44 protein-coding genes and 1 riboswitch are annotated in these 55229 nt (G+C 65.5%); of the genes, 15 read left to right on the top strand and 29 right to left on the bottom strand.

The window, feature by feature from the left end; all coding sequences use genetic code 11:
* Nucleotides 1-20 precede the first annotated feature (20 nt).
* A complete protein-coding gene (locus ASG95_RS07555) occupies nucleotides 21-1505 on the bottom strand; it encodes an APC family permease (RefSeq protein WP_057377084.1) in 1485 nt (494 codons plus the stop codon).
* A 1089-nt stretch (nucleotides 1506-2594) separates the two neighbouring features.
* A riboswitch (TPP riboswitch) is annotated at nucleotides 2595-2705 on the top strand.
* On the opposite strand from ASG95_RS07555, the gene thiE reads away from it, so the two are divergent.
* From thiE to thiC, 7 genes are all read left to right on the top strand, one after another.
* Complete coding sequence (gene thiE / locus ASG95_RS07550) at nucleotides 2674-3399, top strand: thiamine phosphate synthase (protein ID WP_369820364.1); 726 nt, start codon at nucleotides 2674-2676, stop codon at nucleotides 3397-3399. Its footprint overlaps the riboswitch before it by 32 nt.
* Nucleotides 3375-4553, top strand: a complete 1179-nt coding sequence (thiO, locus tag ASG95_RS07545) for a glycine oxidase ThiO (RefSeq protein ID WP_369820363.1) — start codon at nucleotides 3375-3377, stop codon at nucleotides 4551-4553. Before thiE ends, thiO begins: the two co-directional genes overlap by 25 nt.
* Nucleotides 4550-4750, top strand: a complete 201-nt coding sequence (thiS, locus tag ASG95_RS07540; RefSeq protein WP_057377082.1) for a sulfur carrier protein ThiS — start codon at nucleotides 4550-4552, stop codon at nucleotides 4748-4750. The genes thiO and thiS overlap by 4 nt, the downstream gene beginning before the upstream one ends.
* 34 nt (nucleotides 4751-4784) lie before the next feature.
* Nucleotides 4785-5585 carry a thiazole synthase gene (locus tag ASG95_RS07535; RefSeq protein ID WP_057378796.1) on the top strand — a complete coding sequence of 267 codons (801 nt, stop codon included), beginning with the start codon at nucleotides 4785-4787 and terminating at the stop codon, nucleotides 5583-5585.
* A complete protein-coding gene (locus tag ASG95_RS07530; protein WP_082592419.1) occupies nucleotides 5582-6286 on the top strand; it encodes a thiamine phosphate synthase in 705 nt (234 codons plus the stop codon). The genes ASG95_RS07535 and ASG95_RS07530 overlap by 4 nt, the downstream gene beginning before the upstream one ends.
* Nucleotides 6283-7134, top strand: a complete 852-nt coding sequence (gene thiD, locus ASG95_RS07525; RefSeq protein ID WP_057377080.1) for a bifunctional hydroxymethylpyrimidine kinase/phosphomethylpyrimidine kinase — start codon at nucleotides 6283-6285, stop codon at nucleotides 7132-7134. The genes ASG95_RS07530 and thiD overlap by 4 nt, the downstream gene beginning before the upstream one ends.
* 31 nt (nucleotides 7135-7165) lie before the next feature.
* Nucleotides 7166-8896 (top strand): phosphomethylpyrimidine synthase ThiC, encoded by a 1731-nt coding sequence (gene thiC, locus ASG95_RS07520; protein ID WP_057377079.1) that lies wholly within the window; start codon nucleotides 7166-7168, stop codon nucleotides 8894-8896.
* 867 nt (nucleotides 8897-9763) lie between these two features.
* Here the strand turns inward: thiC and ASG95_RS07515 are convergent.
* Complete coding sequence (locus tag ASG95_RS07515; RefSeq protein WP_057377078.1) at nucleotides 9764-10855, bottom strand: LacI family DNA-binding transcriptional regulator; 1092 nt, start codon at nucleotides 10853-10855, stop codon at nucleotides 9764-9766.
* Nucleotides 10856-11505: 650 nt separating this feature from the next.
* On the opposite strand from ASG95_RS07515, the gene ASG95_RS07510 reads away from it, so the two are divergent.
* Nucleotides 11506-12162 (top strand): TetR/AcrR family transcriptional regulator, encoded by a 657-nt coding sequence (locus ASG95_RS07510; RefSeq protein WP_057377077.1) that lies wholly within the window; start codon nucleotides 11506-11508, stop codon nucleotides 12160-12162.
* Nucleotides 12163-12278: 116 nt separating this feature from the next.
* Here the strand turns inward: ASG95_RS07510 and ASG95_RS07505 are convergent, their stop codons facing one another.
* The 7 genes from ASG95_RS07505 to ASG95_RS07475 all read right to left on the bottom strand — a co-directional run bounded on the left by ASG95_RS07505 (nucleotide 12279) and on the right by ASG95_RS07475 (nucleotide 22378).
* Nucleotides 12279-15206, bottom strand: coding sequence for an FAD-binding and (Fe-S)-binding domain-containing protein (locus ASG95_RS07505; RefSeq protein ID WP_057377076.1), 2928 nt, complete (start codon nucleotides 15204-15206; stop codon nucleotides 12279-12281).
* Between the two features lie 162 nt (nucleotides 15207-15368).
* Nucleotides 15369-16337: a sugar ABC transporter substrate-binding protein gene (locus ASG95_RS07500; RefSeq protein WP_057377075.1), complete on the bottom strand. Its 969-nt coding sequence runs from the start codon at nucleotides 16335-16337 to the stop codon at nucleotides 15369-15371.
* Nucleotides 16338-16419: 82 nt separating this feature from the next.
* On the bottom strand, nucleotides 16420-17418 hold the full coding sequence (locus tag ASG95_RS07495; protein WP_235543579.1) for an ABC transporter permease: 999 nt from the start codon (nucleotides 17416-17418) through the stop codon (nucleotides 16420-16422).
* Nucleotides 17415-18263, bottom strand: a complete 849-nt coding sequence (locus ASG95_RS07490) for an ATP-binding cassette domain-containing protein (RefSeq protein WP_235543576.1) — start codon at nucleotides 18261-18263, stop codon at nucleotides 17415-17417. Before ASG95_RS07490 ends, ASG95_RS07495 begins: the two co-directional genes overlap by 4 nt.
* Nucleotides 18264-18757: 494 nt before the next feature.
* Nucleotides 18758-19735: a D-2-hydroxyacid dehydrogenase gene (locus ASG95_RS07485; protein WP_057377073.1), complete on the bottom strand. Its 978-nt coding sequence runs from the start codon at nucleotides 19733-19735 to the stop codon at nucleotides 18758-18760.
* Nucleotides 19736-19799: 64 nt separating this feature from the next.
* Entirely contained in the window at nucleotides 19800-21560 is a 1761-nt protein-coding gene (locus ASG95_RS07480) for an IlvD/Edd family dehydratase (RefSeq protein ID WP_057377072.1), read from the bottom strand.
* A 47-nt stretch (nucleotides 21561-21607) separates the two neighbouring features.
* Nucleotides 21608-22378 carry an SDR family NAD(P)-dependent oxidoreductase gene (locus ASG95_RS07475; RefSeq protein ID WP_057377071.1) on the bottom strand — a complete coding sequence of 257 codons (771 nt, stop codon included), beginning with the start codon at nucleotides 22376-22378 and terminating at the stop codon, nucleotides 21608-21610.
* A 185-nt stretch (nucleotides 22379-22563) separates the two neighbouring features.
* Here ASG95_RS07475 and ASG95_RS07470 point away from each other — a divergent pair, with 185 nt between their 5' ends.
* On the top strand, nucleotides 22564-23709 hold the full coding sequence (locus tag ASG95_RS07470) for a Gfo/Idh/MocA family protein (protein ID WP_082592417.1): 1146 nt from the start codon (nucleotides 22564-22566) through the stop codon (nucleotides 23707-23709).
* Between the two features lie 112 nt (nucleotides 23710-23821).
* Here ASG95_RS07470 and iolG read toward each other — a convergent pair whose 3' ends face one another.
* From iolG to ASG95_RS07390, 18 genes are all read right to left on the bottom strand, one after another.
* Nucleotides 23822-24832 (bottom strand): inositol 2-dehydrogenase, encoded by a 1011-nt coding sequence (gene iolG, locus ASG95_RS07465; protein ID WP_057377070.1) that lies wholly within the window; start codon nucleotides 24830-24832, stop codon nucleotides 23822-23824.
* A gap of 81 nt (nucleotides 24833-24913) precedes the next feature.
* Nucleotides 24914-26269 (bottom strand): aldehyde dehydrogenase family protein, encoded by a 1356-nt coding sequence (locus ASG95_RS07460; protein WP_057377069.1) that lies wholly within the window; start codon nucleotides 26267-26269, stop codon nucleotides 24914-24916.
* Nucleotides 26270-26370: 101 nt separating this feature from the next.
* On the bottom strand, nucleotides 26371-28329 hold the full coding sequence (gene iolD, locus ASG95_RS07455; protein ID WP_057377068.1) for a 3D-(3,5/4)-trihydroxycyclohexane-1,2-dione acylhydrolase (decyclizing): 1959 nt from the start codon (nucleotides 28327-28329) through the stop codon (nucleotides 26371-26373).
* Between the two features lie 113 nt (nucleotides 28330-28442).
* Nucleotides 28443-29978 carry a PucR family transcriptional regulator gene (locus ASG95_RS07450; protein ID WP_057377067.1) on the bottom strand — a complete coding sequence of 512 codons (1536 nt, stop codon included), beginning with the start codon at nucleotides 29976-29978 and terminating at the stop codon, nucleotides 28443-28445.
* A gap of 4 nt (nucleotides 29979-29982) precedes the next feature.
* The gene (locus ASG95_RS07445) at nucleotides 29983-31125 is read right to left on the bottom strand and encodes a Gfo/Idh/MocA family protein (RefSeq protein ID WP_057377066.1); all 1143 of its coding nucleotides are present in this window, start codon (nucleotides 31123-31125) and stop codon (nucleotides 29983-29985) included.
* Between the two features lie 80 nt (nucleotides 31126-31205).
* Nucleotides 31206-32969, bottom strand: coding sequence for a hydantoinase B/oxoprolinase family protein (locus ASG95_RS07440; protein ID WP_057377065.1), 1764 nt, complete (start codon nucleotides 32967-32969; stop codon nucleotides 31206-31208).
* A gap of 1 nt (nucleotide 32970) precedes the next feature.
* Nucleotides 32971-35061 (bottom strand): hydantoinase/oxoprolinase family protein, encoded by a 2091-nt coding sequence (locus ASG95_RS07435; RefSeq protein ID WP_057377064.1) that lies wholly within the window; start codon nucleotides 35059-35061, stop codon nucleotides 32971-32973.
* Between the two features lie 65 nt (nucleotides 35062-35126).
* On the bottom strand, nucleotides 35127-36011 hold the full coding sequence (locus tag ASG95_RS07430; protein ID WP_057377063.1) for a fumarylacetoacetate hydrolase family protein: 885 nt from the start codon (nucleotides 36009-36011) through the stop codon (nucleotides 35127-35129).
* 17 nt (nucleotides 36012-36028) lie between these two features.
* The gene (locus ASG95_RS07425) at nucleotides 36029-37222 is read right to left on the bottom strand and encodes an aspartate aminotransferase family protein (RefSeq protein ID WP_235543568.1); all 1194 of its coding nucleotides are present in this window, start codon (nucleotides 37220-37222) and stop codon (nucleotides 36029-36031) included.
* Between the two features lie 103 nt (nucleotides 37223-37325).
* A complete protein-coding gene (locus ASG95_RS07420) occupies nucleotides 37326-38273 on the bottom strand; it encodes a C-terminal binding protein (RefSeq protein WP_057377061.1) in 948 nt (315 codons plus the stop codon).
* A 226-nt stretch (nucleotides 38274-38499) separates the two neighbouring features.
* A complete protein-coding gene (locus tag ASG95_RS07415) occupies nucleotides 38500-40167 on the bottom strand; it encodes a helix-turn-helix domain-containing protein (protein ID WP_235543567.1) in 1668 nt (555 codons plus the stop codon).
* Nucleotides 40168-40825: 658 nt separating this feature from the next.
* Entirely contained in the window at nucleotides 40826-42061 is a 1236-nt protein-coding gene (locus tag ASG95_RS07410) for an MFS transporter (protein WP_057377059.1), read from the bottom strand.
* Between the two features lie 1361 nt (nucleotides 42062-43422).
* Nucleotides 43423-43983, bottom strand: coding sequence for a hypothetical protein (locus ASG95_RS21260; protein WP_157581820.1), 561 nt, complete (start codon nucleotides 43981-43983; stop codon nucleotides 43423-43425).
* A 170-nt stretch (nucleotides 43984-44153) separates the two neighbouring features.
* Nucleotides 44154-44471, bottom strand: coding sequence for a putative quinol monooxygenase (locus tag ASG95_RS07405; RefSeq protein ID WP_057377058.1), 318 nt, complete (start codon nucleotides 44469-44471; stop codon nucleotides 44154-44156).
* A gap of 30 nt (nucleotides 44472-44501) precedes the next feature.
* A complete protein-coding gene (locus ASG95_RS20815; protein ID WP_082593086.1) occupies nucleotides 44502-44681 on the bottom strand; it encodes a helix-turn-helix domain-containing protein in 180 nt (59 codons plus the stop codon).
* Nucleotides 44682-45688: 1007 nt separating this feature from the next.
* Nucleotides 45689-46906 (bottom strand): hypothetical protein, encoded by a 1218-nt coding sequence (locus ASG95_RS07400; RefSeq protein ID WP_057377057.1) that lies wholly within the window; start codon nucleotides 46904-46906, stop codon nucleotides 45689-45691.
* 283 nt (nucleotides 46907-47189) lie between these two features.
* Nucleotides 47190-47858: a potassium channel family protein gene (locus tag ASG95_RS07395; protein WP_082592416.1), complete on the bottom strand. Its 669-nt coding sequence runs from the start codon at nucleotides 47856-47858 to the stop codon at nucleotides 47190-47192.
* A 535-nt stretch (nucleotides 47859-48393) separates the two neighbouring features.
* Nucleotides 48394-49317 (bottom strand): tyrosine-type recombinase/integrase, encoded by a 924-nt coding sequence (locus ASG95_RS07390; RefSeq protein WP_057377055.1) that lies wholly within the window; start codon nucleotides 49315-49317, stop codon nucleotides 48394-48396.
* Here ASG95_RS07390 and ASG95_RS07385 point away from each other — a divergent pair.
* On the top strand, nucleotides 49298-50335 hold the full coding sequence (locus ASG95_RS07385; RefSeq protein ID WP_235543565.1) for a nuclease-related domain-containing protein: 1038 nt from the start codon (nucleotides 49298-49300) through the stop codon (nucleotides 50333-50335). The genes ASG95_RS07390 and ASG95_RS07385 overlap by 20 nt on opposite strands.
* Nucleotides 50336-50427: 92 nt before the next feature.
* Nucleotides 50428-50832, top strand: a complete 405-nt coding sequence (locus ASG95_RS07380) for a protein NO VEIN domain-containing protein (RefSeq protein WP_157581818.1) — start codon at nucleotides 50428-50430, stop codon at nucleotides 50830-50832.
* A gap of 133 nt (nucleotides 50833-50965) precedes the next feature.
* On the opposite strand, the gene ASG95_RS07375 is transcribed toward ASG95_RS07380, so the two are convergent.
* Together ASG95_RS07375 and ASG95_RS07370 are read right to left on the bottom strand one after the other, a co-directional pair.
* A complete protein-coding gene (locus tag ASG95_RS07375) occupies nucleotides 50966-51319 on the bottom strand; it encodes a type II toxin-antitoxin system HicB family antitoxin (protein ID WP_235543562.1) in 354 nt (117 codons plus the stop codon).
* Nucleotides 51319-51564 (bottom strand): toxin HicA, encoded by a 246-nt coding sequence (locus tag ASG95_RS07370; RefSeq protein WP_057377053.1) that lies wholly within the window; start codon nucleotides 51562-51564, stop codon nucleotides 51319-51321. The genes ASG95_RS07375 and ASG95_RS07370 overlap by 1 nt, the downstream gene beginning before the upstream one ends.
* Before the next feature lie 329 nt (nucleotides 51565-51893).
* On the opposite strand from ASG95_RS07370, the gene ASG95_RS07365 reads away from it, so the two are divergent.
* The 4 genes from ASG95_RS07365 (at nucleotide 51894) to ASG95_RS07350 (ending at nucleotide 54924) form a co-directional block, all read left to right on the top strand.
* On the top strand, nucleotides 51894-52622 hold the full coding sequence (locus ASG95_RS07365; protein WP_157581816.1) for a hypothetical protein: 729 nt from the start codon (nucleotides 51894-51896) through the stop codon (nucleotides 52620-52622).
* Between the two features lie 278 nt (nucleotides 52623-52900).
* A complete protein-coding gene (locus ASG95_RS07360) occupies nucleotides 52901-53461 on the top strand; it encodes a hypothetical protein (protein WP_157581815.1) in 561 nt (186 codons plus the stop codon).
* A 416-nt stretch (nucleotides 53462-53877) separates the two neighbouring features.
* Nucleotides 53878-54585 carry a RusA family crossover junction endodeoxyribonuclease gene (locus ASG95_RS07355; RefSeq protein ID WP_082592414.1) on the top strand — a complete coding sequence of 236 codons (708 nt, stop codon included), beginning with the start codon at nucleotides 53878-53880 and terminating at the stop codon, nucleotides 54583-54585.
* 75 nt (nucleotides 54586-54660) lie between these two features.
* Complete coding sequence (locus tag ASG95_RS07350; protein ID WP_157581811.1) at nucleotides 54661-54924, top strand: hypothetical protein; 264 nt, start codon at nucleotides 54661-54663, stop codon at nucleotides 54922-54924.
* The last annotated feature ends 305 nt before the right edge of the window (nucleotides 54925-55229 follow it).

Genomic DNA, 55229 nt, shown 5'->3' with positions numbered 1-55229 from the left:
GCGGCATGCAGCGTGATCGTCTAATTCGTCTCAGTCCTGACGGCCTGCTCGCGAATAGCCTTTTCGCTGTCGGTCAGGCCTTCGCCTCGACGCAGCCGAGGCGCAATGGTGGTCACGTAGTAGATGAGACCCAGCACCAGCGGGAGCCCGATCAGCCACCAGGCAACGGGCAACCCAGCCTTGGCCGGATTCGTCGCATCGCGCGGCCACATGAGGTTGATCATCATGGCGAGGCTGAAGATGACGCCGTAGATATTCAAGACGAGACCGGCCCTGCCCAGCTTGAACGGAGCCTCCTGCTGCGGCCAACCCTTGAGTCGAGCGATGAGCATGACCGAGGTCATGAGGAAGTACGCCACGTACATGACCGCTACGGCGCCCGCAACAAGAACCACGATGGTGCTTGAGGCCAAGAGCGGAAGGGCGGTGATGACGCTGACGACGATGATGGCGCCAATGGGAGCCGCGGTCCGAGTTGAGGTCCGGCTCACTAGGCCTGACGCAGGCAGCATGCCGTCACGCGCCATGCTGAAGGCGTGGCGAACAGCTCCGGCCATGAACGCCGTCCCACCGAGCAGAGTGATGCAGGCGATCACGACGAGGTACACGTTGCTGCCCGCGTCGCCGAGCGCAGACGTCATAACGTCCGAGACGGGGGTGCCGTTGGTGTTGATCGTTGCGCGATCAGGAATGGCCGTGAGGATCGCCACGATGAACAGCAGGCCAGCCACGAACGTCACCGCCCAGGCTCCGAGGACGGCACGCGGCGCCTTGCGATGGGCGTCGACGGTTTCCTCGCCGAGAGTGCCGCCATTCTCGAATGAATAGATAACCCAGAGAGAGACGAAGATGCCACCGCCGAGGAAGTTCTTGAGCCATCCAGAACCATCGGCCGACGTGCCGAGGGTGTCGTTGATGATGCTCAAGGGTTGGTGGTTGGGCGCGAGGAGCATGACCAGCAGCGTGATGACGAAGAAGACGCCCATCTCGAGCGCGACACCGTACTTGTTGAGACGACCGAGGATCGTGATGCCGCCGGCATTGGCGAGGAACGCAACAGCAAGACACACGGCGGCCATGGCCACGACCTGGCCCTCAGTGCCTTCAATTCCAAGCAGGGGGACGATCGAGGCCGGTAGGACGAAGTAGTAGCCCGTGAGGGTGAAGATCACGCCGAAGAGGTAGATCCAGCCGACCCACCAGCCGACTCTTCGGCCTCCGAGGATGGCCGACCACTGATACACCGCTCCGGCATAGGGGTAGTGGGAGGCGAGCTCCGCCCAGAGCAGTGACAGGACGCCCCACGACAGGCCAACGATGATCCAGCCCCAGAGCATCGTTCCCCCGCTGACGCCAAGGGAAAATCCAAAGAGGCTGAAGAGGCCTGCTGCTGCACCGACACCGGAGTAGGTGATCGCCAGATTTCCGAAGGTGGTCAGTGTGCGAGCAAGGCTGCGGTGCCGCTGATCTTGGCCACCGGACTCAAGCGGGGCTGTCTCCGACATGTTCACTCCTTCAGGCGCGCATGGGTCTCTGTGTACGCGCCGTCGGCTTCGCTGCCTATGGCGTCGTGAGATGCGTAGAGATTAATGAACATTTGTTAATGGCGCAAGAGTCCTGTGAAGGTTTTGTTTTCGCTGCGGGGCACCCCTCGTCAAGCGCAGCCGGGGTGCCGATGCGGTCGCGACGACCGATAAGCGACGGGGCGCGCTGGAAATCTTTGAGCGCGACCCGGCGCTGTCACTGTGACGACCATGGCGGTCGTCGCCGTCGCGGAGGCCGCCTCGGCGGCATTCAAACAGCCGCCGACGACTGACCTGCCCCCGCCGGGTTCATCGCAGCGCCCTCGGCATCAACACCGACCCTTCGTCGGAATGAGACGCGCAATCGGGTGCATGGGGTGCTTGGAGTGCATGTGCGGGCTCGGGGTGCGATGGGGACACAGGCCGAACGGTCACATAGCAAGACACCCTGTCCAGCCTGTAGCGTTTTCGCAGGTCGGACAGGGTGCCAGTGACGTGGAGCTGAGGGGATTCGAACCCTGGCCTTCTCATTGCGGAGGCTTCCAATGGCCAACGCAATTGGATTCGCTGTGCTCCACAAGGCAATACCTCAGTGCATCTGATGCGCTCCGTCTCGTTGCGGGAGCACAACCGGGGCACAAGCCGAGAAGGCGCGACACGCGAGCCTGTCCTACAGGATGCGCGAGGGCTTCACAGACCGGCGACAGGTTGCGTCACGCGGCCTGAGTCGCCGAGATGAGCAGCGACCTTTTTAGGGACGGTGGCAGGTCAAGGATGCGAACCTTCGAAATGTCGCGATGGATCTACAGACCAACGCGTGCCCACCGCTCACCTGCTACCTACGCTCCCTAGCGAACTTCGCTGCGAATTCGCTACAGACCCTCGGCGACAACCGAACCCGGATCACGTCAGTCGGACACCACTACACGGATTCCCGTCGGGAATCTCATTGCAGGAACTTGGGGGCGCAAGTGAGGCACACGTAGAGCTTCCGAGGCAGCCAGCGAGCACCGCTTGCCCAGGATCCGGACCAGGGGCCGCACCCTCACGACCGTGTGGGCTAAGGTCGGACACGTCCTTCACGGGAGTCCGGTGCACCGGGCTGAGAGGGGGCTAACGCAGCCCCGACCGTCCAAACCTGATCCGGATCATGCCGGCGCAGGGAGTCGGGAGTCTGATGACCGCAACTTCGGTGCCCAATGCTCATCGCCATCGGCGGCCACCACTGGCCATACCGCGTCTCCATCTCATCACTGACACCCGAACGGGTCGCGACCCGCTGCCGGTGGTGCGTGCCGCCCTTGCGGCGAGCGACGCGTGTGGCCAGCGGATCGCCGTTCAGGTCCGGGCGAAGCAGGCCACCGAACGTGAGGTGGTGGACCTGACGCGGCGGGTGCTGTTGCTGGCCCGCCCCGCCGGCGCCCTGGTGCTCGTCAACGACCGTCTTGACCTTGCAATGGCGGCAAGCGCTGATGGGGTCCACCTCGGGGCGGACGACCTGCCGATCGAGGACGCCACAAGACTCTGCAGTCCCGGCATGGTGATCGGTGGAACCGCGCGACACCCGCAGGCCGCGGCCGACGCCGGTCGGGCCGGAGCGGCCTACCTCGGCGTCGGGCCGGTCTTCGCCACGGCGACGAAGAAGGGCCTCCCCACCCCGTTCGGGGTGGCGGGGCTGCGTACGGTCGCCTCCGGTTCACCCCTTCCCGTGATCGCCATCGGTGGCGTCAATGCCACGAACATCGCCGACCTCATGGGTGCCGGCGCCCACGGAGTTGCCGTCGTCACGGCGGTGTCCGACGAGGCCGACCCGCAGGCAGCCACCGCACGGCTGCTCGACGCCATGACCCCATGGGCTGGGAGACGCCGCGCATGAGCGCCCCGCGGCCCACCGTGTGTGTCTTGGGCGCTGGCGTCATCGGTCTGAGCATCGCGTGGCAGCTCGCCGAATCCGGTTGCCGCGTAACGCTTTTCGATCCGAACCCTGCCTGTGGCGCCACTCATGCGGCAGCCGGGATGCTGGCGCCGGTCAGCGAGAGCGGCTACGGCGAGACCGAGGTGCTCGGGCTCGGGCTGGAGTCGTTGCGCAGGTGGCCCAGGTTCGCCGCGGACCTGGAGCAGGCGGCAGAGCAACCGGTGGGGCTGCGCCGACACGGCACCATCCTGGTCGCCCACGACGCGGATGACGCCCGCGAGCTGAGCCGCTTCGCCGAGCTCACTGCGCGCCAAGGGCTCCCCACTGAGCTGCTGACCGGGCGGGCCGCACGCGCACTGGAGCCGGCCTTGTCGCCGAGGACGGTGGCAGGGCTGGAGGTGCCCGGGGACCACAGCGTCGACACCCGCGCGCTGACCCGCGCCCTGCTGGTCACCACGGCACGCGCTGGCGTTGTCCTGCACCGCAGCCCCGCAGTCCCAGTGGTGCGCGACGGGCGTGCGGTCGCGGTCACCCGCGCAGGGGACGGGTCACACCACCCCTGTGACGTCGTCGTCGTCGCGGCCGGTGCCGACTCGAGCCTTCTCCCGGGGCTGCCGCCAGGCACCGTGCCGCCGGTCCGCCCCGTCAAGGGCCAGATCCTGCGCCTGCGCGGCGCGGCAGGTCTGGTGCGACTCACCGTGCGCGCTCGAGTAGCGGGTGAGCAGGTCTACCTGGTTCCCCGGGCCGGCGGCGAGCTCGTCGTCGGCGCCACTACCGAGGACATCGGACCCGACACCCGAATCACCGTGGGCGGTGTGCACGACCTGCTGCGCGCAGCCACCACTGTTGTGCCCGAGGTCAGGGAGCTCGAACTGGCCGAAGCCTGCGCACGGCTGCGCCCGAGCAGCGCGGACAACCTTCCCCTGATCGGCGCGACATCGGTGTCGGGCTTGCTCGTGGCGACCGGGCACTACCGCGGCGGGATCCTGATGGCTCCCGCCACCGCGGCGGCCGTTGCCGACCTCGTGCACGGCCGCGCCTGCTCGCAGGCGGCGGCCGCCTGCTCCCCCGCCCGGTTCCTGCCCCGACCCGTCGCCCAGGAGGCCACCCGATGATGATCGTGCTCAACGGCAAGCCAGCCGCAACACCAGCCGAAAGCACGCTCGCCGACCTCGTCACGGCGATGCAGCTACCCGGGCGTGGCATCGCCCTCGCCCTCGACGGCGAGGTCGTCCACCGTCACGCCTGGCCCACCACGCACCTGACCGAGCAGTCCCGGGTCGAGGTCGTCACCGCGATGCAGGGAGGCTGAGGTGGCCAAGGTCCGATTCGGCGGTCCGCCGGACATCGCAGCAGACAACCGCAACGACCATCCTGACGACGACGTGCTGATCCTTGGTGGTGAACGCCTGGGCTCCCGGCTCCTACTCGGCACGGGAGGCGCCTCGAGCCTCAGTGCGCTCGAAGGCGCGATCCGGGCCTCGGGCACCGAACTCGTCACCGTGGCCATGCGACGCGTGCCGTCCACCGGCACGGGCGGCCTGCTCGACCTGCTGGACGCGTGCGGGGTCCGAGTCCTGCCCAACACCGCGGGCTGCTACACGGCACGGGACGCGGTGCTCACCGCGCACCTGGGCCGCGAGGCGCTCGAGACGTCATGGGTCAAGCTGGAGGTGATCGCCGACGACCGCACCCTCCTGCCCGATGCCGTCGAGCTCCTCGACGCCGCCGAACGGCTGGTCGCCGATGGATTCATCGTGCTGCCCTACACCACCGACGACCCGGTGCTGGCACGCCGACTGGCTGACGTGGGCTGCGCCGCAGTGATGCCCTTGGGGTCCCCGATCGGCAGTGGACTGGGCATCCGCAACCCGCACGCGATCGAGATGATCCGCGATGCCGTCGAGGTCCCGGTGGTCCTGGACGCCGGTGTCGGGACCGCATCGGACGCCGCCCTGGCGATGGAGCTGGGGTGCGACGCCGTGCTGGTGGCCAGCGCGGTGACCCGGGCCGAAAACCCGACGGCGATGGCGGCGGCGATGGGGCATGCGGTGCGCGGGGGTCGGCTGGCCAGGCTGGCCGGACGGATCCCGCGACGCTACCTGGCCCAGGCGTCGTCCTCCTTCGAGGGCCTGGTCGGGGGATGAGGCCCCCGACCGGTCGGGCGAGCGTCCCCGTGCCCCGCGTGCTGCTCCTCACCGACGGCCGCTCCATGCGCGACAGCCGCGCGCTGGCGGTCACCGTTGCAGCCGCGCTCGATGCCGGCATGGACGGAGTGGTGATCCGCGAACGTCAGCTCGCGCCGGGCCGCCGCCGGGCACTGGGTCAGCAGGTCCGCGCTGCGGCCCAGGCCGCCGGCTCCTCTGCAGCGCTGCTGTGGGCCGCGCCATTGCCCAACCAGCCGCGACTGGCCGGCGGGAGTCCAGGACCGGGCCCCGATGCGATGACAGCCGATCTGTTGGACGGGGTGCACCTGCGCGCCCGTGACCCCTTCCCGCACGGGGAGCGTCCGGCCCTCGTCGGCCGGTCCTGCCACGCCGAGGACGACCTGCGCCATGCCGCGAACGAGGGATGCGACTACGTCACGCTCTCACCCGTCGCCGCGAGCGGCTCCAAGCCCGGGTACGGACCCGCCCTCGGTGTCGACGGCGTGCGCGCCCTGCTTACACGCGCGGCATACCTCAACCCCGGTGCACCACGGGTGCTGGCCCTGGGCGGGGTCGAGCCCGGCGCAGCTCACCAGTGGCTCGAGGCCGGCGCCCACGGCGTCGCGGTCATGGGCACCGTCATGCGGGCGAACGACCCAGCAAACGTCGCAGCACGGCTCGTCGCCGAGGTGATCGGATGAGCACTCCGGCGGTGGCGCTCACGATCGCCGGCTCGGACAGCGGCGGCGGCGCCGGGATCCAGGCCGACCTGGCGACCTTCGCCGCCTTCGGGGTGCACGGCACGAGCGCAGTCACGGCGATCACCGTGCAGGACACGACCGCGGTGCACGCGGTGCACCCGACGCCCGCGGCGATTGTCGTGGCCCAGGTACGGGCGGTGCTCGCCGACCTGCCCGTCGCCGCCGTCAAGACCGGGATGCTCGGCGACGCTGGCACAGTGCGGGCGGTGGCTGAGCTCGCCGCGGCAGGTCTGCTGCCCCGCCTCGTGATCGACCCGGTGCTCGTCGCCACCAGCGGCGACCGGCTGACCAGCGATGCGGCCGCCAGCGTGCTGGCCCGCGAGCTGCTGCCCCACGCGCTCCTGGTCACGCCCAACACCGATGAGGCTGCAACGCTGTTAGGGACCACGCGAGCCGCCAGCAGCGCCGAGCAGCGGGCGCACGCACTCGCGCTGCTCGCCTTCGGCCCGACCGCGGTCGTCGTGACTGGCCGGGTCGACGGCGACCACCGGGTCGACGTCCTCGCGCATCGCGAGCAGACCGTCGAGCTGCGCGCCCGGTCGATTCCCACCGCGAACGACCACGGCACGGGCTGCACCTTCGCCGCAGCCGCGGCCGCTGCCCTGGCGCGTGGCGCGGACGTGCCCACCGCGGTCGAGCTGGCCCGCGACTTCGTCCGTGGCGCCCTGGTCGCGGCGGCGGGCTGGCGGATGGGGCGCGGGCCAGGTCCCGTCAGCCATCTTCTCCTCGGCCCGGCCACTGTCCCGATCACCCCAATCCCGATCCCCACCAACGTCCCAACACCCTGATTCCGATCATCACCGACCACCGGAGGAAACCATGAGCACCACCGCCCGCACCAAGATCTACGTCGAAGGCAGCCGCGCCGACCTGTCGGTGCCGTTCACCGAGATCGCGCTCTCGGACTCCACCGGCCCCGGCGGCCTGCCTGTGCCCAACCCGCCACACCGGCTCTACGACACCTCAGGCCCCGGCAGCGTCCCCGAGGAGGGCCTCCCGCCGCTGCGAGCGAACTGGGTGGCCGCCCGGGGTGACGTCCAGGAGTACACCGGGCGCCAACGCACCCTCGCTGACGACGGTCGCGGAGCCGTCCGGCGCGGAGCTGCATCAGCCGAGTGGCGAGGCGAACGCCAGCCCACCCTGCGCGCCAAGCCTGACCGCAAGGTGACGCAGATGCACTACGCCCGGCAGGGCACGGTGACGCCCGAGATGGAGTTCGTCGCCCTGCGCGAGAACTGCGACGTCGAGCTGGTCCGCACCGAGGTGGCCGCCGGCCGGGCCATCATCCCCGCCAACGTCAACCACCCCGAGAGCGAACCGATGGTCATCGGCCGCGCCTTCCTGGTGAAGGTCAACGCCAACATCGGCAACTCGGCCGTGACCAGCTCCATCGCCGAAGAGGTCGACAAGCTCACCTGGGCTACCAAGTGGGGCGCCGACACCGTGATGGACCTGTCCACCGGCGAGGACATCCACACCACGCGGGAGTGGATCGTGCGCAACTCCCCCGTCCCGATCGGCACCGTCCCGATCTACCAGGCACTGGAGAAGGTCGACGGTGAGGCACACCAGCTGTCGTGGGAGGTGTTCCGCGACACCGTCATCGAACAAGCTGAGCAAGGCGTCGACTACATGACCATCCACGCCGGCGTGCTCCTGAGGTACGTGCCCATGACGGCACGGCGGATCACCGGCATCGTCAGCCGCGGCGGGGCCATCATGGCCGGGTGGTGCCTGGCCCACCACGAGGAGAACTTTCTCTACACCCACTTCGACGAGCTCTGCGAGATCTTCGCTCAGTACGACATCGCGTTCAGCCTGGGCGACGGCCTGCGCCCCGGATGCACCGCCGACGCCAACGACGACGCGCAACTGTCCGAGCTGCGCACCCTCGCCGAGCTGACGCAGCGCGCCTGGAAGCACGACGTGCAGGTGATGGTGGAGGGTCCCGGCCACGTGCCGCTCAACCTGGTCAAGGAGAACGTCGACCTGCAGCAGGAGTGGTGCCATGGCGCGCCGTTCTACACCCTCGGCCCGCTCGCCACCGACATCGCCCCCGGCTACGACCACATCACCTCCGCCATCGGAGCGTCGCACATCGCCTGGCACGGCACCGCCATGCTCTGCTACGTCACCCCGAAGGAGCACCTCGGCCTGCCCAACCGCGACGACGTCAAAACCGGTGTCATCACCTACAAGATCGCCGCCCACGCCGCCGACCTCGCCAAGGGCCACCCAGGGGCACGCGACTGGGACGACACCCTGTCCAAGGCGCGCTTCGAGTTCCGTTGGGAGGACCAGTTCAACCTCTCCCTCGACCCCGACACGGCCCGCGCCTTCCACGACGAGACCCTGCCCGCCGAGCCCGCCAAGACCGCCCACTTCTGCTCCATGTGCGGACCAAAATTCTGCTCCATGCGGATCAGCCAGGACGTGCGCCAGTACGCCGCCGAGCAAGGCCTTGACGGCCAGGACCCCATCGCCAAGGGTCTGGAGGACAAGTCCCGCGAGTTCGTCGAGCTCGGCGCCTCGGTCTACCTCACACCGTGAACAAAACGACCCGTTCGAGTTCGTACCCAGCGCAGCCAACGAACACGCGCGCCGGGCAACGCGCGCCTCGATCGCGCCGTCATCGTGGCGCGCCCACCGCCTGACCCTCTGTATGTGTTCAGCTGAGGTCGATCCCGGCTCGGCGAACCGTGAACGCACTTCTCCATGCCTACGCCACCGGACAGGACGAGACGGCCCGCGGACGAATCCAGTCGGCAGCCCGGAGGTTCAGTGAACGCCGCATCCAGGACAGGACCGCAGGGCCAAATTCCTCACCAGTTCCGCAGCGACACACGTAGAAGGCCCCTCGCCCGCTAGCTGACCCGCTCATTGCGAATGCGGCCAAGGGCCGATGTACGGAATGGGGGCGTGCTCAAGCCAGGACTAGTGGGCGGCTGCAGTGCGGGGCCACGCCCGGGGGCACAACCGGGGCACAAGCCAGTAGTTTCAGGTGCCGGCGAAGGTTGAGGCACGAGCGGAAGCACGGGGCTCCCGAGGCCCTCTGGCCTGCGCATGCGTCCATGACGAAAGATCGGAAGTTCGGTGGTTGGACCCGCCCTTGGCCACCAGCCAAGCCGCCGGGCGGAGTCGTTCCTCAAGGGCCTTGCGGGGGGAACCACGCCGCACGAATCCACAGCTCGGCCCGGCCTGCTGCCCGGAGCCAACCACTACGTGACGAAGCCGTTCAGGAGCGCTCACATCACCGCCCTCGTCGCGCATCATCTCGTCGGGCGCCCCCTCTTGCCGCCGCCGCGTGATCACTTCCCGACCTTGCGGACTGAGAACCCAAGGTTTACCACGGGGACGTCCGGCAGACCCTTGTTCGACCATCCGCCTGACTTGAAGGGGCCCTTTCGTGCGAAGTTGTCATGCCACGCGGCGAGGCCCGACCGAGCCTCGCTCGATGAGTTTGATCGGAAACCGCCGATTTGCGACCGCACCGCCTCCTCCCGCGATGCGTGACAGCAGCAAGCGACAGGCCGCCACCCCGATCTCGTAGGTCGGCTGGGCGACAACGGTCAGCCCCGGACTCACAACGTCCGCCCACTCGGCGTCGTCGAAGCCGAGCAAAGACACATCCTCCGGGCATCGAACCTTCGCTCGCGACAGGGCGCGCAATGCCCCCAACGACTGCGTCGCGTCGAACGCGAGGATCGCTGTTGGACGGTCCTTCAGCGCCAACAGCCGGGCCGTCTCCGCCTCGCCGTCCTCACGTCGAGGACCGCCCGAGGAGATCAGTTCCGGCCGGATCGTGACTCCTGCCGCCACCATCGCATCACCGAACCCAGCCGCGCGAGCGCCGACCATGGTGGCCGACGCCCGCTCAACGCCACCAACGTCGGGTCGCAGTATCCGTTCCAACATCGCGTGCGTCCCACCCGTCACGATTGCGATGTCTCGGTGGCCGCGGGCCAGCAGATGTTCAGTAGCGACCCGTGCAGCCTTCCGGTCGTCGATGCCGACCGAGTCGGTCCGCAGACCTGCCATGCTCCGGTCCAGCAAAACCACGCGGATACCGGCCGCGATGACGTCGCTGAGGTGAGACGTCACACCACCGTCCGCCGGGCAAACCACCAAGCCGTCGACGCGACGTTCGGTCATCACCCTGACCGCGGTCACCTCCTTGTCCAGCTCCGCGTCGGTGTTGGCCAGAAGCACCTCGAACCCCTGCGCCCGTGCCGTATCGGCGACGCCGCGCAGCGCCTGCCGGAAGAAGGGGTTCTCGATTTCGGAAATGACAATGCCGAGAGTGCGCGTGGAGCCGGTAGCCATGCTGCGAGCCAGGCTGTTGGTCCGGTAGCCGAGCTGTCCGGAAGCCGCCAGTACGCGCTCGCGAGTGCTGTTCCGCACCGAGCCGTAGCCACCCAGCGCCCTGGCCGCGGTGGCCACGGACACCCTCGCTTCACGCGCGACGTCGTCAAGCGTCGCGATGCTGCGCGGCTGGGCGCTCCTGCTCACGACGCTCCTTCGAATCATTTGGTGACAACCGGTTTGCGATGCGCCGGACTTTCGTCGACCGGTGCTCGGGTGCCGGTGCCCGCGGCGCACGTGGCGACCTCGCGCGGGTGCGCCGCGTGGAGGTTGCCGTTTTGCCACTCCCCGGGGCGCCATGGCCGGCTCTCCGGTCCGAGCCCTTCCTGTCCCCCAAGGGGCTCAGCAGCGATATGGAGCCGACGGAAGGATCAACTGGGCGCCCAAACCCCAGGAACCATTACGAGTGAGAGCCAGCGGACGACCTCCGCACGGCACTTCGAGCGGCAGCCGCGGAGTATGCGTTGGCGAGTGGGAGATGTCGATACTCCACCCCACGGGAGCAATCCGACAGCAGTGCGCTGATGAAGCGCCGGACGGGGTTTACCCGTGGCACGCCCGGGACCACGCGAAGGTCTTTCATCGCCCTACCTCGATTCGGAAGCGTCAGCTCGGTCACCGATGATCTGCGGGCGACTCCGCCTTACGCACGTTAGTTAGGTATGGTGAAGTGTGGCAGGAGCGGGGCTGAAAGGCAATGGTGTGTTCGTCGCATCGCAATCGCGCTCCGAGGTCGTGCGCACTACGATGACCGATGACCGGCGACGGAGTTCGGCTGCCTATGCGGAGGGAGGGAGATGACTTCAGATCGCCGGCTCGATGCCCTAGAACGACTGCGGGAGCATCTTGAACAGTTCGACTGGTCGAGCCAGACCCCGTCCCGACGCGCTGCGCTCGAGGCTTTCCTGCGCTTGTCGAACGTGAACGGGTTTGGCGCGGTGACTATGCGTGCCTTGGCCTCGGAACTGAAGATCAAGGCACCCAGCCTTTACGCGCATTTTCCGAATGGCCGGGACGAAATCGTTGCCGAGTCCTTGCGTTGGCACTTCTCCAAGTTCGGCTATGCGGTCATCGCCAAGGTCGAAGTCACCGAGACCGCGCGTGAGTTTTGGGAAGCTATGGTGCGCGAACACCTCATTCGACAGGTGATGCTGCCCGAGAGCAACCTGTGGGACATTCTTGTGGCCACGGACAAGATCGTTCGCTTCCTCCCGCCGGGCCTTCACGCCGAGGTCGATCGTTGGGTGACCCACTACGAGGATCTATACCGAGCCTGCGCAGCGGACATGGGTATGCACGAGACGACTGACGAGCACATCCACCTAGTCCTCACAGTCATCGAGGGCGCCGGCCGATGGTGCGATGTCGAAACTTTGCCGCACGCCGTCGATCGGGCGACGCAGGTCGCCTACACATTGATCGCTCTGCCAGCACCGGATGCCGTGCGCGTCTAAGGCGGCTGCACCCTCTGGCATCCAGGGCAGCACCCGCAGGCTTCGCCCCGAGCGCGGCAACCCGACGAGATTTGCTCGTTTACCCGCCCTCAGCCGTGAGCATCGCTTTCCTTATCTCATGGCGCAGGCAGTTGGACAGAGGGGTCGAGCAGTACCGCCAAATGCCTGCTTTCACGCTGCGAATCGACCTGGGCTACCTGCAGCGAACAACTGAAGCCGTCGGTGAGCACGGTGGCATCAGGCGCACACGTTAGGGCCGCCTTAATAGAGTGCTCCGCCACCGCCATCGACATCTCGTAGTGCTCGGACTCAAAACCGAAGTTGCCCGCGACGCCACAGCACGACGATGACACAACCACGTCAGCCACACCCCACTGCGCAAGCACTCGCCTCCCAGGGTCGGAGCCGAACACGGCGTGTTCGTGGCAATGTGTCTGGAGCACGACACTCTGCGGCGGACGGACCGTCGGCCTCCACCCGTTTGCCATCGCCTCATCCACCGCGATCGCGAAAGGGCGCACCCGGGCAGCAACGCGCAGGGCGGCTTCACCCCCAACGAGTTTCGGCCCGTCGTCACGGATCGCAGCCGCGCAGCTCGGCTCGAGCACCACAATTGGCCGATCCGTGCCGTCGTCCAAGCGGTCGATCAGGACTCTGAGTCGACGACGAGCACCGTCGAGCTGGCCCGTGGAAATCCATGTAAGGCCACAGCAGGCGTCTGGGGCGCACCCCACGTAGTGGCCCGCCTGGGTGAGCACACGAGCGGCGGCGGGAATGAGCTCGGGCCGAAAGGCCCGAGTGAAACTGTCGACGAAGATCAGAATATCGGCCTTGTCAGAGAATCGGGCATAGGCCATGTGGCGGCGCATCGCCCGTGAGGACCCGATATCGGGCAGCCGGCGCCGGGCGCTGATACCCGCGCGAGCGCCAAGGCGCCGGAATAGTGCGCTGCCCGCCGCGAGATTCGCCAGGGGTGCGATGCGGCCCAGCAGCGGCAGCCACCGCGGCAGCCAGCCGAGCGTGTAATGTGTGATGGGCCGTCGCCTTCCACGATAATGCTCATGCAGGAGTTCGGACTTCGCAGCCGCCATATCGACGCCAGTGGGACAGTCCGTCTTGCATGCCTTACACGACAGGCAGAGGTCAAGGGCCTCACGGACGTGAGGACTGGACCACCCATTGCGGCTGCTCCCTGTGGCGCGCGTCAGTTCCTGCAGGACACGGGCCCTGCCACGGGTGGAGTCCTTTTCATCCTTGGTGGCTCGAAAACTCGGGCACATGAAGCCTCCCGAGGCTGCGCGGCAGCGACCCACGCCAATGCACGCGTGCGCACTGCCCACGAAGGGCGAGTCGGTCTCCCCGGCTGGGCGCAGCGTCAAAGACGCGCGAAGGCCGGCGGGCGAGGCTGCGTCCCATGAGATCGGCTGTGGGAGGCCGTCGAGCGCCAAGGACGCCGTGAACTTGACGCTGTCCACGATGATGCCTGGGTTCAACAGCGATTTGGGGTCCCATCGCTGCTTGACTGCCCGAAACAGCGCAATCATCTCTGGCGAGTACATGATCTCGAGGAGCTCACTGCGCGCACGACCGTCGCCGTGCTCCCCAGAAAGCGACCCGCCGAACGATACGACGAGCGCTGCAGCGTCCCGGGTGAAGGTCTCGAACACCTGGCGTCCGTGGTCGCTGCGTAGGTCGTAGTCCAGCCGCATGTGCACACAGCCGGCACCGAAGTGTCCGTACAGGTACGCGGTGTAGTCGTACCGTTCGACCAAGCGAAGCAGTTCAGTTAGGTAGTCGGCCAGGTTCTCGGGGGCCACGGCGGAGTCCTCCCAGCCCGGCCAGGTCTGCGTGCCGTCATTTCGCCTTGAGGACAGGCCTGCGCCGTCTTCGCGGACCCTCCACAACTTCGCCCGCTGCTGAGGCTCGGTAACGATCGTGTGGTCAAGCACCCGCCCGAATGGATCCAGGGCCGTGAGCAGACGTTCACACTTGGCTCGCACCTCGTCGACCGTCGCGCCGGAAAATTCCACCATGAGGTAGGCCCCTCCCGTCGGCAGCGAGTCGACCGAGTGGGATCCACGCCGGTTTCGCATGATGTCAACAATGGGCTGGTCCAGTCCCTCGATCGCAGTGGGGCTTGCATCGAGGATGGTCATCACGTCGCGAGCGGAGTCGATCGTGTCGCGATACCCCAGGCAGATCAGGGCGGTCGCTCGCGGCCTGGGTACCAGGCCGACGCGCGCCCGTACGATGACAGCCAGTGTTCCCTCGCTGCCGGCGAGAGCACGCGCTACGTCAAATCCGTTCTCTGGCAATAGCTCGGCGAGGTTGTACCCCGACACTTGGCGCGGAATCTTCCCCAGCTCCACCCGCAGAGGCCCGAGGTGGGCGCTCACTAGCGACTTCAGCTGATCGTTCAGCTCGGCCGCGCGCGCCACCGAGGCCGCGTCGAGGGGGTCCATGGCACTCAGGCCGCCGCGACCGGCCTGAAGGTGCGCTCCATCACTGGTGACCAGCTCAAGCTCGCGGACGTGGTGGCTCATTCGCCCGTACGCGACGGAGTGGTTGCCACATGCATCGTTGCCGATGGACCCGCCAACCGTCGCGCGAGTGAGGGACGAGGGATCCGGTGCGAAGGTCAAGTCGTCACCCGTCGGGGCCTCCTGCACTGCTGCGGCGAGGTCACCAAGCACGACCCCAGCATCAACCCAGACCGATCGGGAGACTGGGTCCACGGGATCAATGACCGTCATGCGACGCGAGAGGTCGATGACGAGGCCTTCGCCGACGGCGTTGCCGGCCATTGACGTGCCGCCCCCGCGCGTGGTCACCGGAACCCGCCAGGCGCCACACAGGCGCAGGATTGCGCGGATGTCATTCACGCTGCCGGGGAACGCTACCGCCGCTGGTGGCACCCGATAGTTCGAGGCATCAAAAGCGTACTCCCACTGGCGTCGAGTCGTCGCCTCCACTGCGATGTCCTGCTGCCGCAATGCGCGAACCAGATGGTCGACATTCGATGGGTGGTCGGGGGCATGGGACATCCGACGTCCTTTCGTTGGGACATTGCGAGTTGAACGAGCCCCGACGGCTGACGCACAGGTCATCTCCAACGGTGGCACCCTGCCGCCGTCGTGCCCTGGGAACTGCCGACGGGGCGGGTGCCACAAGCAGGCACCCGCCCCGGGCTAACCGATGAGTCGCCCCTATTTGAACTCGGCGACGTTCTCCTTCGTGATGAGCGTGAAGGGCAGTGTGTAGCGGTTGTCGACCTTCTCCCCCTTGAGGAACTGGGTCACTACGCTGACGGACTTCGCGCCCTGACCGGCCGAGTCCTGCCGGACGGTGGCCGTCATCGTGCCTGCCTCGATCGCCTCGACCGCCGGCTTCGTGCCATCGACGCCGAGCACCGCCTTGAACTCCGAGGTGCGCTTCTTGTCAGCAATCGCCGAGGCAGCGCCGAGCGCCATTTCGTCGTTGTTGGCGACCACAGCGACAATCTGGCCAGGACCGAAGCGCTGGAGGACGTCCTCCATGTTGCGCTTAGCGTCGTCACGGCTGCCCTTCGCCTGGAACTCAGCGACGACCTTGAAGTTCGGATTCACCTTGGAGGTGAACCCCTTCTTGCGGCGGTCGGTCCACGAAGCTCCGTACTGGCCTGCGGCGAATACGATGTTGCCACCCTCAGGGAGGACCTTGTTGAGCTCCTCGGCCTGCATCTCACCTGCGAGGGTGTCGTCAACTCCGATGTAGCTCTTGTACGTGACGGTGGCTCCCTCGGCGAACTCGGTAGACAGGATGAACAGCGGAATCCCCGCCTCGTCGATGCGCTTGGCGGCGGTCTGGCTGGCCTCGCCGTCCAGTGGCTGCAGAATGATTGCGTCGACCTTACGGGTGATGAGGTCTTCGACCTGGGTCAGCTCGGTGGCCACGTCCTTCTTCGAGTCGGTCACGTCCAGGGTCACGCCCTGCTTTTTCGCCTCGGACTTCATCGCCTCGCTCATGACGGCGAGGTCCGGGTCCTGCAGATCGAGGATGACCACGCCGATCTTGAAGTTCTTGTCGCCGCTTTTGGTGCCGCCGCCGTCGCCGCCGGACGCGGCACATCCGGACAGAAGGAGCGCGCCTGCGGTGAGTACGGCGGATGCTGCGGCGAGGTGTCGTCGCATTCCCATGATGTTTCCTTTCGATGGGTACGTAGTGATTGCTGTTGGGCGCGAGATCTGGGGTGTGATCTGTTGGGGGAAGTACTGGGTCTCAGTCCGACTTCCAGCGGTTGAGCAGCACGGCGAGCACAAGGATCACGCCCTGCATGCCTTGCTGGTAGTAGGAGGACACGCCTAGAAGGTTCATTCCGTTCATCACGACACCGAGTAGCAGAACGCCGAGAACAGTTCCGCGGATCGTGCCCACACCACCGAACAGGCTGGTGCCGCCGATGACGACTGCCGCGATGACCTGCAGCTCGTAGCCGGTTCCGGCCACAGGGGCGGCTCCATTGAGGCGGGCGGTGAGCACGACTCCGCCGATGGCCGCCATGACGCCCCCGATTAGGTAGACCGTGAAAAGCACACGAGTGACAGAAATGCCGACCTTCTTGGCGGACTCTTCGTTGCCCCCGACGGCATAGACGTGCGAACCAAACTTGGTCCGGCTGAGGACGAACTCGCAGACCAAGGCAAGTGCGAAGAAGATGATTACCGGGACGGGTATAGGTCCGACGAATCCAGAGCCGAGCCACTCTGCCGGCCCGCTGAGACCACTGACGACCTGTCCCTCGGTGATGACCAGAGCCGCAGTACGGGCGATGGCCATGGTCGCCAGCGTGGCCAGGAAGGGCAGAAGCTTGCCCCACACGATGAGTGCAGAACTGAGGAAACCAACGAGGAGCCCCACGGCCATGCCCGCGATCAGAGGGACAATGAGTGCCGTACCGTCCCGCGGCGCGAGCATGGCGAACACAAGGCCTGCAACGCCGACCACCGAACCGACCGAGAGGTCAATACCGGCTGTGATCATGACGAAGGTCATGCCCAGGGCGATGATGCCGATGATGGAGGACTGGCGGACCACGCTGATGAGGTTGTCGATCGTGAAGAAGTTGGGCGCTGTGAAGGCGAGGAGCGCCACGATCAGGACGAAGAACAGGATGATTCCGTAGTCGCCTACGAACCGTTTCATCTGCGTTGATCGTGAGCCATCGGGGAGGTCGGGTTTGCGCAGCACCGGCAGGATGGTCTTGGTGTCCAGGCTCACGGAACGCTCCATTCGGTCGAGTCGGGCCCGCCTGCGGCGGGCACCGCCTGCGTTGACGTACTGCCGATCAGCCGGCGGCCGGCGTGTACCTCAGCCCCGTCACCGACGAAGTCATCGAGAGTTCCGTGCGAGATCAGGTGCGCGACCTGAGCCTCGGTCACATCGCCCGTGGCGTATCGACCGACCACCTGTCCATGCCGCATGACGGCGAACCGGTCGGCAACGGCGAAGGCTTCATCGAGGCGGTGGGTGATGATGATGACGGCAATCCCAAGATCCTTTAGGCGCTGGGTTACCTCGATCAGCTTGTCGACCTTTGCGACCGACAGGTTGGCGGTCGGCTCGTCCATGATTACGAGCCGGGCGTCGAACGCGAGGGCCCGCCCGATGGCAACAGCTTGACGCTGACCACCAGAGAGCCGCTTGACCTTCAGCCGAGGGTTGATGGGGATGTCGAGCCGCTCCAGAACCCGGGTGGTCTCGACTTCCATCCTCTTGCGGTCGATTACGCGAACGAGGGGCCCCAGGAGGTTCTTCTGCGGCTCACGACCCAGGAAGATGTTGGTTCGGACGTCGAGGTTGTCGGCGAGAGCGAAGTCCTGGTACACCATCTCGATCCCTTTGTCCCGAGATGCCGAAGGCATGTGGAACTCCACACGCTCTCCATCGAGCTCGATCGACCCGCTGTCAGGCTGGTACACCCCCGTCAAGATCTTCATGAGGGTCGACTTTCCGGCCGCGTTGTCTCCGAGCAGCGCGAACGTCTCGCCCGGAAGCACGTCGATGCTCACCCCTCGGAGAGCGGTCACCGCGCCGAATGACTTCGCGACTTCCTTCAGCGCCACCAAGGGTCGAGTGGCGGTTGGTTCGTCCGTCATTTGGTCCTCAATCGTCGTTCGGTCCGTCAGTTCCTGAGTCACGAGGCGCCGCAACCACACGTTGCGACACGACGTCTTCGTCGTGGATGAGGGTGTTGGTCTCGTTATCGGATCCCAGCGTTTCCTTCACCGATGCATTGCGGTAACTGTGAACGTTGGGCCACCACACAGGGTGTGCCAGTTTGAAACACGGCGCAGTCGCGACGCTACGGGTTGAGGCCAGGGGCGTTCGGCCCGCTGGGCGCGCGGCCTTCCGGCGTGTCTGCCCACTGTCCCAGATCGCAGCCCTCCTTGGTCCTCACCCGAGACGCAGGGTTGCGCGGGCGGCCTCATCCGGATGGTTTCGAAGACTTTGCCCGTGTTGGCGTTCGTCGCCAACGTCCCCGATGCGACGGACGGGGTCTACAGCCCAGAGGCGATCTCCGCTTGGGCCGTGCCAGGATGAGCCGTACGCCGGAAGTTCATGTGCCGGTGGATGCCTGGCCCGTGGTCCCAAGAGCGCGGAGGTCGACGACGTCACGCAACGGCTCGCCGACCTTCCAGCGTCGCAGGTTTTCGACGAACCGATCCACCACCCGGCCACGCCATCCAACGAGGTCCCCCGAAGCGTGTGGTGAGACCAAGATGGTCTCGCGGCTCCAGAAGGGACTATCGGACGGAAGGGGCTCCTGCTCGAAGACGTCAAGTGAGGCAGCGCCCAGGTGGCCGCTGTCGATGGCGGCGATAAGGGCCTCGGCGACGACGACCGCGCCACGCCCGACGTTGACCAGGTGTGCACCGGGGCGCATCCGGCCCAGGCGGCTCGCATCGAACATGCCGCGGGTCTGCTCGGTGAGGGGCATCGTCAGGACGACATCGTCGAAGCATGGGAGTAGGTCGTCCAGCTCGGCAAGCGAGTGCACGGTACCGAGTTCCGCGTCGTGACGCGCTGAGCGGCCGACGACGGTCACGTCCAGCCCCGCAGCACGAAGCAGCAGCACCGTCTCGCGCCCCACCGGCCCCGGACCAACGACGAGGGCTCGGCGACCCAGCACGGGTCGTGTTTCACGATGCAGCCAGGTTCGCTGCTGCTGAAGTTCGATGGTTCGGCGGATGTCCTTGGTGAGCATCACGATGACTGCGAGGATCCATTCAGCGATGGGACGCTCGCAGACGCCGCGCGAGTTGCTGACGACTATGTCGCTGTGGACGATAGCGTCGGTAAGCAGCGGGTCCATGCCGATGCTGGAAGTATGGATCCAGCGAAGGTGTCCAGGCCCCACCTCGCGGAGCAACGTGGAGCGGAAGTCGTTGAGGAAGAGAATCTCGGCCTGCTGCTGGGCCGCTCGAAGCTCCTCGACGGTGCGGACCAGGAGGACCTCGGCTTCACCGTTGAGGGCGTCGAGGGGCGGCGCAGGCGACCCCGCGGGGACGACCACAATGGTCTTCGGTCTGGACATGCCTCTCCTGGTCAAGCTCGCAGGTGGATCGGTGACGCCGGTGTCGGTATGGGACTGGAGGTGCTTACCAGCCCCCCTGCCAACCGCTGGTCAGTCCGTATGGCAGTCGCTGCGGCTCTTCGTCGTCGAGCTTGTGCAGGAAGTCAAAGTCGCAGCCTTCATCGGCCTGAGTGACGTGGTCAAGGAAGAGACGGCCGTAGCCGCGGCGGTACCGTGGCTCGGGGGCAACCACGGAGGCCAGCCGCCGAGCGATCTCGTCGTCGGGGACATCGAGGTCGAGACGTTGGCTGTCAACGTCGAGCACAATGATGTCGCCGTCGCGCACCGCCGCGAGTGGACCACCGATAGCTGCTTCGGGTGAGACGTGCAGGATTGTGGTTCCGAACGCCGTGCCGCTCATTCGTGCATCCGAGATGCGTACCAGGTCCCGGATGCCCTTCTTGAGGAGACGCTCGGGGATGGGAAGCATCCCCCATTCCGGCATTCCGGGTGCCCCCTTGGGGCCGGCGTTTCGCAGGACCAGCACCGAGTCCTGGCTGATCGGGAGGTCGGGGTCATCGATACGGCGTCCTAGGTCGTAGATGTCGTCGAACACGACGGCAGGTCCACGATGGGTGAGCAGTTCCGGTGACGCCGCGCTACGTTTGATGACGGCCCCGCGGGGTGCGAGGGAGCCACGAACCACCGCTATGCCACCGGAGGCATCGAAGGGCTTGTCGAGACTGCTGATGACATCACCATCCGGCGCCGCTGCGTGCTCGTAGCCATCCCCCAAGGACCTGCCAGTGACGGTCAGCGCGTCTCGGTGCAGCAGCGGGTCGAGCTCCTTGAGAACCGCTGGGATGCCGCCTGCGTGGAAGAGCTGCTTGATGAGGTGCTCCCCTGAGGGGCGCACGTTTGTGATGCGCGGTGTGCGCTGAGAGATGTCGTGGAACCGCTGTAGCGAGAGTTCGTACCCGACCCGACGAGCCAGAGCCAGCAAATGCACGACTGCGTTGGTCGAACCGCCCACTGCCATCAGGAGAGTGATCGCATTGTCGAAGGCCTGCTCGGTCAATACCTCGCTGGGTTTGGGTCCCTGAGCCAAGGCCATCTCGACCGCCCGACGTCCTGTCGCCTCGGCCGCCGCCGCACGACGGGCATCGATGGCTGGGATTGATGCGGTTCCAGGGAGGCACATGCCAAGCGCCTCCACCAAGGAGGTCATGGTGGAGGCCGTGCCCATCTCGCTGCAGTGTCCCGCGGTGGGCTTCGCGCTCGACTCAAGGTCGTTGAAGTCCGCCTGGGTGATGGTGCCGGCTCTGAGCTCGTCGGCGTACTTCCATGTGTCGGTACCGACCCCGAGCTGGCGACCTCTAAAATAGGCGGGTTCCTGGGGGCCGCCCGTGAGCATGATGGTGGGCACGTCGGCGCTGGCCGCGCCCATGAGCTGGGCCGGGACTGTCTTGTCGCATCCCCCCAGGAGAACGATCGCGTCGAGCGGGTAGGCCCGGATGGACTCTTCGACGTCCATGGCCATGAGATTCCGGAAAAGCATGGCCGACGGCTTCATCAGGCTTTCGCCCAAGGAGATCGTCGGGAATTCCAGCGGCAGACCGCCTGCCATAAGGACACCACGCTTGACTGCTTCGGCGAGGAGGCGGAAGTGGGCGTTGCAGTTGACGAGCTCGGACCAGGAATTCGCGATGCCGACCACGGGGCGGTCCTTGACGGCGAACTGTGAGAAGCCCTCGGACTGAATGGCGGTGCGGTGGATGAAGCCCGTCAGGTCGTGCGGGCCGAACCACCGCTGGCTACGGAGACTGCTGATGCTGGGGTCGGGCATGGTGGTCGGTTCTCCTTTGACGGACTGCGATGGAAAGGCTGTGGGCGTCAGGCCGCAGAGGTACCGCCATCGAGCGCCATGCTGGTCCCTGTTGCGAACGTCCCGTCGAAGGCGAGGAACGAGATGGCGAGAGCGACTTCTTCGGGCTGAGCGAGTCGGTTGAGCGGAACGGTGGCCTCCTTTTCCCGCAAGGAACGCTCGGGATCGGCCTCGTCCAGCCCGCCGCGAAGCATCGGGGTGTCGATTGGTCCCGGACATACCACGTTCACACGAACGATGGGGGCGAGCTCGAGGGCCAGGCCACGGGTGAGCCCGACAACGCCGGCCTTCGCCGCGCAGTAGTGGGCTAAGCCCGCGACGCCCATCGACGCCAGATCGGAGGCCACGTTGACGATCGACCCGCGACCCGCCGCCTTCATGTGCAAGCCGGCTGCTCGTGAAACGAAGAAGGTCCCTGAGAGATTGGTCTCGACAACCTCACGCCATACGGCGTCCGTGAGGTCCTCCAGCGCGGCGAGACTCGCAATGCCTGCGGCGTTGATGGCGACGTCAAGCCCGCCCATGACCTCAATCGCCGCCGATACAGCCGCCTGAACGCTCTCCGAATCGGAGACGTCTACCGCAACCGAGTGCGCAGCCGGGCCGATGTCGCTGGCGACCCGCTGCAGCTGGTCAACGCGACGCCCGAGGAGAGCGACGGTGGCACCTCGGTTTGCGAGGAGCTTCGCTGTCGCCTCTCCCACACCCGAGCTGGCCCCGGTCACGAGGACGCGCGCGCCTTCGACGTCGATTCGGTGCGGTCGGCCATGGTCGCTCATCGGTCGCAGGGCTCCTTAGGCGCTCAGGGGTGGCTTCGGACGAAGTCAGTAGACCAGCGCGACGACATCGGGCGCTGTTCCACATTGACACAACGGGAGTCCCCGAAACCTTCCTACGCTAGGCGGACCACAGGTGCCGCGCCCAGTAGGGCAGTGCTGCCACGTTCAAGACCAAGGAGTCACCCGTGCACCACCAGAACAGCATTGGAGTTGGCCTCATCTCGGTGGGATGGATGGGACGGCTGCACTCCCGTGCCTACCTCGCAACGCGCCAGTTCTATCCGGAGCTGCCCCGTCACCCGGAGCTTGTGATCGCCGCCGACCCGGACGAGCGGGGCCGCGCCCACGCAACGAACGCGCTGGGCTACCGCGAGACCACCGACGACTACCGTGACGTCCTCGCCCACCCTGACGTCGACGTCGTGTCGATCTGCTCACCCAATTACCTGCATCACGAGATCGCCCAGGCAACCATCGCCGCCGGCAAGCACTTCTGGATCGAGAAGCCGATGGGCCGCAACGCCAGGGAGTCGAGGGAGATCGCCGAAGGCGCTGCCGGCGCGGGCCTCCTGACGTCGGTGGGTTTCAACTACAGGCACGCTCCGGCGATCGAGCGGGCCCGTCATCTCATCCGCTCTGGCGCGCTCGGCCGCATCACCAACCTGCAGATCCGGCTGATCACGAGCTACGCCTCTGACCCCACTCAGCCCTTCACCTGGCGCTACGAGGAGGCCCAGGCAGGATCGGGTGTGCTCGGTGACGTGCTCAGCCACGGGTTCGACCTAGCGCAGTTCCTTGTGGCACCCATCAGCTCGGTGCACGCCGTCACTGAGAAGTTCATCCCCCAGCGGGCCCTGCCCGATGGTGGCCTCCGCGACGTCGAGAACGAGGACTACGCGGCGTTGCTGACCCGCTTCGAGGGCGGAGCCGTTGGCATCCTCGAGTCCACCCGAGTGGCCATCGGTCCACACGCGGAGTACATCGTCGAGGTGTACGGCACAAGGGGATCCTTGCGCTGGAACTTCGACCGGATGAACCAGCTCGAGGTGGCCGACGACGGCAGCGGCTACCGCACGCTGATGACCGACGTCACCTACGGGGAGTTCGGCCGATTCCAACCCAACGCCGGCCCAGGTATCGGCTTCAACGATCTCAAGACCATCGAGGCCGCGCTCTTCCTGCGTTCTATCGCGGAGGGTCGCCAGCTCGCCCCGTCGGCAGCCGACGGGTGGTCCGCGTCGGAGATCGTCGACGCGTGCCTCCGAAGCGCCGCTTCGGGCCAGTGGGTCGACATCCCCGCCGTCACGGGAGTCACCACCACTCAGACGTGACCCTGAGGGCGGTCACGGTTCCTGGGTGTGACGGCAAAAGGTGAAGGGGCGGAGATCAACGATCTCCGCCCCTTCAGGCGCGCCAGATGCCCACCGCCCACGGGTGCGCGCCCTACTCGGCGTCGATGCGAACGATTGCACCCTTTTCGGCCGAGCGTCGTGCGGCGTTCGCGAGCAGCAATGCCGCGCGTCCATCGTCGAAGGTCGGGCTCGCCGACACTTCGCCTCTCACCAGCTTGATAAATTCTCGAAGCTCGCCGGCGTAGGCGGCGGCGTAGCGCTCAAGGAAGAAGTCCACGTATGGCGGCTTGGCCTCCACAGCAAGCGAGTTGGAGGCACTGACCAAGCTCGAGGGTGCGTTCGCGACCTGGATCATGCCCCTGGCCCCGTGCGCCTCGATCCGCTGGTCATAGCCGATCACAGTGTGCCGCGAGTTGCTGACCGTGGCGATGCCGCCCGAGGCCGCCCGCAGGATGACCGCAACGGTGTCGTAGTCGCCGTGGGCGCGAGCACCGTCGTCGAAGAGCTGCGCACCGGTTGCACTCACCTCGACGATGTCACCCAGAAAGTGCCGGGCCATATCGAAGTCGTGGATGGTCATGTCGTGAAAGATGCCGCCGGAGACAGCGATGTACTCCGCGGGGGGAGGGCCCGGGTCTCGGCTGATGATCGACAGTTGTTCAAGGCGTCCGATCTCTCCCGCAGTCACCCGGGCACGAGCCTCGGCAAACGAAGGGTCGAATCGCTGATTAAAGCCGATTGCGACCGGAACCGCGCTCCCCGCCACCTTGGTGCGCAGGTTGTCGACCCGAGCGATGTCCAAGTCGATGGGTTTTTCGCACAGGACTGGCAGTCCGGCGTCGATGCACGCCTCGATCAAGGCGAGATGCGTCGGAGTTGGTGAAGCCACCAGTACGGCGTCGATGTCACGGGCGTCGAGCAACTCTTCGGTCGAGTCCGTCGGCTTTCCTCCATAGCGGGCTGCGACACCTTGCGCGCCAGAGAGGTTCGGGTCGGCCACCCAGACGAGTTCAGCGTCAGGTTCTGCGGCGATACCGGCCGCGTGGACCTGCCCAATCCGACCGGTGCCGACCAGCCCAAAGCGCAGCCGCTGTCGAGTCATCTGATGTTCCATCTTGTTGGTATGAGGTGGGGCTGTCTACGCACATGCGGGGGCTGGTGGTGGACTTTCAACCTTCAACTTTCAGCCGGCGAAACGGTAGAGCTTCTTGTTCGCGAACTCGAGCATGCCTACCTTGCCCATCTCGCGGCCGTAACCTGACTTCTTCACGCCGCCGAAGGGGACGTCCGGTCCGCCGAGGCCGCCGGCATTGACGAAGACCATGCCGACCTCAAGCTGGTCACCGACACGCTCTGCACGCACCAGGTCCTCGCAGATGACCACGGAGCCGAGGCCGTAGGGCGAGGAGTTCGCGAGGGCAATTGCTTCTTCATCAGTGGAGACGCGGTAGAGCTGCGCGACGGGGCCGAACAACTCTTCGCTGTACACGTCCATGCTCGGGGTGATGTCTGCCAGGACGCTGGGCGTATAGACGTTGCCCGTCGGTTCGTTGTTGCCGACCAGGACCGTCGCGCCCTGCTCAATAGCATTCTTGACCTGGGCCGTAAGCGTCTTGGTCGCCGAGTCGGACGATAGTGGGCCGAAGTCTCCGCCTTCGTAAGACTGCGCACCGATCGCGGCGGTGAACTTGGCCGCGAACTCATCGAAGTACTGGTCCGCGACCACCATGCGCTTGGAGCCGTTGCAGCTCTGGCCGGTGTTGTCCATCCGCATGGCGACGGCGTGCTTGACCGCGTTGTCTAGGTCGCTGGTGTCGAGGACGAGAAAGACGTCGGAGCCGCCGAGCTCCAGGACGCACTTTTTCAGGGCCCGGCCGGCCTGCTCGGCGACGCTCGCTCCGGCCCGTTCGGATCCTGTGAGTGACACGCCCTGAATCCGATCGTCGGCGATCATCGCCCCGATCTGGTCGTGCGTGGCGAACACGTTGACATAGGCGCCCTCGGGGAAACCAGCGTCGAGGAAGAGCTGCTGGAGAGCCAGCGCGGACTCCGGGCACTGGCTTGCATGGCGCAGAATGACCGTGTTGCCGAGGATCAGGTTGGGCACGGCGAAGCGGGCCACCTGGTAGTACGGGTAGTTCCACGGCATGACGCCGAGGATCACCCCAGTGCCTTGGTAGCGGAAGAAGCTGCGAAGGCCGTCGGCCACCTGGAGCGGCTCATCGGCAAGCCACTCCTGCGCATTGGCGGCGAACGCCGCTGCGATCTTGGCCGAAAAGTCGATCTCGCCGACTCCTTGCTGGATCGGCTTGCCCATCTCGCGGTTGATGATCTCCGCGAGATCGTGCTGGCGTTCGATAAAGAGCTCGGAGAAGCGCTGAGCGAGCGCTGCCCTCTCAGCGACGGTCGTAGAACGGGACCATTGCTGGTACGTGTTGTGAGTGGCCGCGAGGGCGGCTTCGACCTCCTGGTCGGTCGCCTCGGGGTACTCGGCAACGACCTGACCGGTCGCGGGGTCGGTGACGGCAAATGTGCCCATGCTGAACTCCTTGGATCGGGCTGGTGGGGTGGTACCGGCGGCCCCGGGCGCAAACCTGCACTGAGGCCGCCGGCGTGCAACCCCCGGCATGCGACGAGCGGTCAGAAGACCTGGCCGCCAGGGGGGACGGTCGCGCCGTAGTAGCGCTGTGTCTGGCGGCCGGCGCGGTGCTTCTCTCCAGCTTCCAGCGTCTCTGGGCGCTCCGAGGTCATGGCGGCGCCGACGTCCCAGAAGGTGCCGTTGCCAGTTAGGTAGCGCCACGGCTCCGTGTGAGCCACGACGACGGCCGGGCGACCCTCGACGGCGCGGGCCTCGAGCAGGGCGGCCTCGAACTCCGCCAGCGTCCTGGTCGACCAAGCTGCGGCGCCCATGCTCGCGGCGTTCGCGGCGATGTCGACTGGGACGACGGCCCCATCAAGCCGTCCCGTGGCGGCGTTGCGCTCGCGAAGCTGGGTTCCGAACTCGTGCCCCGCTCCGCCCTTGGCGACCTGGAGCGGCCATATGCACTGGTGTCCACTGTTGTCGATCACGACCACGATGATCTTCAGATGCTCCTGAACAGCAGTGATCAGCTCCGTGGGTTGCATGTAGTACGTGCCGTCTCCGATGAGCACGAAGACGTCTCCCGGAGCCTTCGGCCGAGCCAGCCGAGCACCGAGTCCGGCGGGGATCTCGTGGCCCATACAGGAGTTCGCGTACTCGAAGTGGATCTCGGTGCGGTTGGAGGCGTCCCACGCCTTGTGGATGCTCTCGACGACACCGCCGGAGCCGAGCACGAGAGTGTCGTCGGCGCCCGTATGCGCATTGAGGGCTGCCACGACCTGGGCCTGGCTCATGATCTCGCCCGGGAACACCTGCAGATCGTGTGCGAGCCGCTCCGCCGTGGCCTTCTGCGCGGCCGCGATGGCATCGGTATACGACGCCTCGGCGTGGTAGCCCGCGGCGGCGAGCCCCTGATGAATCGCCGTGAGCGACAGCTTCGCGTCGCCGACGACGGGGAAGGAGCCCATCTTGTGCGCATCGAAGGAGTTGACGTTGAGGTGCACGAACCGCACGTCGGGGTTCTGGAACAGCGAGTGCGACGCGGTGATGAAGTCCTGCAGGCGCGTGCCGACGCTGATCACGCAGTCGGTCTGGTCCGCCAGCTGGTCGGCGCCGAAGGTACCGGTCACGCCGAGCCCACCGACGTTGAGTTCGCTGATAGGACCGCTGCCCTTGCCGGCGAAGGTCTCCGCGACGGGAATGCCGAACTCGGCGCTGAACGTCGCGAGCTCGTCGCGCGAACTCGAGTACCGCACGCCGCCACCCGCGATGATGATCGGACGCTTGGCGGAACGGATGATCTCGATCGCGTCGAGGATCTCATCCTCAGCGGCGGGGCGCCGACGGATCGGCCAGATGCGCGGAGCGAAGAAGGTCTCCGGGAAGTCGAACTCGTCGCCCTGCACGTCTTGCGGCAGGCAGACGACGACCGCGCCCGTCTCGACCGGGTCGGTGAGCACGCGCATCGCCTCGGGGAGCGTCGAGAGCAGCTGTGCCGGGTGCGTGATGCGGTCGAAGTAGCGGGCCACCGGACGGAAGCAGTCGTTGGCCGAGACGTCGCGCTCGATGGGGTGCTCGATCTGCTGCAGGACCGGGTCACCCTTGCGGTTGTTGATGATGTCGGCCGGGAACAGCAGGACGGGGAGACGGTTCGTCGTCGCCGTCGCCGCGCCTGTGACCATGTTGGTCGAGCCTGGTCCGGCCGATGCGGTGCAGGCGTAGGTGGCGGCCCGGTTCGTGGCGCGCGCGTACCCGATCGCGGCGTGGACCATGGACTGCTCGTTCTTGCCCTGGATGTGGGGGAAGTCGACGCCGTACTCATCAGCGCCCTGAGCCAGTCCCACCGAGTTGCCATGGCCGAAGATCCCGTACAGCCCGGGAATGAGTCGGCGACGTTCCCCATCCAGCTCGCTGTACTGCACTTGGAGGTACTCGACGACGGCCTGGGCGACGGTACGTCGACGCACGCCGGTGAGGTGGGCCTGGGTTCGGCTGTCGACGGCCGCTGTGCTGCTCATGCAATTGCTCCTCAGTTCATGGATCGACGTCGACGTTCTCGTTCGAGTCGTTCAAGCGCTCAGGGTTTCACCGTGCGGCGGGTCGCAGGTGTGCCAGATTGACACGGGGGCACCTACTCGTGCTCGCTGCCGTCGCCCATTGGCAACGCCTCGATCGCCAGCCACAGCTCGAATGCGTCTCGGTAGCTCTTGAGGTCCTTTGACGTGAGTTGCTCGATCCTCTTCAAGCGGTAGGTCAGGGTGTGCTCGTGGATGAACAGCTGCTCGGCCGCCGGGCGTAGACGGCCTTGGTGCCGGAAGTACACGGCGAGGGTGCTCACCAGTTCCGATCCATTCGCGGTGTCGTACTCCCGAAGCGGGTGCAGGGCCTCGCCGGCCAGGTGGCGCACCGTCTCGAGATCCGGGTTGAGCCACCGTGCCAGGCCGAGCTGCTGTTCCGCGAGTACGACATTCGGTTGGGGAGCTTGCATCGCGACGCTGAGGGACCAGACCGCTTGCCGCCGCATGCGGCGGAGGTCCTCGAGCCCCGTCATTCGGGAACTGACGCCCATGGAGAGTTCGAGATCCGTGACGAGGGCTCGAAGCTCCTCGTCGTTGCACAAGGCGAGCGCCACCAGATGCTCCTGATTGATCAGGAGGTGGGGGATGTCGCGATCTGCCATCCAGTCGCGGACGGTCAGCTCGGTCGGCACGGATCCGTCCGCCTCGGCGCTCACTTCGGCGAAGGCCAGAACCCGCGGGCCAGCTCCGGAGTCCAGGCCGAATGCCACAAAGCGCTTCGCGAGCTCATCGAGGTCCGCGCGCTCATCCAGCGCCTGGGCGAACAGTTCACCTCCCTCTCGGTGCAGTGCTTCGCGACGTCGCTGGTCATCGATCGCGTCGAGCACGGCGAGAGTGCTGACGTGCTGGAGGGCGGCCAGACCTCCAGGTTTGGCGTCTGAGTGCTCCAGGCCCACGAGGTATGCGGTCACGCGGTCGCCCACCACCATGGGGACGATGAAGCCGCCGTCGATGACCTGCAGTTCGGTCGAACCGGCCATCTGGGGGTTGAGCGCGACCCCGGCTGGCACGCGCGGCCATTGGCTCAGGAGCGGTCGCCATGTTGGTGTGAGGACGGACAGGCGGTAGCCGGATACCTTCTCGAGTTGGGCGTAGATGGTCGCCACGTCACCGCCGCGACTGTTGCGCAGCCGTAGCGTCTTGAAGATCTCGAGGTGACGCGACAACCGCCCTCGCGCGGATCGGTCACTCGCGTTCGCAACGAGGTATGACAACTCAATGAACGGAACCTGACGCGGGATCTTCAGCACCGGGAAGTTGCATCGGTCAGCCGCCGCCAGGAGTTCGGGGGTCAGGTCCGGCGAACGCACACTGATGGCGATCCCGGCGAGGCGATACCGGGACAGGCTCTCGATGTACTTGGCTTGTGCAGGGCCGGTCGGCGGAATGCCGAACCCGTTGACGATTAGGAGTTCACCCCCTTCGAGCCATGGCCCGGGCTCAGCGAGCTCGGACGTGTGGGTCCACAGGACGGCGTTCTCTGCGCCGCCGTGGCCTGCCACCATTTCGAGACCCAGGTGGGGCATAGCGATGAGGTCGCCGATCGTGAGGAACTCACGGCCGGTTCCGGGCTCGCCACCCGCCGCCATGGGCCTAGTCGAATCTGTACGGCTCTTGGGGCCCCACCGAGGGCAGCGGCCTGGGCCGTTCGCAGGTGCTCGTGATATCGATGTGGCGGCCGCGGGCGGCGGACTTCTCGAAGGCGAGCAGTATTTCGAGCACGTGGTAAGCGAATGCGCCGCCGGTTCGCGGCTCGAGTCCGTGACGGACGGCATAGCCGAACTCCGCCAGGCCGATACCTCGGTAGGCGTCGTCTCGGTGCGTGAGCGAGGTGGCGCGCCAGTCGCCGCCGCCAGGGGGTGTCATGTCGAGCGCGAGGTCGCGGGGCTCGCCGCGGCGTAGAACTGGAGCACCCGAGAAGTGGTCGGGGTTCGGCGTGGCCAGCGATCCACTTGAGCCATAGATCTCGAGGTGGGGAAGGTTGTGGTTCCAAACGTCCCAGCTGACCATGACGGTGGCGACCCCTCCCGACTCGAACTCGATCGTGCCGGTGACGTGCGTCGGGGTGTTGATTTGGATGACGCCGTCGTACACCCCTGCCGCAGATGGACGCGGACGCGTTTCCGAGGACCTGGGCGCGCTGGCCGCGACACGGCGTGCCGGGCCGAAGAAGTTGATCAGGTTGGTCACGAGATAGGGGCCGATGTCGAGCATGGGACCGGCACCAGGGCTGTAGAAGGGGTCCACGTTGGGGTGCCAGTGCTCGTAGCCACGGCAGGCGAACGACCCGAAGGCGGCCAGGGGTTCACCTATCCAACCGTCGTCGATCAGCTTGCGGCTGGTCTGCATTCCCGACCCGAGAAACGTGGTCGGGGCGGAGCCGACCTGCAGCCCGGCTTGTCCTGCGGCGTCAAGGATCTGCTGTGCCTCCTGCAGCGACGTCGCGAACGGCTTCTCTGACAGCACGTGCTTACCGGCGGCGATGGCTGCGAGCGTCACTGGCACGTGCAGATTGGGCGGTGTCAGGTTCAGGACCAGCTCGATTTCCGGGTCAGCAAGGAGGGCCTCGGGTGACAGAGCCTTCTTGACGCCGTATTCGGTCGCACGTGCGGCAGCCGCCGCGGCGTTGACGTCCGCGAGCGCCGCAATGCTGACTTCCGGGTGAACGCCGATCTTGTCGAGGTACTGGTTCAGGACGTTGCCGACGCCGATGACGCCGACGCGAATGGGATCCATTTGTGTGCTCCGTTGCGGGATGGGTTGGAGGGGTCGAAGGGTGAGGACGCCGCTGGGTGTGCGCGCCGGGGCGCGAGCGCTCAGGGTCGGGCCGCAGCCTTCTCTTCACGAAGCCGCTGGGTCGCGCCGATGTCGACCACGTCTTGGCTGATGACAACGCCGTAGTCGGCCAGCACCGAGCCCGGGGACACCCGGCCTTCGCGCAGGTCGTCCAGCACTGCGTAGACATCCCGCTCGAGGGGGTCGCCATAGCCGCCCCCGCCCGGCGTGATGGACACTACGAGCTCGCCTCGGAGCATGTCGTAGCGTCCTACAACGGGGATCTCCTTGCGGCTGCCGTCGCTTGCGACGACCCATGCCTGCGGAACGGAGCCACCGGCACCGCCGCGCACACCCTTCGGGGGGTTGAACTTGCCCTCGAGCCCGTAGGTGATGGTCAGGTCGTCGTCGCGCGCTTCGATCGTGACTCTTGTCGCGAGTCCACCGCGCTGACGACCGGCGCCACCTGTGTCGGCGACCAACACGCGCTCGTGGATAAGGATCGGGTATCTTTGCTCGTCGACCTCGACGCTGTCGTGGTATAGCAGCGAACCGCAGACCGGGCGCTGATAGGTGGGCCAGCCATCGACATGTGGGGTGGCAGGACCCCCGACTCCCCCCACCAGGATCTGGTTGACGTAAGCGTTGCCGTTGCGCTCATCGATGCCCGAGATGACTGACTTCGCCGGCGCCTGGCCGGTTGCGCCCTCAGCGGTGCCATAGCCGTCCGCGATCTGGGAGAAGGCCGCTTGGACGATATTGACGATTCGGTCCGCCAGGTTCGTGGTACCGGATGAGCAGGAGTAGGGGTGCTGGGGAATGCCCACCGCACACCCCTGTCGTAGCAGCACGTCGAAGCGTCGGAAGGTGCCCGCATTGCTCGGAAGGCTCACCGGCAGACCGGATAGGATGCCTGCCAAGGCCGCGCCCGTGGCCGTGGCTCGGGTGAGGTTCAGGCCGTTGGGGAGGTTGTCCGGGTTGTCGCGCAGGTCGATCGTCACCCGTCCCTGATCCGGCTTCACGGTGATCGTTGCCTGCAGCTTCACCCCGTCGGGGCCGGTGCCGGGGAATGGGTCGTGAGATGACGTGCCGGTCATCTCGAATTCGGGGAGCGTCTCGACCGCGCTAGTGGCCAACCGCTCCGAGTAGTCGAACCATGCATCGACGAAATCGATGAGGGTGTCGGCACCGAACTTCGCTGCGAGCTCGTTGACGCGACGCTCAGCAATTCGCGACGCGCCCACCGAGGCGAGGTAGTCGCCGTACCACTGATCGGGCACGCGGATGCGTGCACGGCACATGCGGATGATGTCGTCGACATCCTGGTGATCGCGCTGAACGCGTACGCACGGAAAGATCAGCGCTCCCTCTTCGTAGACGTCCCGCGCTGTCGGGGAGAACGTCGTCGGAATTGCGTTGCCGCAGTCGGCCTGATGGGCTTTGGTCACTGCGGTGAACAGGTGACGTCCGTCGATGAAGATCGGCACGAGGATGCAGTGGTCGGCCGCGTGCGAGTTGCCCCCGTAAGGGTCGTTGTGCAGGAACGCGTCGCCCTCACGAATGTCATCGTGCAGGGCGATCATGTCCTCGCCCAAGGGGCCTGCACCGAACACGTGGACGGGCACGCCCTCCGCAGCGGCGAGGAGCTGATTGTCGGCGGTAAGGACGGCGCAGGAGAAGTCCCGTGCCGTGTTGATTACTGAGGACCGGGCCGATCGGAGCAGCCCATTCGTCATCTCGCGCACGATGCCGTCGAAGGCATTGGCTAGCACCGAGAGCTTGACGGGGTCGAAGTCGCTGGGCATGTCAGGCCTCCTTACGGGTGAGGTAGATGTTGGAGCGGTCATCGAGTTCGGCGTCCCATTCGGGCGGCACGACGATGGTGGTGGTGGGGAGGTCGATGACGACGGGACCCACCAGCCTGTCGCCGGGCCCGAGGGTGACGCCTCGGTATCGGGGCGTTTCGTACGCCTCGCCGCCGAAAATGATCGAGTCGGTGCGGTGCGACTCCTGCGACCCGGTAGAGCTTTCGGGCTCGCTCAGCTGGTCCGGACGCGGGACTTCCACCCGCACCCCCCAGGTGATGATCTCGACGCGACTCTTCGAGTCGCTCGTCCCATTGCGCCGGTCGTGCTCCTCGTGGAACGCGGCTTCGATCACTCCTGCTGCATCCGACACCTCCGGGGCACGCTCGAGGTGCACACGTAGGTCCCAGGCCTGGCCGGGGTATCGAGCATCGACGAAGTACGTGAACTTCGCCTCGGCTCCGACTCCGTCGAACCGCTCGGCGAACGCCGCCGCCTTGGCCTTCAGGTCAGAAACGGCCCGCGAGGCCGAGGACGAGTCGAAGGACCGTGTGTCGTTGGCGAGGGGCGAGAGGAACTCCGTGGCGATCGGGGCTCGGTGCGCCCCGTACGCGGCGAGCACGCCCGCTGTAGCAGGGATCAGAACGGTTCGTGCCTCGAGCAGTGTGCCGATGGCTGCAGCAACCATGGCGCCGGCTCCGCCGCCGGCAACGATGAGCGCACCCCGCGGATCAACGCCGTGCTCCAAGGCGGCCTGACGGATGGCGGTGGCCATGTGGTTGGCTGACACGTCAAGGATGGCCTGAGCAGCCTGCCGCAGCGTCATTCCGAGCGGACGAGTCACGCGGGACGTGATCGCTCGCTCGGCCGCGTCCCTGTCCAGGACGAAACCACCCTCGAACCCAGCCGCGTCGAGGTATCCGAGTACCACGCAGGCGTCAGTCACAGTCGGCTCTTCGCCACCGCGGCCATAGGCAGCGGGGCCGGGCGTGCTGCGGGCACTCTGCGGCCCGACGCGCAGCAAACCGCCCCCGTCGATCCAAGCGATGCTGCCCCCGCCGGCGCCGATACTCGACACCGCCACGGAGGACAAGCCCGTCAGGTGGCCGACGAACGGCTCCCCGAGCCACGACTCGCGCGTGTGTCGCACGACGCCGCTTTCGACAAGGGATACGTCGAAGGTGGTGCCGCCCATGTCGCATACGACGACCGTCTCCTGGTCAGGTGCGGCGGCGGCGCCCACGAGGGGCGCCATCGACGGTCCTGAGTTCAGCAGGAGCACCGGCCTGTCGAGGACATCGGCGACGTCAAGCACTGCGCCCTCCGACGTGACCACGAGTAGGTCTCCAGCGAAACCGAAGGTGAGGAGGTCGGCGCGCAGGTTTCCGAGGTGGTCAGCCATGAGGGGCTTCAGCGAAGCATCGATCGACGCGGCCGACGACCGGCGGTACTCACGGATGGTGGGATTCGCGTCGTGGGACAGCGTGTATGGGACTCCGGGAAGGATCTCCTCGATGAGCTCCCCGAGCCTCGTCTCGTGAACGTCGTTGATGATCGACCACAGCAGCGAGACGGCGACCGCCTCGACGTTCTGCGCGGCCAGCCCCTGAAGCGCCCGGCGCGCCTGATCATCGTCGAGGGCCTCCAGGATCTCACCCTCGGCGTTGATACGCTCGGTGATCTCGTACGTGAGGTGGCGCGGAATGTACGGGCCAGGGTAGGCCGCCTTCGAGTCGAACGCGTCCCGGCGGCCACCTTCGCGCAGAAGGAGGGTGTCGGCGAACCCCTCGGTGACGAGTAGGGCGGTCTTTGCCACCTTGCCCGTCAGGACCGCGTTCGTCGCGTGCGTGGTCCCGTAGACGATCACGTCCGCCTTGCTGAGCACGTCGTGTCCGTCCCACCCGACCGACTCCGCCGCACGACGCACGGCAGCCTCGAACCCGGTGAAGACGCGGTCGTACGTCGTCAGGGCCTTGCCGACGGCCATCTGGCCGCCGTCGGACCCGACTACGACATCCGTAAAGGTTCCGCCCGTGTCGACCGCGATGCGGTACCGGGTGGTTCCGGGCGTGGAAGCGATAAGCTCAGTCATCTGTAGTCCAACTCTGTGTCGTGCGATCTGCGGGGGATGTCTCGTAAGCAGTGAGGGGGTTGCTGTCAGGCTGGTCCGACGCGGTTGCGCAGCAGGCCGACCCTCTCGACCTCGACCTCGACCTCGTCTCCGGGGTTGAGCCACATGGGAGGCGTGCGCTTGGCTCCAACGCCTTGGGGAGTACCCGTGGCGATGACGTCACCCGGCTGGAGGGTGAGGAAGCTGGACAGGTAGGCGATGATCCGCGCGATGGGGAAGATCTGGTGCCGGGTGTTCGATCGCTGCATCTCGGTGCCGTTGACTCTGGTCACCAAGTCGAGGTTTTGCGGGTCGCCGACCTCATCGAGCGTGACGAGGGCAGGACCCCATGGTGTGGAGCGGTCAACGGACTTCCCGGCCAGCCACTGCGTTCCTCGGTATTGCAGATCGCGTGCGGTGATGTCATTCAGCGGCGCCAGGCCGGCCACGTAGTCCAAGGCCTCATCCTCCGAGACGCGGCGTGCCGTGCGCCCGATGACGACTGCGACCTCCCCTTCGAAGTCGAGGTTTGCCGTGATGTCGGACCCCTCGATGTGATCCTCCGGACCGACCATCGTCGAGGCGAACTTGGCGAAGACGTCCGGGAACTCGGGCAGCGCGCGGCCGGTCTCGGCTACGTGGTCCTTGTAGTTCAGTCCTACGCACAGAACCTTCGCGGGGTCTGGGACCGGCGAAGTCAGGTGCACGTCCGAGAGTTGGCCGACGCGCGCGGCGTCCCTCACTTGGACCAGCTCGTCGATCTTCGCCGAGAGCTCGGCGAGTTCGTGGCCACTCGCGTCGAGGAACTGGCGGACGGTGCCCCCGCGCACACTGTCCGTATCGTCGAGGAGCCGCCACAGGTCGTAGACCACATCGCCGACGAGCACGCCCGCTCGCGTTCCTGACGGGTGCGTGTAGGAGACGATCTTCATCTGAGTGCCTTCTTCCGTCAGCCGCGAGGGGCGTCGTGGGCGACGGCCAGGACAGCATCAGCCAAGCGATCAGCGATGTCATCGACGACTGCGGCATCCATCGGCGTCGACAGCGACAGCAGGTTCGCCGGGGACCCGAGCAGCCCTCGCTTGTAGGACTCCCACCACAGCCGATGCTGAACGTCCTCGGCGACCTTTTCCGCGCCGGACGGAACGGCGCGCAGCAGGGAGCCGCTCCCACGGATCTCCCAGCCAGCGCTGGCGACTCGATCATTCACCGACCGACGTGCGCCGTCACCCAGCTCGTTCAGGCGCTGGATTTCCGTCTCAGGGTAGAGACGCAGGGCAACGGCACCGGCCGCCATGCTCACCGGGTTCCCGGAGAAGGTGCCGCCGTGCGGCAGGCTGCCGGTCCGTGTTGGGTCCACCTCGGCCATGAGCGCCTCCAGGCCGACAACAGCGCCAACGGCGAAGCCTCCCCCGATGGTCTTCCCCGTGGTCAGCAGGTCCGCTTCGACGCCGTACTCGCCGCTGAAACCGTTGAGGCCCAACCGGATGCTGATGACCTCATCGATAATGAGGACGACCCCGTGCTTCGTTGCGAGGTCGCGGGCCGTTTGCACGAACTCCTCGGTGATCCTCAGCAGACCGGCCCGGTTCGGGAGCAGATCCAAGATGATGGCCGCGTAGGCGTCTGGCTCCGACTCGATCGCCCGACGGAGGGCGGTGCTGTCGTTGAGCGGCACTGGGGTGACATCCTCAATGACACCCCGAGGTACTCCCCGCGTGTAACTCGGGCCACCCGGCACGAGCGCGACATCCGAGGTGCCGTGGTACCCGCCCTTCGTAACGACGACCCGCTCCCGGCCAGTGCTGGCCCGCGCGATGCGAATCGCCGACATAACTGCTTCGGTGCCCGAGTTGGTGAAGCGCACCTGGTCAAGGTGCGGAAGGCGGCCAAGAAGCAACTCCGCCAACTCCCACTCGTACAGGTTCGGGATCCCCCAACTGGCTCCTGACGAGAGAGCCGTGAAGGCTGCCTCTGTGATCGCGGGGTGCGCGTTTCCGTGGATGAGCGACGTGAAGTTGTTGTTCGCGTCGATCAGCTCATGGCCACGGTCGTCCCAAACCTTGTATCCCTCGCCGCGGACGGCGTATGGGCTCGGCTGACCCGTGTAGTAGGTGGAGCGACCGTAACCTCCAGGCAGCAAGGGGTAGCCGCGAGGTCCTCGGCGCAGGTGAGGATCTCCTACTGAGTCGTTGCCAGCGGCCTCGTTAGTCGCAGACGTCGTTGTCACTTCGTTTTCTCCAGGTTCAGTTCACGAGATCGATGAGGGGCTGTCCGGTGAGGGCCAGCCGCGCCCGTGCCACGGCGCCCTCTTGCAGGGCACCAGTCGAGCGGTTCGAGCGCCAGGCGATGTGCGGGGTAAGGATGGTGTTCGGCGCCGAACGGAGCGGGTGGTCGGCGGCCAAGGGCTCTTGGGAGAAGGTGTCGATGCCTGCGCCGGCGATGTGGCCGGAAACGAGGGCTTCGGCGAGTGCCTCCTCGTCAATCAACCCTCCGCGGGACACGTTGACGATGACCGCGCCCTTGCGCATGCGCTCCAACACATCTGCGGAGACGAGGTGCCAGGTGTCGTCGTTGAGGGGCAGGTGCAGCGAGATGACGTCCGACTCTTCCAGGATGCTGTCCAGGCTCGCGAGCTCGACTGGTGCCTCCGTGACCAACGGGTCGTATCCGCGGACCTGCGCGCCGACGGCGGAAAACATCCGCGCGACGTGCTGTCCGATGCGTCCGAGCCCGACGACCCCGACCTCGAGTTGGGAGAGCACCGGGGTGTCGTAACCGATGATGCCGGCCCAAGCGTTGTCGCGAATGGCGGCGTCCCCGGCTGGGATCCGGCGGGCGAGCGTCAGGGCCATGGCGAAGGCGTGTGAGGCGACTTCCTCGGAGGCGGTACCTGGCACTATCGCGACGGGGATGTGCGCCTGGGCCGCGGCGGCGACGTCGATATTGTCGTAGCCCATGCCGTAGCGGATGACCGCACGGCACTTGGTCATCACGGGGAACTCCTCGGCGGTCAGCCGCGCGTACGGGGTGACCATCACGATCTCGGCCTGAGGAAGTCCTGCGCGGAACGCGTCGACATCGGGAGCCGCGACAAGCTCGTACTCGAGCTCGTCGGCGAGCGCACGCTCGCGGTTGAGATCCGGGAAGTGGTGGGGAGCCACCAGAATGGTCCCCTGGCCGTCGCCGCTCATGTTCTGTCGTCCTGTTCGTTTTGTGGTCTGACGGCGCCGCGTGGCGGCGACTTGAGGTCAGGCTTCGTTCTGCCCCCGGGGCCGTCTTGCAGGGGCTCTTGGGGACTTTCCTCAAGTAGAGCGCGGGTGGAACGGCAAAGTCCGTGCCAGATCGGTACACCCACGCCACTGCATCCGGGCATGACGAATCGACCCGACGAGCAGGATGGGAGAGGGCGCCGGGCTCCTACAGCTCGAAGCCGCGACCGCGGAAATAGTCCATTCGCCGGTAAAGGGTGGAGCGTCCTATCTCAAGGATCTCGGCCGCGAGCCGGCGGTTGCTGCCGGCCTCGCGAAGGGCTCGGCGGATCTCGGCGAGTTCGACGTCCTCCAGTCGCGACAGTCGTCCGCTCGTTAGCTTGCGGTGCAGCCCCGGACAGAGGTCGTCTTCATTCACCTCGATGCCGCGGGCGCGCTCGGCCGCGTCCATCACGACGTGACGCAACTGGCCTATGTTTCCCGGCCAGTCGGCATTGGTCAGGGTCGTCACTAGCTTGCGGGAGAGACGTCGCTCCCCCACGTCGGTGGCCATGGCGTTGGCCAGCAGCGCGATGTCCTCGCGCCGGCGTCGAAGGGGCATCACGGGGATCTCCATCGCCTCGCAGGCGTCCGTGATGACCTGGACGACATCCGTCGAGGCTTGGGCTGTGAGGACAACGGTGGTGCGCGTATGGCTACGTAGGTGCGCGGCGAGGGCGCGAGCCTGCACAGCGCTGAGTTCGTCGGCGTGGGCGAGCAGGAGAGCACGGGACGCATCGCTGGATTCGTGTTGAGCCTGCTCTACTACCCCGGCAACACGGGTCGCGGCGTCTCGCGCATCGATTCGGATGACGTATTCCTGGAACGCTGCGATCGCCTCCGCCAAACATCGTTTGCCGCTTCCCGGCTCGCCGATGATGACTACGGATCGGTGTCGCTCGATCGCGAACTGCGCCGCGGCCAGAGCACGCTCGAATGCGACGCTCTGCCCGTGCAGCCGCTTCCTCAACCGCTCGTTGGCCGTGGGATCGCTGGTTGCGGACTCACTGATCGCAGGCGCGCCGACCGTCGAAGTCTGCGCAACGACCGCGTCTCGGCCGCGCAGGCCTGTTCGAGGACGCACCACCGCAACCGCCCCGAACTGGTTCGGCTGCAGGGCAATCGGTGAGATTTCGATGGTGGACACACCAGTGCCGGCCAGCATCACCTCGACGTTGGTGGCAGCGCCGGACGTCAAGACCCCGGTCGCATAGCCATTGAGGATCGCCAGATCTGCACCCTGCAAAGTGGTCATTGCCGCGGAGTTCATGAAGGAGTGCTTTCCGTCGGTGGCCACCACGGCGGCGACGCCACGCCGCCGTGACGCGGTGAGGTACTCGCGAAGGAGGGCGCGCTCTCGAACGGAGATCCGGGTCTCGATCTCACGTTCGACGCGAGAGGCGATGCCCTCGAGCATCAGCAGTGTGGACGATGGGTCGAGGTCACGGACCCGGCTTGCCGGGAAGGTGAGCCCGATGACGCCGCGAACGCGGTTGTGGAGGGGATCGCGCACGAGCGATGCGAAGCACCAGTTGCCCCACATGTCCTCGCGATAATGCTCTTCCGGTGCCAGCCAGACTCCGCGCCCTTCCTCTAGCGCCATGCCCTCACCATTGCTCCCGCAGCTCGCTTCGAGAAGCGAGTAGCCGTCGGGGAAGTCCTCGACCTGGCGCAGGTAGCTGGGGTTGACCAAGGTGCCGTTTGGGGCCGTCAGGCTCACATACCCACCGATGTCCTTAGCAATCTCATCCAACCGGCGCAGGTGCGGCTCTGCGATGAGCACGGTCGGTTCGTCGACCCGGCCTTCCTCGAGGTAGCCCTTGTCGATGTGAGGCACCACTCCCGCCGCCCGACTTCTACGCCACGAGCGCGCCACCGAAGGACGAACGCCAGTGAGGTCGTCCGATTCGTGGCTTTGGAAGCGGTCCCGAATCTGGGCAACAGTGCGGCCAGCGTGAGACCGATCAGGAAGGGCTGCGACAGACACCATGGCGACTCCTAGTGGTTTTGCTGCGCCCCAACCTAACAGGTGTTAGGTTGGTTGTGTCTAGTGGATATACCCAAAAAGTTGGTCTCGAATTGGGGCTTTGATCAAGGTCGCCCTTCTTGACCCGCGCGAGAATTACGTTTGTCAGGAGGAACCACCAGACAAAATCTGCCGGGCAAGCCCGGGCTGGACGACCTAGGCCGCAACTGGGCGGCAGCCGACTCAGCGCGACACACCCCGCATCGATCGGTTTGTTCCGAGGCACCGGCGACCGGTGTAATCGACCTCCGCATCCGTCGATGATCGTCAGTAGACCGCGCAGCTGCTGGAGAGCCATCAAGGCTCTTGCCCTGTCTGCAATAGGTCTCCGTGTCGGCAGACACGTCCGAGTCGCCTGGCGGGACGGCGGGTCGTGCCCGATCCCGGCTGCGCCTACTTGATAGGCACCGCGTCGCACGTGCCCGACCCTGCGGTTCCGGCCGTTCCCGGACCGCCACTAGCCCAATATCTACGGCAGGCCGTCCCGCGGGGTTAAGCGGTAACCCTCACCTTCAGAGTCACCTCTGGGCATGACTCCCGCGAGTCCGACGATGCCCATGCAGAGCAGCGCCGGCACGACCATCGCGTGATGGAGGCCGATGCGACTGACGAAGAAGCCCATAACAGCCGGTCCGACGAGGAAGGCGGCGTAGCCAAAGGTGACCACAATGGCAAGAACTCGCCCTCCCCCGGCGTGCCCGGCGACGGCATAGACCTGGGGCGCGATCATCCCCACTCCTAGTCCGACGAGCAGCCAACCGATGATCAGTGGAGCGAGCCCGCTCACCAACGTGACGGCCAGGTAACCGACGCCCGCACAGCCCCCGCCGAACCGAACGACGGCGCCTCGGCCGAAGCGCTCAACAAGTCGATCACCCACCAAGCGGATTAGGACCATGGTGCCACTCACGGCCACGAATCCGAGGGCGCCTGTTGTGCTGTCAACCTGCGCGACTTCTGTGACCTGTAGCGAAGACCAGTCGTACGCTGTGCCCTCGGCCAAACCGAATCCCACTGCCATGAGCGCCAGCAGCCAGGCGACGTTGGGGATTCTGGTGCGCATACCGTCAACACGATGGCGAATGACTGCTGTCGGGGGTGCAATGACGCAGGCGACGGCGAAAGCAGCGAATGCGGCAAATGCCATCAATAGCATGAGCGGCATGACAATAGCCGGACCGTTGCGACCGCTCAGAGTCGCCAAGAGCACCACGCAGCCAGCGCCTGCGAAGCTGCCGACGGACCAAAGGGCATGGAGGAAGCTCATGACCGGGCGCTGTCGTGCTCCTTCGACCTGCACTCCAAGGGCGTTCATCGCCATGTCCAACGCCCCGTTGCCCAGTCCAAGGAGGACGGCCCCGAGCACCGCGACAACATACGTTGTGGCGAACGCGAACGCGACCGGCGCCGCGATTAGAAGGGGTAGGGACCCGAGGGCGACTTGGCGTGCGCCGATTGAATCAGCAAGTCGTCCCCCAATCTGCATTGAGATGATCGCCGACAAACCAGCTGCACCAAGCAGGAAGGCAATCTGCGTCGAGTCGATCTCAAGCCGAACCCGAATCGAGGGTAGTGCGCCGCCGTAGCCACCGACCACCATGCCATTGACGGCAAAGAGGAGCGCGACCGCAACGAGGGATCTGGTGCTCGCAAGGCACGCGGCAAGGCTTTGCGCCTTTGGAGTTGGCGCTGGCGTGTTGATCATCTGGCGCATCCTTGTGCGGCGCGAAAGGGCTGGATGCTTCACTCTTTCAAGCGGTGTACAGGGTTGTGTCGCCAGGATCACGACACCGGCCACCTTGCCTTCGTTTCCGCCGTTCGCCGTCCTCGCCTTACGGGCGCAGATCGGTCCCAGAAGACCGACGACGCCCGCTTGCGGACTGTCACTGGAACCGCCTCAAACTACAGCACGATTGGGCGTCGACAACTACCTTCGATCAGCACGGTCGCTTCTCAACCGGCATGTGCGAGTGTGCATACGGGCTGCGCCCAGGTGCAATCGGTCGAGGTCGCAAGCACGTCTCGACAAGAGCCCGTGCCAGCGCAAGCCTCGATGGCGTGAGCACGCCTAGTCCGTCTCAGGCCCGTTGCAGTAGCGGCAGTCGGGCTCACACTCATGCGAGTCCATGGTCACCTCTCCTTGTCAGATTCATCGAACCCGAATCCTCATCCCCGCGAGGTCTCGACGACGTGCCTCTCGCATGGAATGGGCAAGCCGAGGAGACTCGAGCGCTGAGGCACGGGGCGACGTTTTGTCGCGACTGTGGCCCAACGGGTTGCTCGATGTGAGCATGCAGACGAAAGCGGACTACGAGCTGGCCGCAGGTTTGCAGACCGGCGTCCGAAGTTGCGATGCTCAGGTATCGACGTGCGAGGCACGCGAGGCCGCGCCTCGGATCGCGGTCTCCGAGTACCACTGCGCGATGGGCATGTTCTTGTACCCAACAGCGCGGCAGTAGTCGTCACGAACAGCGCGAAGGAACCGCCAGACGCGGTTCGCTTGTGATGCGGACGAGCTCTCATGAACGTCATTCATGTGGTTACCTCGATCTTCAGGCCGCGAACTCGCCAACGTAACCGTGGCATTCTCGGCAACTGCCTAACGCACGTTAGTTAGGCATCTCCGAGTGTGACACTTGAAGAACGCGAGCGCAATGCTCCTGGGCGACTTTCGCGTCTCCATGCCCAACCCAAGCGCGCGGATGTAGTTGACATTGCAATCAATTCGGGGACGAGGCGCGGCGGACAGCGCCCGGCTCAGGTCAAGCGACGTCCCGTCCCTAGCGCGCCTTCCCCGTGTGACGATTCGTCTGGAGTCGATTCGTCTGGGTTGAGGCCTCGGTATGGTCGTCACGCGATCACGTCGCACCAAGCGGCGATCATCGGACTCCTCGCCCGAGGCAGCCGCTGTGCATGTTCTACTTGGGGCCACCTTCAACCCCGTCCGCCGTGAGCGCAACCGAATCTACGGTGGAACCCCTCAGATGCTGAGAGGTGGAGATGCGTGCGGCAGGCCACAGAGCTGCTCACAATGGACGACTGATCTTCTTCCAGAGGCCGACTGCGCTAGAGCAGGTGGCTGCCGAAACACATGAGCCATCCGATGGTCAAAAGAGCAAGCTCGGGATCGTTGAGCGACCACCTCGACTCGACCAACACGGCAAGGTCATGTGGCTGTGCAGCACCCCGTATGGCACTCGCGATTGAGGTCACGCCCTTCGGTTCCAGAGCTTCGCGACCAGACAATATCGGGATCGAGCTCACGACAATGATGTTGGTGCCAGACGACAGTCGCAGTTGCAGAAGGCCATGCCAGGCCTCCTCAACGTCTTGGAGCAGACTGAGAGGTACCACATGGGTCCGCAGAGGATTTCTTATGACCAAAAGATTCGATTGGATCTCTGTGTAAGGACGTCCCAACAGCACATGCATCGTCACCGAAACGATCGCGAGGGACAGACCGACCGAGACCAGGTCACGATGCGCTCCTGATAATTCCTCATGAGATGGCCTCAGTTGGTGCAGAAGAATCACGGCGGTGACAAGGCAACCCCACGCGGCAGCGCGCGCAGAGTGAGCGACACTGTCGTTACGCAGGCGCGTCCACCGCTCGTGTTCCATGTCCATCTGACCAATCCGCATCCGCGCCTCATGGGTCTGCCATTGACCCGTACGGCCCTACCGTGGCTCCAAGTATGCCGCTCGGCAGCTGCAAGAATCGTCCGTACCTTGGCGTGCACAAGGCTTCTCCGGTCATGCTCGCACGCGCCCGATCACCTCATCGAGTAGCTAAGTCTTCACATCTCCCGCAAAATGCCTTTGGCGTTCGAGCCAGCAGGTACGGGGACCGCAACGGTTGTAGAAACCGGATTTGCGAGCTTCCCGCGCAGCAGTTGCTTCATCTTCAGCACAGCGTGTCCAGCGGCATGGAGCTCAAGATCTTCCTGACTGGTCCATTGTTCGACCATGACCAACCCGGTGCCACTGTCATGCAGCGCGTAGATCTCGCAACCCTTCTCGCTGTGGACTACGGGCACAAGCTCCGCTAGCCCGCGGGCGACGTCTGCGTGATTCTGGGGGCGCGGGTTGATGCAGGCGATGACGACTAGGGGCACCGGAACTCCTCAAAGGCATTGGTTGGCCATTCATGCTAAGGACGCGAGCGAGGTGTTAACCAGCGTGTGCCGGCCCGATTCAGCCGGTTGCGGTCTCGCCACCAAACAGCGCTCCCGATAGGCGCGTGGCGAGCAACCATACTCCGCTTTGAAGGCCCGGCTGAAGTGAGCGGCATCCCAGAATCCCCAGCGAGCTGCAATAGCGCCGATTGAAGGCGCATGTTCGGGTGACTCGACAACGCCTTATCGCCCGGACCAGCGCGTGCAGGCGTTCGCATCCGAGGCTGGGAACGTAATCGCTGCGACCTCCTGGCAGCACCTGATCGCAGTCATGAAGGAGGCGATGGGGGTCGCCGACGAACGGGACAACCTACATGATCTCGCTCAGATCCAAGGTCTCGTTGAGTGGCGAAGCCGAGTCGGGTGGACGCCACTTCTGCCAGGTGACCTCCCAATCCGCACCGGCCGCCAGTTAAGCGCATTGGTAGACGTACTGCTGGGTGCTGCCGCGGCGGTTTCTTCCGCAAGGGCAACTTCGGGATCAAGCGATTCCGGAGCGGGCCGGTACGTCACCAGTCCGGGCGGACGCGTTGTCTGGGTCGGCATCTGGACGTCGTTGTGGGGCACCCATGGGGGGTCCCCGGCTTGGATTCAAGCCAAGGCTCTGCAAGGGCAGCCCGTAGACCTCATCGCCGCACATCTCCGATCCGTGCCCGGTGTCGTCGCGCGACACGACCGCAACGATGTCGTCGCCCCGCTGATCGTGCCCCCTGGCGTCGAGATAGATGCAGTAAGGGCCAGCCTCATTGAACAGTTGGAGCGTTTCCTTGAGCTGTTGGATTCGATCCAGACACATGGCGTGTAACGCATCCTTCAGAAGCGTTAACACGTATCCGAGTCACCGCGTCCACGCGCGCGGCAGAGAGAGGACTCTGGCGGCGGCGTTCGGCAGCGTGCTCCCTGAGTCGTGGTCAGCGCTCCTCGACCTGAGAGTGACCTTCGCTGCTCCCGACTATTTAGGGGCGCTGGCTTACGCGGAGCAGGTCCCTGATGGATCATTCAGACCTGTTGTTGAAAGGGATTCATCTCATGTGCTGACCGCCACGGTCGTGCTTGCCGATCATCCCTGAACGCTCCCGGAGTTTGACCGATCTCGCTTGCCAGGAGGCTGGCCGGAGGGTGCAAGGCAGCCGTTCCTTCCGTCGGGCGGCGGGTTGTCAGTCGCGCAGCTCTGCGAGCTTGTGCCTTTGCTCCAGCGCCGCGAGTTCAGCGGCCTGTTCGCGAGTTGCCGACAGAACCTCGTACTCGTTGGCCGTCTTTAGTAGGTCGAGCTGGGTCTGGGCACGTTCAAGTTCTACCTGTTCGGAGGTCGATCGCTCGGCGAAGGTCTTGCGAGCCGAGGAGGTAGCGTCGATCAACTCGCCGAGTGCAGGACCGATCGTGCCGAGGGCTGACTCGGAGCCGACGCCGAAAGTCTTTACAGATTGGTCTGAGTGGAAGGCCAGCTTGAAATTCCGTGAGCGCCATCCCCGTTGATCGACGGATATCGACTGGTAGTGACTGAACTCGTCAACTATGTCCAGGTGTACAACGGATGATCTGTCGAGAACCCATAGATTGTCTGTGTCCCGCGTGTACACGCCCACGGTTGCAGGGCGGGCCACCCTGATGATGAGTGCGTCCTCTTGGTCGGCATCTGGCGGTGTCTCGAACTTGTCTCGCGCGGGGTCGTGAAGGGCGAGAATCACGCCGAAGTCACGTGCCGAGTCCTCTTGGTCCGCTGGGATCTCTGGTGCATTCAGGCTCTCGGCCAATCCGCCGCGAACGCGAAGAAGCTGTCTTGGCGTTAGCACCCACGAGGCCGCTGCCTCGGGTGTGCTGCTTGCACGCGCTGCAATCCACGCTCGCCGCGCTTCGCTGATGGCAGCCAGTTGGCTTTGACATGTCGTGAGCGCGGTTCCCATCATGGCGGTGTCCCCGGGAGGGGTTTCTGGATCCGCGACCGCCTTGAGCAGCCCCTCGACCTTCAGCGCCAACTGCTTGCGGCATAGCGCCAGTCCGGAATGCGAGGCTTCCCACTCCTCCTCGAGGCTCGCGGGTCTTTTGATCCAAAGGACCATCGTGGCCAGACTGACCGCCTTCGAAGCGAGCGAGATGACCGCGGACATGGACGACGAGGTCTGCCCGTTGATGCCTTGAATGACTCCGTTGTCGTCGAGGTCTACTTCGATCGAGACGTTCTCCAACAGACCCTCACGTATCTGGAGGGTCTGGCGCCGGTCACGGTCGGGTGCAACTGTTGGGACAAGCGTCACGGCGACGTGCGGCTCGAGGAAGCTGCCGCTCACCGTGGTCACGACCCGCTGTGCCAAGTGCGCGTGGAATGTGAACTCCGTACGTGGCAACCAGTAGCCCAGACTCAGTTGCTCTTGCATCGCAACACCCCTTCAGCGCAGTTGCTTACCATCACTTTGGGGGGTGTCACGATCAGGGGCAACAGGAAACGCCCGCTCGGACGGCGTTCGGACGATGGTCATTCCGCTCACCACCCGGCTTGTCAGGCTTTCGCCGGCCAGCGCATACACCCGGGGGGGCTCATGCAACACCCTCCGATGCCGCAATCTATGCGTTGATAGGCGGCGGATAGACGCAGGCGGTTCCATCCCCAAGGGACCTTGTTCGTAGCGCTCAACGCACCGCCGATGGCACCGGCCGATCTCAGTGCAGCTCGTCACTAGCAGCGGCTACCTCGCTCGCCTTGGTGCGCTGGTCTTTGTCGAGGCTGGCCACGAACCATGCCGCGATGGAGGCCGTAACCGCCCCGACCAGTGCGATGCCCACGATCATCAGAGCAACCGCGATGACTCGTCCGGTGGTGGTGACGGGGTATCGATCTCCGTAGCCGACTGTCGTCACGGTGGTCGAGGCCCACCAGAGCGCATCGCCGATGGTGGTGATGTTTGCACCCTTGGCGTCCTGCTCAACGTCGAGGACTGCGACAGCTCCGAGGCCGACGGCCATCACGGCGGCCCCGATGACGTAGGTGGTGACGCGGCCGGCGAGGTTGCCTGCGGCACTCCGGTTGAGGATCCGGAGGAAGGCCAGCAGGCGCAGTAATCGGAGGGGTCGCAGGACGGGCAGGGCGATCAGGGCGACGTCGTACCAGTGCTGGAGGGCGTAGTGCCGTCGGTCCTGGGCAAGCGCCAGTCGCACCGCGAAGTCGAGTGCGAATGCGGCCCAGACGGTCCAGCTGACGTAGCCGAGGAAGACGTCGAGAGTGGGGTCCAGTCGTGGGTCAAGGACTGGCCATGCGTAGGCGACAAGGAATGCGAGGGCCAGCAGCAGGAGGGGGACCTCGACGCGCCGCTCCCAACGCTCGACAGACATGCGTGGAGCGTATGACCTGGCTGAACGAATGCGCGGCATCTGGCCGTAGTACCTGGGCGCCCGAGCGAGGCTCGAATCGCCCACGCCCAGCACTAACGGCGTGCGGAAGGCGCGCCTCGTCCACCATTTCCAGGCAAGGCTCGGCGAACGTCGACCTATTCGGCTACCGTTCTCGCAGGTGGAGCCTTCAGGTTCCTTGGTGGCCGATCGCTATGAGGCGTGAACCGCGTACCGGGCAGGATATGAGCCGGCCGAGTGCGACAAGTCGAGGAAGATCGACATGTCGGACTGCTCGAAGATCCATTACCCCAGCCGAGGGGCCGCCATCCGTGCGATGCGGGCCATTACCCGCAGGTACCGCGACCGAGCGCGCGTGTGTGAGGCCGGTGCCTACTTCTGCAGTTTGTGCCGCGGCTGGCATCTGACGTCGAAGTCGGGAACTCAGGCCCCTCCTTGGGCGCGGGGAAGGTGAGTCGACGTCCCAGGAGCGAACCTCCTCGCGACTCGTTCGTTGCCCGCCGGCGAGCGGAGTTGGTCAGACGCCGGCGACGTAGGCGGTGAGGAAGTGGACGCCGTGTCGATCGAGATTCCCGCGGGCGCGGTCGTAGTGCTCGGTTGTCCTAGGGTCAGCGTGGCGGGCCAGGATCTGCGCGTCGCGCAGAGGGACACCGGCGTCAAGGGCGTTGGTGATGGCGGCGTGCCGCAATGAGTGTGGGCTGATGTGCCGGGGTATCCCGGCGGTCTTCGCGATCCTGGCGACCATCCGGTACACGTCGCGCCGGTCGATCGGGTTGCCAGTCAGCGGTCGCAGGATCAGCCGACCACTGGCGCGTTCGCCCCGGCAGGCTTCGAGGACGCGTAACACCGGGACGGTGACGGGCATCGTGGCGGGCTTGTTGCCTTTGCCCACAAGGTGCAGGACGCGATGCCCGCGCATGGTCTCGGCGTAGTCCTCGATCCGGACCGCGGCGGCTTCGGACGCCCTCAGAGCGTTGATCCCCAGCAGGAACGCCAAGGCTCCGTGATGAACCGTGATTGTCTGGGAGACCTGCAGGAATCTGATGAGCTCGAGCCGGTCCAAGCCTTGGGTGCGGGACTCGTCGCGGTGCACCTTCGGCAGCCGCGCGTACACCGCGGGGTCGGACGGGATGAGCCCGTCGATGTGAGCGAACCGGAAGAACCCGCGAACCCCGTGCATCATCGTGACCACTGAGGAGTCCATGAGACCGCGGTCGGTGAGTTGTCGGATGTACAGCTCGACGTGGGCGCGCTGCACACCGACCAGGGGGTCGAGACCGTGCATCTCACACCAGGAGAACCACTGCCTGAGCTCGTAGGCGTACAGGGTGTGCGTGTGGCCGGAGTAGCGGGCGAGGTAAGAGACCGCGGCCAGCTGGGCCGTCGACATCGATGCGGGCTGGAACGGAAGCAGGGTCGTCGTGCTCGTCGTACCGGACATGGGTCACCTCACGCGGCGAGCCAACACTGGCCCGACCCCACCCGCCGCCAACGCGGCCAAGCACCCGGACGCCACCGACGCTAACCCGGCCCCGGCCCCGGGCGCGGTACCAGCCAACGGCAGAGGACACAAACGCCTCACGCCTGCCGGGCGGGCCACGTACCGTGCATCCGTGGACGGGGGAACCGGTGAGAAGGTCATGCGGCTGCGGTACGCGGGCACGTGCCGAATCTGCGGTGCCGGACTCCCGGAGAAGGCATGGGCGATCTACGAACGAACGACCAAGACAGTTCGTTGTCTGGGCCACGACGAGAGCAGCCCGGCCCAACCCACCGCGGCCGCAGACCCAGGGCCGGCTCCGGTCCAAGTCGTCGACGCAGGCGTCGCTGGGGCGTCGGCGCGTCGCGAGTTCGAGCGACGCAAGGCCAACCGTGAGCAGCGCATCCGCACCAGGCATCCACGACTCGGCGGTCTGATCCTCGCCCTCTCCGAGGAGCGGCAGTCCACCACCGCGTGGGATACCGGTGCCATCGGTGAAGAACGCCTCGGCAGAGGCCTCGACCATCTCGACTCCGAGACCGTGAGGCTGCTGCACGACCGACGGATCCCCGGGTCCAAGGCGAACATCGACCACGTAGCCGTCACCGCAAACGGCCTCTACGTCATCGACGCCAAGAAGTACCGCGGCCTCCCCCAACTCAAGATCGAAGGCGGCGTACTCCGGGAGCGAGTCGAACGACTGCTCGTGGGATCGCGCGACTGCACCAAGCTCGTGGACGGGGTGCTGAAGCAGGTCGACGTGGTCCGCGGCGTCGTCGGCCCCGACATCCCAGTCTCGGGAGTGCTGTGCTTCGTCGAAGCCGACTGGCCACTGATCGGCGGCAGCTTCACCACTCGCGGCGTGAAGGTTCTGTGGCCCAAGAAGCTTTACCCGCAGCTCCAGGCAGACGGCCCGCTCGCAGCCGAAACAGTCGCCGACCTCCACCGCAAGCTCGCAATCGCACTCCTTGGTGCTTGATCGGAACGTCGGGGCGATAAGACTCAACAGCAGCGCGGCTTGACTCTCGAATGAGTCGCACGTGACGTGGCCGAGTCTCCTAGTCTGATTCGGTGAAGGCGCTGAGGACCAATCGGCAGATAGAGGACGCGGCCATCCTGCATGTTCTCCACTTGGAGGCAGCCGCCGGACGTCGCGCCAGTGACAGTCGCGGCCGGCGAGCCGTTGCAGATATCGAAGGCGACCGAGTGATCGAGGTGAAGGCCTACGGCGGCTCGGCTCGAGGCTCCGATCTCTGGCTGGAGGCGCGGCAAGTCCTGGCCGCAGAGGAGGACCGGGAGCGGTTTCACCTCGTGATCGTGGAGAACGTCCGCCAAGGAGATCCAGCCGCCTTCCGCGTTCTCGACCTGAGCGGTGAGCGGCTATCCGCCCTGTTGAAACGGAAACGAGAGAAGAACTACTTCGAGGTGCCCTTTCCGGTCAGCCTCTACGACACGCTCGTCAGCGAGCAGCGCTAGCGCAAGTGTTCCTGCGTGGGACGGGCGGTATGACGCGACTGAGGTGGATGATGCGGAAGAGGCCTCTCGCTGGGACCGTTCCCCCGCGACACTATCAAGCGCGCACTTGCACACCGATTATCCGCGGTCTACGTCAGGGCTGGGCCATGAGTTTTCGGACGACCCACTGGTTGATGCTTAGGTCTTCCTCGGCGGCTCGAAGGGCGACCTCCCGGTGCAGCTTCTCGCCGAGACGAAGGTTGAATTTGCCCGAGTAGTTGCGCTCAGAGATCGGCTCTGGCACCTCCTCGCCCTGTGCCTGCATGTCGACGACTACGTCAGCCAACAGCGCTTCGAGCCCTTCCAGGGCCTGAACCTGCGAAGCAGCTAGCCAGGAGAGGGAGGGAAACTCAGCGACGGTGGCGACGAACTCGCCGTCTTCCGCGGACCAGGCAACGCGGTACGTGTAATGCGACACCTCCACCTGAGGCCGCTCCATTGTGTCCATCACTTGCCCTCCTTCTTGTCAATCGCCTTGAGCACCTGACGTACTTGGTAAGCCTTGGCCTTGCCCTTGTCGTTCTGGATGTTCACGCGAGGGTCGCCGGGCCACGGCGTCTTAAACACCGCGTGGGATGAGCCTGACTGGCGGGGCTTCCCAAAGTAGTGTTCGCAGACTTTGTGGAGCTCGTTGTAGGGGACGTTCTGCTGGTTGTTGCGCATCGCCGCAACTACCGACTCCACCGAGGCCACGTGATGATGGTACTACAGGTAGTACCATCATCACAAGGGCCGCCCTAGTTCACGGCAGCGCGGAAGCATGCGGAAGAGGCCTTCGGCGGGCTGACTGACGCGGCGAATAGGCGCGCCCGCTTGGCCGCAAGCTCACGCGGGAAGCATCGGTCGGGCGCCGCGGATCGATGACGCGGTCTGGACGCGCTGGTGGTTAGGGCTGGATTCGACTGCCACGAAGCAACGCGAAGCGGGTGCTCAATGAGGGGGCCACCGATCACGTGGCACTGCGGACTCCAAGATTCGTGGTCTGAGTGATCTCAGACCCTCGCGTAGGGCATTCTCTATCAATGAGTTCTCAGCTTGCGGGTGACAAACAGGCTGCCAGCGCACCGGTGGCGCGGATGGAGCGCATTGTCGCGGGCACCTTCGGAGTTGCCGCCTCAGTTGCCGGAACATTTGCTGTATTTCGGACCACGAACGAATTGGGCACAGCCGCTCTGTTCCTCGTCGCAGGCGCTTTCCTCTTGTGCGCCACCTTTGGCGTTGTGCCAACCCGATTCAAGGTGGGCGACAACGAGGTCACCGTGGGGAGGGCGGCTCTTCAGACTCTCGAGCAGCTAGTAAGTGAGGGCGACCTTCCTACGCAGGAAAAGGCGATCGAGGCACTGGAGGAGAACCTTGCGCGGGCGGGCATCACCCGAACCAGTGACGACGCTGTTCGGGCCATGATCGCCCGATTTGATCGCTACTCAGGGTCGCACTTGTCGCAAGCGCTACACGACGAGTTGCTGAGATCCGGCTGGAGCCCCACTACCCCGCCTAAGAGCACCTACGTCCGGTGGAGCTACGACGGGAAGCTCCACAACGTGAGCGTCTATCAAAACAGCGCGCAGTTGATTGTGAACTCCAACCGCATCGTCGACCAAGTGGTTGGGTTACCCGGTTACGAGCATCGGACAGCAAAGAACGAGGTCATCTTCAACTACTCGGAGGGAATAGAACCTGCCTTGGAGGCAGCCAACGTTCTCCGGCGGTACGCGGACGGCGAGCTTTCCCCAGACGCGGAGTCCCCCTGACCCTTCCCTCCCATTCCTGCCAGTCCCTGGCCCGGCGCAGCTCGCAAGCTCGACGCGCTGCGCACATGTGTGCTTAGCGCGGCGGTTAGACGCAGTGTGGCCGGGCGCTGTCGGCGGGTTGGCCCACACTGCTCATGTGGACGACCAACGCTCTGAGCTACGCGAACTTCTCGAGGGGCTCACCCCTGCTGGCGCGCCGATGCGGATGACAACGCCATTCGCCGTCGATGAAGCCGCTTGGTTCATGCGGGCAGTCCATGCCGAGATCGTTCGCTTCCGTGACTGCCCCCCCGGACTGCTTCCGGTTCAGGAAGTACGGAACTGTAGGGCCAGATCATTTCGATACCCCGGCCGGGAATCCTCGGCACCTGTTCTCGAAGCCCGGCGGCGAGGAAGCTTGGCTCAATCGTGAGTATGTGCCTCACGTCGGCGCCTTCGGATTCGCCATCTTGGCCGGTGGCTTCGACTTAGCACGATGTTCCTTCTCGCTCTACCGCAAGTTCGCTCGTGATCTCATCACCAAGCGCGCGGGTCAGAGCTACGAGACGGACGCGGAGTTCTACGGTTCGGACGGAGCCATCCGCCTGCAGATCGAGGCGAAGGCCTCGCCACTACAGACGGAACGTCTTGCTGCCGCCATTCGGCAGCATGGCGAGCTACAGGGTCTGCCGGGGAACGTCGTCAAGGAAATCGAGTACGTGCTCGATCTCAAACCCGAATTTCTGTGGGTGGTTGGCCCAGACGCTCTGGACCCCGCACGCCACGTCTACGCAGTTGAGGTCAGTGGCAAGAATGCGAAGTTCACGCCCGTGCCAGGCCTTCCGACACCGCCCGCCTGACGACGGCGCACGGTGGACGGCGGGCCTCAACGACCGTACGTTCGCGGCATGACGGATCACGGCATGGATCCCCTCGAGCGATGCCAACTGCACGACATGCAGAACTGCGCCTACTGCCACCCGCCCGAAGCCATGTACCGGCGTGGACAACGAATTGCCGTACCGCAGGACTCCTACGTCAGCATTCGCGGCGGCAAGGTTGTCTACCACCACCCGGACTGCTACAACGTCACCGGCGACTGGGACGGTGCAGAGAACGCCACACTGGGTGAGCGTCTCATTCACAGCTCTGATGAATTGGCTGCAGGAGACCTCCGACCCGCCGAGTGCTGCCAACCTCCATTGTTCGGACGGACAGACCGTGACCCGCGAGACCGGGAGTCAAGGCGCCTGGCACGCGGCGGGATGACGCGCCCTTGAGTCCGCTTCCCCGGCGTATCGCCCTGGACAATGGGGTCACGCATCTTGCCGCCCAACCGTTCACCGTGCTGGAGACCTATGACCAAGCGCGAGTGGAGATTCAGAGCACAGTCGACCCGCTATCCCTGCAAGCGAGTGCCGAGAGGAAGGCGGAGTTCCGCGCAACGCTGGGTGACGCTGTCCGTGACGCTTCGCGCGGCATCTTTGTCCACGACGTCGAGGTGACCCTGACTTGGTACATCGAAGAGGCTCGGCGTTACCAGACGCACCTCGTGGCGGACTTGGACAATGTCATGAAACCAATCCTGGACGCGGTAACGGGTCCAGATGGTGTCTTGATTGATGACAATCAGATCCAGTCCATCAAGGCCTCGTGGATGACGCCCGGCGCGGCTGGAACGGGCTTCTACCTTGCCTTCGATTCACTTCTCAAAGACGACTACATCGAGCGGGAAGGACTCGCCTTCGTCGAGTTCTCTGCCGATCGCTGCTACATACTTCCTGGGGCGCTCAGCGGCCACGAGACGCAGTTCGTCAGTGCCTATCGTGCCAGGGTCGAGGCGTACAGGGCGATGTTGTCCGAAGGCATCATCGAGGTTGCCGCGCAATCTGTTTTCCCGATCGCACGGCCCTTCCCACGCGCCCGACTGGGGCGATTTCGAGTGCGACACGAGTCCGACTTCGCGAGATCCACGCCTGACTGATTGCAGCGCTCGCGGCGGAATGACGCTGCCTGAATCCACCCGGCGGCAATGCGGCTCCAATGTCAGGATGGGTCCGTGCCCGCGCCTCTCTTCGAGTACGTCGCCTGGTTTCGCGACGAAACGCTGCCGCCCGAGGATCAGGATTACGAATGGCCGGGCATCATCTACATTCGCACCCACACGCTTGAGTCGGCGCGCGCCTGGGGCGACCACCTGGCCCAGACCTGCCTCGACAGATTCCTCTGGTCAAGCGTCGAGCCCTACCTCGAAGTCCCGCCGGCGGGCCAGCCGGTCGCTATCGACGGTGAGGAGCTCACCGCCAGTCAAATCGGCTGGTAACCGCACGAGCACGCTATGCGGCGGTGTGACGCGCCCACGCTCCGTAGAGCCGTAGGGTGCGCTTGCAGCGCGTGGCCGCCGAGCATCTCGACGTGCGGTTCTTCGCTACTGGCCGGCGCTCGTGATAGCGCAAAGCGCGCGGCGCTCCCACTGCCCGAGCGTCACGGGCCGGGGCCGGTGGGTTGGGGAACCCGGTGGGGCGACGGCTCCACCGATGGTCTCTGGTGCTCTCGTTCCGGCGAGTGCACAATCAGGCAGATCGCACGGTCACCGAGGATGGAGGCTTCATGACGATGACGCAGAGC

Source organism: Phycicoccus sp. Soil803 (assembly GCF_001429685.1).
Classification (GTDB): domain Bacteria; phylum Actinomycetota; class Actinomycetes; order Actinomycetales; family Dermatophilaceae; genus Pedococcus.
The sequence above is the reverse complement of the archived record's forward strand: the minus strand, read 5'-3'. Positions and strand labels throughout refer to the sequence as shown.

Bases quoted from the DNA above. Each gene is read 5' to 3' on its own strand.
- ASG95_RS07420 (WP_057377061.1), bottom strand. From the start codon at position 38,273: ATGAGCGGCGACGGCCAGGGGACCATTCTGGTGGCTCCCCACCACTTC.
- ASG95_RS07445 (WP_057377066.1), bottom strand. From the start codon at position 31,125: ATGGATCCCATTCGCGTCGGCGTCATCGGCGTCGGCAACGTCCTGAAC.
- ASG95_RS07440 (WP_057377065.1), bottom strand. From the start codon at position 32,969: ATGCCCAGCGACTTCGACCCCGTCAAGCTCTCGGTGCTAGCCAATGCC.
- ASG95_RS07555 (WP_057377084.1), bottom strand. From the start codon at position 1,505: ATGTCGGAGACAGCCCCGCTTGAGTCCGGTGGCCAAGATCAGCGGCAC.
- thiO (WP_369820363.1), top strand. From the start codon at position 3,375: ATGGGCTGGGAGACGCCGCGCATGAGCGCCCCGCGGCCCACCGTGTGT.
- iolG (WP_057377070.1), bottom strand. From the start codon at position 24,832: ATGACTCGACAGCGGCTGCGCTTTGGGCTGGTCGGCACCGGTCGGATT.
- ASG95_RS07500 (WP_057377075.1), bottom strand. From the start codon at position 16,337: ATGGGAATGCGACGACACCTCGCCGCAGCATCCGCCGTACTCACCGCA.
- ASG95_RS07530 (WP_082592419.1), top strand. From the start codon at position 5,582: ATGAGGCCCCCGACCGGTCGGGCGAGCGTCCCCGTGCCCCGCGTGCTG.
- ASG95_RS07395 (WP_082592416.1), bottom strand. From the start codon at position 47,858: ATGTCTGTCGAGCGTTGGGAGCGGCGCGTCGAGGTCCCCCTCCTGCTG.
- ASG95_RS07435 (WP_057377064.1), bottom strand. From the start codon at position 35,061: ATGACTGAGCTTATCGCTTCCACGCCCGGAACCACCCGGTACCGCATC.
- ASG95_RS07375 (WP_235543562.1), bottom strand. From the start codon at position 51,319: ATGGACACAATGGAGCGGCCTCAGGTGGAGGTGTCGCATTACACGTAC.
- ASG95_RS07390 (WP_057377055.1), bottom strand. From the start codon at position 49,317: ATGTCCGGTACGACGAGCACGACGACCCTGCTTCCGTTCCAGCCCGCA.
- thiD (WP_057377080.1), top strand. From the start codon at position 6,283: ATGAGCACTCCGGCGGTGGCGCTCACGATCGCCGGCTCGGACAGCGGC.
- thiE (WP_369820364.1), top strand. From the start codon at position 2,674: ATGCCGGCGCAGGGAGTCGGGAGTCTGATGACCGCAACTTCGGTGCCC.
- ASG95_RS07475 (WP_057377071.1), bottom strand. From the start codon at position 22,378: ATGAGCGACCATGGCCGACCGCACCGAATCGACGTCGAAGGCGCGCGC.
- ASG95_RS07400 (WP_057377057.1), bottom strand. From the start codon at position 46,906: ATGCAAGAGCAACTGAGTCTGGGCTACTGGTTGCCACGTACGGAGTTC.
- ASG95_RS07505 (WP_057377076.1), bottom strand. From the start codon at position 15,206: ATGTCCCATGCCCCCGACCACCCATCGAATGTCGACCATCTGGTTCGC.
- thiC (WP_057377079.1), top strand. From the start codon at position 7,166: ATGAGCACCACCGCCCGCACCAAGATCTACGTCGAAGGCAGCCGCGCC.
- ASG95_RS07430 (WP_057377063.1), bottom strand. From the start codon at position 36,011: ATGAAGATCGTCTCCTACACGCACCCGTCAGGAACGCGAGCGGGCGTG.
- ASG95_RS07365 (WP_157581816.1), top strand. From the start codon at position 51,894: ATGAGTTCTCAGCTTGCGGGTGACAAACAGGCTGCCAGCGCACCGGTG.
- ASG95_RS07485 (WP_057377073.1), bottom strand. From the start codon at position 19,735: ATGTCCAGACCGAAGACCATTGTGGTCGTCCCCGCGGGGTCGCCTGCG.
- ASG95_RS07410 (WP_057377059.1), bottom strand. From the start codon at position 42,061: ATGATCAACACGCCAGCGCCAACTCCAAAGGCGCAAAGCCTTGCCGCG.
- ASG95_RS07510 (WP_057377077.1), top strand. From the start codon at position 11,506: ATGACTTCAGATCGCCGGCTCGATGCCCTAGAACGACTGCGGGAGCAT.
- ASG95_RS07460 (WP_057377069.1), bottom strand. From the start codon at position 26,269: ATGGGCACATTTGCCGTCACCGACCCCGCGACCGGTCAGGTCGTTGCC.
- iolD (WP_057377068.1), bottom strand. From the start codon at position 28,329: ATGAGCAGCACAGCGGCCGTCGACAGCCGAACCCAGGCCCACCTCACC.
- ASG95_RS21260 (WP_157581820.1), bottom strand. From the start codon at position 43,983: ATGGACATGGAACACGAGCGGTGGACGCGCCTGCGTAACGACAGTGTC.
- ASG95_RS07480 (WP_057377072.1), bottom strand. From the start codon at position 21,560: ATGCCCGACCCCAGCATCAGCAGTCTCCGTAGCCAGCGGTGGTTCGGC.
- ASG95_RS07450 (WP_057377067.1), bottom strand. From the start codon at position 29,978: ATGGCGGCGGGTGGCGAGCCCGGAACCGGCCGTGAGTTCCTCACGATC.
- thiS (WP_057377082.1), top strand. From the start codon at position 4,550: ATGATGATCGTGCTCAACGGCAAGCCAGCCGCAACACCAGCCGAAAGC.